At 45.1% G+C, this 57671-nt stretch carries 50 protein-coding genes and 3 pseudogenes (1 of these 53 running past the window's edge); 14 read left to right on the forward strand and 39 right to left on the reverse strand.

Annotation, left to right across the window (positions count from 1 at the left end; all coding sequences use genetic code 11):
- Positions 1-224: 224 nt before the first annotated feature.
- The 13 genes and pseudogenes from ACHZC4_RS02505 to ndhC form a co-directional block, all read right to left on the reverse strand.
- Complete coding sequence (locus ACHZC4_RS02505; protein ID WP_394752202.1) at positions 225-1679, reverse strand: NADH-quinone oxidoreductase subunit N; 1455 nt, start codon at positions 1677-1679, stop codon at positions 225-227.
- Positions 1676-3175: an NADH-quinone oxidoreductase subunit M gene (gene nuoM, locus ACHZC4_RS02510; protein ID WP_394752203.1), complete on the reverse strand. Its 1500-nt coding sequence runs from the start codon at positions 3173-3175 to the stop codon at positions 1676-1678. The genes ACHZC4_RS02505 and nuoM overlap by 4 nt, the downstream gene beginning before the upstream one ends.
- A complete protein-coding gene (nuoL, locus tag ACHZC4_RS02515) occupies positions 3172-5007 on the reverse strand; it encodes an NADH-quinone oxidoreductase subunit L (RefSeq protein ID WP_394752204.1) in 1836 nt (611 codons plus the stop codon). Before nuoL ends, nuoM begins: the two co-directional genes overlap by 4 nt.
- A gap of 9 nt (positions 5008-5016) precedes the next feature.
- Positions 5017-5325, reverse strand: coding sequence for an NADH-quinone oxidoreductase subunit NuoK (gene nuoK / locus ACHZC4_RS02520; RefSeq protein WP_394752205.1), 309 nt, complete (start codon positions 5323-5325; stop codon positions 5017-5019).
- Positions 5322-5840, reverse strand: coding sequence for an NADH-quinone oxidoreductase subunit J (gene nuoJ / locus ACHZC4_RS02525; protein ID WP_394752207.1), 519 nt, complete (start codon positions 5838-5840; stop codon positions 5322-5324). The genes nuoK and nuoJ overlap by 4 nt, the downstream gene beginning before the upstream one ends.
- Before the next feature lie 13 nt (positions 5841-5853).
- Positions 5854-6373, reverse strand: a pseudogene (nuoI, locus tag ACHZC4_RS02530) (NADH-quinone oxidoreductase subunit NuoI).
- A gap of 19 nt (positions 6374-6392) precedes the next feature.
- On the reverse strand, positions 6393-7349 hold the full coding sequence (gene nuoH, locus ACHZC4_RS02535; RefSeq protein WP_394752208.1) for an NADH-quinone oxidoreductase subunit NuoH: 957 nt from the start codon (positions 7347-7349) through the stop codon (positions 6393-6395).
- Positions 7346-10033, reverse strand: a complete 2688-nt coding sequence (gene nuoG / locus ACHZC4_RS02540; RefSeq protein ID WP_394752209.1) for an NADH-quinone oxidoreductase subunit NuoG — start codon at positions 10031-10033, stop codon at positions 7346-7348. Before nuoG ends, nuoH begins: the two co-directional genes overlap by 4 nt.
- A complete protein-coding gene (gene nuoF, locus ACHZC4_RS02545; RefSeq protein ID WP_394752210.1) occupies positions 10033-11334 on the reverse strand; it encodes an NADH-quinone oxidoreductase subunit NuoF in 1302 nt (433 codons plus the stop codon). The genes nuoG and nuoF overlap by 1 nt, the downstream gene beginning before the upstream one ends.
- A gap of 5 nt (positions 11335-11339) precedes the next feature.
- Entirely contained in the window at positions 11340-11831 is a 492-nt protein-coding gene (gene nuoE / locus ACHZC4_RS02550) for an NADH-quinone oxidoreductase subunit NuoE (protein ID WP_394752211.1), read from the reverse strand.
- A 1-nt stretch (position 11832) separates the two neighbouring features.
- Positions 11833-13669: pseudogene (nuoC, locus tag ACHZC4_RS02555) on the reverse strand (NADH-quinone oxidoreductase subunit C/D).
- 51 nt (positions 13670-13720) lie between these two features.
- On the reverse strand, positions 13721-14362 hold the full coding sequence (locus ACHZC4_RS02560) for a NuoB/complex I 20 kDa subunit family protein (RefSeq protein ID WP_394752212.1): 642 nt from the start codon (positions 14360-14362) through the stop codon (positions 13721-13723).
- 7 nt (positions 14363-14369) lie between these two features.
- Entirely contained in the window at positions 14370-14783 is a 414-nt protein-coding gene (gene ndhC, locus ACHZC4_RS02565; protein WP_394752213.1) for an NADH-quinone oxidoreductase subunit A, read from the reverse strand.
- 614 nt (positions 14784-15397) lie between these two features.
- Between ndhC and ACHZC4_RS02570 the strand changes: the two genes are divergently transcribed.
- A complete protein-coding gene (locus ACHZC4_RS02570) occupies positions 15398-15760 on the forward strand; it encodes a DUF4870 family protein (protein ID WP_394752215.1) in 363 nt (120 codons plus the stop codon).
- Between the two features lie 88 nt (positions 15761-15848).
- Here the strand turns inward: ACHZC4_RS02570 and ACHZC4_RS02575 are convergent, their stop codons facing one another.
- From ACHZC4_RS02575 to ACHZC4_RS02620, 10 genes are all read right to left on the reverse strand, one after another.
- Positions 15849-16283 (reverse strand): heme-binding protein, encoded by a 435-nt coding sequence (locus tag ACHZC4_RS02575; RefSeq protein WP_394752216.1) that lies wholly within the window; start codon positions 16281-16283, stop codon positions 15849-15851.
- A gap of 165 nt (positions 16284-16448) precedes the next feature.
- Entirely contained in the window at positions 16449-17495 is a 1047-nt protein-coding gene (locus ACHZC4_RS02580; protein ID WP_394752217.1) for an AI-2E family transporter, read from the reverse strand.
- A gap of 174 nt (positions 17496-17669) precedes the next feature.
- Positions 17670-18887, reverse strand: a complete 1218-nt coding sequence (locus ACHZC4_RS02585; protein WP_394752218.1) for an acetate/propionate family kinase — start codon at positions 18885-18887, stop codon at positions 17670-17672.
- A gap of 103 nt (positions 18888-18990) precedes the next feature.
- Positions 18991-19629, reverse strand: coding sequence for a histidine phosphatase family protein (locus ACHZC4_RS02590; protein WP_394752219.1), 639 nt, complete (start codon positions 19627-19629; stop codon positions 18991-18993).
- Positions 19630-19776: 147 nt separating this feature from the next.
- Positions 19777-28473 carry a GH36-type glycosyl hydrolase domain-containing protein gene (locus ACHZC4_RS02595; protein ID WP_394752220.1) on the reverse strand — a complete coding sequence of 2899 codons (8697 nt, stop codon included), beginning with the start codon at positions 28471-28473 and terminating at the stop codon, positions 19777-19779.
- Positions 28474-28693: 220 nt separating this feature from the next.
- The gene (locus ACHZC4_RS02600) at positions 28694-28852 is read right to left on the reverse strand and encodes a DUF3309 family protein (protein WP_394752221.1); all 159 of its coding nucleotides are present in this window, start codon (positions 28850-28852) and stop codon (positions 28694-28696) included.
- Positions 28853-28891: 39 nt separating this feature from the next.
- Positions 28892-29050 (reverse strand): DUF3096 domain-containing protein, encoded by a 159-nt coding sequence (locus ACHZC4_RS02605; protein WP_394752222.1) that lies wholly within the window; start codon positions 29048-29050, stop codon positions 28892-28894.
- A gap of 363 nt (positions 29051-29413) precedes the next feature.
- On the reverse strand, positions 29414-30544 hold the full coding sequence (locus ACHZC4_RS02610; RefSeq protein ID WP_394752223.1) for a DUF1207 domain-containing protein: 1131 nt from the start codon (positions 30542-30544) through the stop codon (positions 29414-29416).
- Positions 30545-30546: 2 nt separating this feature from the next.
- The gene (locus tag ACHZC4_RS02615; RefSeq protein ID WP_394752224.1) at positions 30547-31167 is read right to left on the reverse strand and encodes a BON domain-containing protein; all 621 of its coding nucleotides are present in this window, start codon (positions 31165-31167) and stop codon (positions 30547-30549) included.
- Between the two features lie 250 nt (positions 31168-31417).
- The gene (locus tag ACHZC4_RS02620; RefSeq protein ID WP_394752225.1) at positions 31418-32551 is read right to left on the reverse strand and encodes an OmpA family protein; all 1134 of its coding nucleotides are present in this window, start codon (positions 32549-32551) and stop codon (positions 31418-31420) included.
- Between the two features lie 452 nt (positions 32552-33003).
- Here ACHZC4_RS02620 and ACHZC4_RS02625 point away from each other — a divergent pair, with 452 nt between their 5' ends.
- From ACHZC4_RS02625 to ACHZC4_RS02650, 6 genes and pseudogenes are all read left to right on the forward strand, one after another.
- Positions 33004-33354 (forward strand): four-helix bundle copper-binding protein, encoded by a 351-nt coding sequence (locus tag ACHZC4_RS02625; RefSeq protein WP_394752226.1) that lies wholly within the window; start codon positions 33004-33006, stop codon positions 33352-33354.
- Positions 33355-33356: 2 nt separating this feature from the next.
- The gene (locus tag ACHZC4_RS02630) at positions 33357-34724 is read left to right on the forward strand and encodes a PQQ-dependent sugar dehydrogenase (protein WP_394752227.1); all 1368 of its coding nucleotides are present in this window, start codon (positions 33357-33359) and stop codon (positions 34722-34724) included.
- Positions 34721-35533 (forward strand): annotated as a pseudogene (locus ACHZC4_RS02635) (alpha/beta fold hydrolase); the annotation flags it as partial. The gene ACHZC4_RS02630 and the pseudogene ACHZC4_RS02635, both read left to right, overlap by 4 nt.
- Before the next feature lie 322 nt (positions 35534-35855).
- A complete protein-coding gene (locus ACHZC4_RS02640; protein WP_394752228.1) occupies positions 35856-36086 on the forward strand; it encodes a hypothetical protein in 231 nt (76 codons plus the stop codon).
- Between the two features lie 108 nt (positions 36087-36194).
- Positions 36195-36650 carry a hypothetical protein gene (locus ACHZC4_RS02645; RefSeq protein ID WP_394752229.1) on the forward strand — a complete coding sequence of 152 codons (456 nt, stop codon included), beginning with the start codon at positions 36195-36197 and terminating at the stop codon, positions 36648-36650.
- 173 nt (positions 36651-36823) lie between these two features.
- Positions 36824-37144 carry a hypothetical protein gene (locus ACHZC4_RS02650; protein WP_394752230.1) on the forward strand — a complete coding sequence of 107 codons (321 nt, stop codon included), beginning with the start codon at positions 36824-36826 and terminating at the stop codon, positions 37142-37144.
- 132 nt (positions 37145-37276) lie between these two features.
- Here the strand turns inward: ACHZC4_RS02650 and ACHZC4_RS02655 are convergent, their stop codons facing one another.
- From ACHZC4_RS02655 to glpK, 4 genes are all read right to left on the reverse strand, one after another.
- Positions 37277-38455, reverse strand: a complete 1179-nt coding sequence (locus tag ACHZC4_RS02655) for an HlyD family type I secretion periplasmic adaptor subunit (protein WP_394752231.1) — start codon at positions 38453-38455, stop codon at positions 37277-37279.
- A 13-nt stretch (positions 38456-38468) separates the two neighbouring features.
- Positions 38469-40589 (reverse strand): ATP-binding cassette domain-containing protein, encoded by a 2121-nt coding sequence (locus tag ACHZC4_RS02660; RefSeq protein WP_394752232.1) that lies wholly within the window; start codon positions 40587-40589, stop codon positions 38469-38471.
- Between the two features lie 3 nt (positions 40590-40592).
- Positions 40593-42008, reverse strand: a complete 1416-nt coding sequence (locus tag ACHZC4_RS02665; RefSeq protein ID WP_394752233.1) for a TolC family protein — start codon at positions 42006-42008, stop codon at positions 40593-40595.
- A gap of 379 nt (positions 42009-42387) precedes the next feature.
- Complete coding sequence (glpK, locus tag ACHZC4_RS02670; RefSeq protein WP_394752234.1) at positions 42388-43887, reverse strand: glycerol kinase GlpK; 1500 nt, start codon at positions 43885-43887, stop codon at positions 42388-42390.
- A gap of 370 nt (positions 43888-44257) precedes the next feature.
- Between glpK and ACHZC4_RS02675 the strand changes: the two genes are divergently transcribed.
- The 5 genes from ACHZC4_RS02675 (at position 44258) to ACHZC4_RS02695 (ending at position 46377) form a co-directional block, all read left to right on the forward strand.
- Positions 44258-44428, forward strand: a complete 171-nt coding sequence (locus ACHZC4_RS02675) for a CsbD family protein (RefSeq protein ID WP_394752235.1) — start codon at positions 44258-44260, stop codon at positions 44426-44428.
- A 92-nt stretch (positions 44429-44520) separates the two neighbouring features.
- On the forward strand, positions 44521-44796 hold the full coding sequence (locus ACHZC4_RS02680; RefSeq protein WP_394752236.1) for a CsbD family protein: 276 nt from the start codon (positions 44521-44523) through the stop codon (positions 44794-44796).
- A 95-nt stretch (positions 44797-44891) separates the two neighbouring features.
- Complete coding sequence (locus ACHZC4_RS02685) at positions 44892-45182, forward strand: CsbD family protein (RefSeq protein WP_394752237.1); 291 nt, start codon at positions 44892-44894, stop codon at positions 45180-45182.
- 87 nt (positions 45183-45269) lie between these two features.
- On the forward strand, positions 45270-45596 hold the full coding sequence (smbP, locus tag ACHZC4_RS02690; protein WP_394752238.1) for a small metal-binding protein SmbP: 327 nt from the start codon (positions 45270-45272) through the stop codon (positions 45594-45596).
- 382 nt (positions 45597-45978) lie between these two features.
- Entirely contained in the window at positions 45979-46377 is a 399-nt protein-coding gene (locus tag ACHZC4_RS02695) for a hypothetical protein (RefSeq protein WP_394752239.1), read from the forward strand.
- Positions 46378-46418: 41 nt separating this feature from the next.
- Here ACHZC4_RS02695 and ACHZC4_RS02700 read toward each other — a convergent pair whose 3' ends face one another.
- The 3 genes from ACHZC4_RS02700 to ACHZC4_RS02710 are packed head-to-tail and all read right to left on the reverse strand — an operon-like array spanning position 46419 to position 48266.
- On the reverse strand, positions 46419-47003 hold the full coding sequence (locus ACHZC4_RS02700) for a CDP-alcohol phosphatidyltransferase family protein (RefSeq protein WP_394752240.1): 585 nt from the start codon (positions 47001-47003) through the stop codon (positions 46419-46421).
- Entirely contained in the window at positions 47000-47752 is a 753-nt protein-coding gene (locus tag ACHZC4_RS02705; RefSeq protein ID WP_394752241.1) for an endonuclease/exonuclease/phosphatase family protein, read from the reverse strand. Before ACHZC4_RS02705 ends, ACHZC4_RS02700 begins: the two co-directional genes overlap by 4 nt.
- A 19-nt stretch (positions 47753-47771) precedes the next feature.
- Positions 47772-48266: a CDP-archaeol synthase gene (locus ACHZC4_RS02710; protein WP_394752242.1), complete on the reverse strand. Its 495-nt coding sequence runs from the start codon at positions 48264-48266 to the stop codon at positions 47772-47774.
- 158 nt (positions 48267-48424) lie between these two features.
- On the opposite strand from ACHZC4_RS02710, the gene ACHZC4_RS02715 reads away from it, so the two are divergent.
- Together ACHZC4_RS02715 and ppk2 are read left to right on the forward strand one after the other, a co-directional pair.
- Complete coding sequence (locus tag ACHZC4_RS02715) at positions 48425-49690, forward strand: MgtC/SapB family protein (RefSeq protein ID WP_394752243.1); 1266 nt, start codon at positions 48425-48427, stop codon at positions 49688-49690.
- 171 nt (positions 49691-49861) lie between these two features.
- Positions 49862-50644: a polyphosphate kinase 2 gene (gene ppk2, locus ACHZC4_RS02720; protein WP_394752244.1), complete on the forward strand. Its 783-nt coding sequence runs from the start codon at positions 49862-49864 to the stop codon at positions 50642-50644.
- A 40-nt stretch (positions 50645-50684) separates the two neighbouring features.
- On the opposite strand, the gene ACHZC4_RS02725 is transcribed toward ppk2, so the two are convergent.
- The 9 genes from ACHZC4_RS02725 to ACHZC4_RS02765 form a co-directional block, all read right to left on the reverse strand.
- Positions 50685-52274, reverse strand: a complete 1590-nt coding sequence (locus ACHZC4_RS02725) for an FAD-dependent oxidoreductase (protein WP_394752245.1) — start codon at positions 52272-52274, stop codon at positions 50685-50687.
- A 9-nt stretch (positions 52275-52283) separates the two neighbouring features.
- Positions 52284-52784: a hypothetical protein gene (locus ACHZC4_RS02730; protein ID WP_394752246.1), complete on the reverse strand. Its 501-nt coding sequence runs from the start codon at positions 52782-52784 to the stop codon at positions 52284-52286.
- Positions 52785-52856: 72 nt separating this feature from the next.
- A complete protein-coding gene (locus tag ACHZC4_RS02735; protein WP_394752247.1) occupies positions 52857-53534 on the reverse strand; it encodes a hypothetical protein in 678 nt (225 codons plus the stop codon).
- 318 nt (positions 53535-53852) lie between these two features.
- Positions 53853-54002, reverse strand: coding sequence for a lmo0937 family membrane protein (locus ACHZC4_RS02740; RefSeq protein ID WP_394752249.1), 150 nt, complete (start codon positions 54000-54002; stop codon positions 53853-53855).
- Between the two features lie 176 nt (positions 54003-54178).
- Positions 54179-54355 (reverse strand): CsbD family protein, encoded by a 177-nt coding sequence (locus ACHZC4_RS02745; protein WP_394752250.1) that lies wholly within the window; start codon positions 54353-54355, stop codon positions 54179-54181.
- 130 nt (positions 54356-54485) lie between these two features.
- Entirely contained in the window at positions 54486-54635 is a 150-nt protein-coding gene (locus ACHZC4_RS02750; protein ID WP_394752251.1) for a hypothetical protein, read from the reverse strand.
- A 125-nt stretch (positions 54636-54760) separates the two neighbouring features.
- Entirely contained in the window at positions 54761-56155 is a 1395-nt protein-coding gene (locus ACHZC4_RS02755) for a YihY/virulence factor BrkB family protein (RefSeq protein ID WP_394752252.1), read from the reverse strand.
- A gap of 80 nt (positions 56156-56235) precedes the next feature.
- On the reverse strand, positions 56236-57105 hold the full coding sequence (locus tag ACHZC4_RS02760) for a phosphate-starvation-inducible PsiE family protein (protein WP_394752253.1): 870 nt from the start codon (positions 57103-57105) through the stop codon (positions 56236-56238).
- 163 nt (positions 57106-57268) lie between these two features.
- Positions 57269-57671 carry the 3' portion of a DUF2721 domain-containing protein gene (locus ACHZC4_RS02765; protein WP_394752254.1) on the reverse strand. Its footprint extends 32 nt past the window's final position, so only the last 403 of its 435 coding nucleotides appear in the window; its start codon lies off the right edge, out of view; its stop codon occupies positions 57269-57271.

The raw sequence follows: 57671 nt of genomic DNA on the forward strand, positions 1-57671 counted from the left end.
TTGCAGCAGGTCGTGGTCGCTTAGTCTCATGGGTGATACTGTACAATTTTTTTAGGCGACTTGGTGATTTTTTAATTTAGAGGGGTCTGAATTTTTACCATTAAATTAACAGTTTAGGTTACCACTTGCTTATTCAATACTCGGATGAGCAAGTGTTTTTTACCTACAAAAAATTTCACCGACTGTACAACAATATCACCACGCGTCTTTGAGCGGCGGCTGACTTATTTAATCTTTGTTTCCGATATTGACTGAATCAAATTGACTAAATAGTCTGGATAAATCCCGAACCAAATTAATAATATACTTAACAGGCCAAGTGTCACCATAGAAATCCATTGACTGGAAGGCTTTTCAGCTTTAAGCACAGCATCCTCAAAATTCATAGACATCACTACGATGATCTTCAAATAGTAATAAAGCCCAATACCACTGCCTGCAATAACCGTAAACAGCAACCCCCATAACCGGCTGTCTGCGCCACTGGTAAAAATATAGAATTTACCGATAAATCCGGCGGTCAGCGGAATACCGGCCAGCGACAATAACATCAGTGTAAAAACACCAGCCAGCCATGGCCGCTGCCAAAATAGCCCACGGTATAACGCCATGTCCCCTGCTTCATAGTCGGGGGTGGAAAGCACTGAAACAACGCCGAAAGCACCGAGTGTGGTTATAAAATAAGCGACCAAATAATACGTAAAGGCCTCCACTGCCAAGGCTGGTAACCTATTTGCACCCGCAATAAAGGCGACCATTAAATAACCCATATGGGCAATAGACGAATACGCCAATAAGCGTTTGACATTGGTTTGCAGCAAGGCCAGCAGATTGCCGCCCAGTATAGAAAACACAGCAATCACACTAAAAACGGTAAATAACGGGGTATATAGGTGGCTGTCAGTACTGATAAAAAAGCGTAGTAAAAGTACAAAAACAGCGCCTTTTGAAACCGTAGCAATAAAGCCTGCGATAGGTGCAGGCGCGCCTTCATAGATATCCGGCGTCCATAAATGAAACGGCACCAAAGAAAGCTTGAAACTTAAGCCCGCTACGAGCAGGATAATGCCACTTAAAATCATGGTGTTCATGGTCGAATGACTGGCAATAAACTGGCCAAGACTACTGAAATAAAGCGTACCAGTTTGAGCATAAATCAACGCCATCCCCATTAACAGCAAAGCCGATGATACCCCGGATAAAATCAGGTATTTAATAGCAGCTTCCAAAGGCCGTGCTTGAGTGAGCGGATAACCGATCAGCACAAAAAGCGAGATGCTGAGTATTTCCAGACCGATAAAAAAGCTGGAAAAATGGCTGCTGGCCACCAATACACAAGCGCCTAAAGTTGCTGTTAATAACAGCAAAAAAAGTTCTTCGTTTTCGCCGTCACGCTGTTTGAAATAATCATAACAAAATCCCATAACACTCAAGGCTGTGAGTAGCAAAACTAACGTATAGAACACGGCGTATTCATCCAGGCGCAGCAACAAAGTCGCCTGCACAGCGGCTTGTTTCCAGGTGATGGCCACTGCCGCCAAGGTGGCTATCAGGCCACAAGCCGCAACACTACTGATGACTACAAAATTCCGTTTGCAGGCAATAATCAGCATGACCGCTACAGCGGAAGCTGCCAGGGTCATAATGGGCGCAAGCGCTGCAATCTCGTTACTGTTCATCGGGGTTTCATCGCCACAGAATTTTGCATTTCCTGCTGTAATGCAGGCGCCGAAATATCCAATATTGTTTTAGGATATAAACCTAGCCATAAGCAGGCAAGTACCAGCAAGCCCAGTGATATCAATTCGTGACGTTTAAAATCTCCCATAGTAGATTGATTTTTCAGGGGGCCATAAAAAGTTTTTTGCATCATGGCTAAAGCATAAACCGGCGCTAAAATAAGTACGATAGCCGCCACGCTACTTAACAAAATATTTACCTTGAAAGCACCCAGCAGCACTAAAAATTCACCGACAAAATTCCCAAGCCCAGGTAGTCCCAATGAGGCCATTGCAAAGAATAATGCCAATGCCGAAAGCCTTGGTAGCAAAGCCCAAAGTCCGCCCATATAGTCAATTTCCCGTGAATGCAAGCGTTCTTGCAGTGCACCGGCTATCATAAATAACGCGGCCGCACTAATACCATGCGCCAGCATAGTCATGACTACGCCTTGCAATGCCAGCAGGTTCCAGGAAAATATACCCAGCAGGATAAAACCCATGTGGCTGATACTGGTATAGGCAATCAGCCGTTTAAGATCGGTTTGGGCATACGCCATCATCGCTGCGTACAACACACTCACTGCGCCCAGCAACATAGCGATGGGGGCAAACTGATGCGCGGCTTCCGGAAACAACACAATGACAAAGCGCAACAACCCGTAAGCCCCAGTTTTGAGCATAACACCCGCCAAAATTACGCTGCCGCCGGTGGGTGCTTGTGTGTGCGCATCCGGTAGCCAAGTATGAAAAGGCACGGCGGGCAGCTTAACGGTAAAGGCCACAAAAAAACCTAGCATCAACCAAAAAGCCATATCAGGATCTAGGGGAATGTTTTGCAATTTGAAGTAATCAAAGCTGTATTCACCGCTGCTAGCATGATTAATTAATACTAAAGCAATCATCGACACCAGCATTAAAAGACTGCTGACCTGGGTGAAAATAACAAATTTTATAGCCGCATAGGTGCGATTTTCATGCCCCCAGATGCTGATTAAAAAATACATTGGAATGATCATTAATTCCCAGAAAAAAAACAACAGGAAAAGATCAACCGCTAAAAATACCCCCACCGTACCGGCCAGACATATTAAAATATTAAAGAAAAAGAAGCCTTGGCGGTGGCTGATTTCTGTCCACGAGCAGCTTACGGCCATAAAACCCAGTAAAATCGTTAAGGCTATCAAGAGCAAACTGAGTCCATCCAGGGCCAAATGGAAACCAATGCCAAAGCGGGGTATCCAGGGCCGATAAAAGGCGGCCAGCCATTTTTGCGGTACGCCCGTTGATACTATCTCAATTTGACCCGCGCCCCTATCTAACGTGACTAAAAGCAGTGCGGCAATAATAAGCGTGATAATGGCTACCCAGCGCGGCGCAAACTGATTTTTGCTTTCTGAAAACCAGGCAGTAAAACCGCCCAGCACCAAAACAGCCATCAGTGCAGGCAGCATCATGACAGCAGGCCTATGGCAATAATAACCACAGTACCCAATACCATGGAGGATGCGTACCAGCGCACCCGTCCGGTTTGTGATGCGCTGGCCACGCGGTGTAAATTCTGGCTGAACTCTGCGATGCAAGCGTATACCCCATCAATCACATCGTTTTTATTAAGCGAGGTAATGGCTTTAAAAGGACGAATGAATAAATAATCATACAGTGCATCTATTGCCCAACCGCTCAGAAAAAACAATCTTATGGGTTTTAACAGGCTGTGATTGGCAAATTGCTGAACAGAAAAACTACCGGTAAGATAAAACAGCACGGCAATTAACAGGCCAATAACAGGTGCCGCAACCGTTATCACTGAAACAGCATTAAACGATTGCTGGATATCGGTATTCAATAATGCAGGGAAGATCGAAGCTAAAGGAATTTGTAACATGCCACCAAACACAGCCAAAATACTTAAGACCCCCAACGGGATGCTCATTTGCCAGCCCAGTTTGGTTTCAATCTTATGAGATTGAGCCCCGAAAAAAACCACAAATACCAACCTGAAACTGTAGATACCGGTAATCAAAGCACCCAAACACCCGGCCATCCAAAGCACAGGCGAGACCTGGAAAGTTGCCAGCAAAATCTCGTGCTTGCTATAAAAGCCAGCGGTAAAAGGCAATGCCGATAAGGCAGCGCTGCCGATCATAAAACTCCAGAAAGCAATCGGCATGGTTTTGCGCAAGCCGCCCATTTTAAAAATATTATGCTCGTGATGAAAACAAAAAATGACCGCACCTGCGGCTAAAAACAATAACGCCTTAAAAAAAGCATGGGTGAGCAAATGGAAAATGGCCGATGACCACGCGCCCACCCCTAAGGCAAGAAACATATAGCCAATTTGGCTAATGGTTGAGTAAGCCAGTATGCGTTTAATATCTGTTTGAGCGAGCGCTGCACAACCTGCCATTAATAAGGTAAGCGTCCCGATTATGGCTACTCCAAATTGAATAGGCGGGGCAAGTATAAATAGGCTATGGGTGCGGGCAATCAGATATACCCCAGCGGTAACCATGGTCGCCGCATGAATCAGGGCGCTCACGGGTGTAGGGCCTGCCATGGCATCGGGTAGCCAGGTTTGTAGAGGTAATTGTGCTGACTTGCCTGCCGCACTACCCAGCAATAGCGCTGCTGCGGTAATCGGCAACCAGCTTCCCACAGGCCATTGTCTGGTCACCCGCAGCATTAATTCCTGAATATCCAGAGTGTGTAAATGGGTAAACAGCAAAAACAAACCAATGGCCATGGCTGTATCACCGATGCGGGTTATAACAAAGGCTTTACGTGCCGCATAGCCATTATTGGCATCTTCATACCAGAAACCAATTAACAGATAACTACCAAGACCCACCCCCTCCCAGCCTAAATATAGCAACAGCAGATTATCAGCCAACACCAGCACCAGCATGGCTGCTACAAACAAATTCATGTAGGCAAAAAAACGTGTTACGCCAGGATCATCGGCCATAAAACCGGCCGAGTAAACATGGATCAGAAACCCCACACCGGTCACTACAAACAGCATGGTCAAAGATAAAGCATCCAGATAAAAACCATAAGGGATGGCTAGGTCATCAATTGCCAGCCAAGACCCTAGCATCGCATGGTAAGGCTGCATTGTTCCGTGCAGGAATTGATAGCCGATGATAGCGACTAATAACCCCGAAACACCTACACTGCCAGCACCTATCCAAGGCGCAAAGGCAGGGCTATTTTTTTGAGGGGTCAATACCAGGATTAAAAACCCCAGAAATGGAATCAGGGGTACCCAAACCAGTAGTTCCAACACCTTAGCCCCCTAGCCTTGCATTTCATTCACTGAATCGGCATCCAGTGTATGAAAACGGTGAAAAACTTGCAGTACTAACCCCAGCCCCACGCCCACTTCTGCGGCGGCCAGTGTAAGTATCAGCAAGAACATGATTTGCCCATCCGCTTGCCCCCAGCGCGATCCGGCGACAATAAAAGCTAGCCCGGTTGCATTAAGCATGACTTCAAGGGACATCAGAATCATAATCAGATTGCGGCGAACCAGCACGCCGACCAAGCCGATGACAAACAGCACGGCAGACAGTAATAAGCCAAATTCCATAGGAATCCCGCTCATAACTCCCCTCCCTTTTTGGTGATCTTGAGCATGGGCTTGCCCAGATGATAAGCCCCGACTAACCCTGCCAGCAACAAGATGGAAGCCAGCTCCACAGCCAACAGATAGGGTCCGTATAAGGCAATACCGACTTGCTTGGCATTGACAATATAGCCAGTTTCAGCGCTACCGCCCAGTACCACTATGACTAGCATTTCAACAAACAAAATCAAGGCCAGCACGGACGGGCCGATCCAAATGCCAGGTTGTAGCCAAATCCGTTCTTGCTCTGTGGTTTTGTGGCCTTGATTGAGCATCATGATGACAAAAACAAACAGCACCATGATGGCGCCGGCGTAAATAATGACTTCCAGCACCGCAGCAAAATGCGCACCCAGCAAGAAAAAAATTACCCCCACTGCCAGCAAAGATAAAATAAGGTACAAAAGCCCATGAACAGCATTGAGCCTGGTCACCATCATGACAGTAGCAAAAATGGCCACCGCCGAGGCGATGCAAAATAAGATTAAAACCATGCTGTTACCCCCCTTAAGGTAATAACGTTTTTACATTCACAGGCGGCAACTCGTTTTCAGCCTCACCTTTGGCTTTGCCGCCCACGGCCATGCCTGCCACGCGGTAAAAATTGTAATCGTGATATTTTCCAGTGCCATCAATCAAAAGATGCTGTTTTTCATACACCATATTCTGTCGGTTGTATTCGGACATTTCAAAATCGGGTGTTAACTGGATGGCATTGGTCGGACGGACAGGCTTCCTCGCAAAATCCGCACATAATGCAGCGAGAAAAATTGATGCGAAAAAATTCCGGATACCAGCGCCCGTTTTCATCTTCGGTTTTTTGCAGGGCAATACAGGCCACGGGGCATACGACCGCGCAAAGGTTACAGGCCACGCAGCGTTCCTCGCCGTCAGGGTCACGCGTCAGCACGATACGGCCTCGGTAACGGGGAAACAGTGCGGGTTGTTGCTCTGGATATTGCACGGTATCGGCTTTAACGAAAGTATGTTTTAACACTTCCCATAATGATCGCAATTGACTCAGCATCGTATCCCCCTGTTATCCATTAACCATTTAAAGACAGTACCACTGCCCCGGTAACCACCAGGTTAACCAGCCCCGCCGGTAATAATACTTTCCAGCCAAACGTCATCAACTGGTCGTAACGCGGCCTTGGCAAAGCGCCTCTTAACAGAATAAAAACCAAAGTACCGAAGAAGGTTTTTAGACAAAACCATACCAGCGGTGGCAACCAGGGGCCTAACCAGCCACCAAAAAAAAGCGTCACAATAATGGCTGAACTCAGCGTAATGCCCACGTATTCACCCACAAAGAACATACCAAATTTCATGCCGGAATATTCGAGATGATAACCCGCCACCAGCTCCTGTTCGGCCTCCGGTAAATCAAGAGGCCCCCTGCGGCTTTCAGCAACCACAGCGACAAAGAAAATAATGAAACCCAAAAATTGCGGAAAAATAAACCAGCCGTCACGTTGCGCTTCGACAATCTCCCTTAAATTAAAAGTACCTGATAGCATCACCACACCCATAATGGAAATGCCCATGAAGACTTCGTAACTCACCATTTGCGCAGCGGCTCGTAGCCCTCCCAGTAATGAATATTTATTATTGGAAGCGTAACCTGCCAGCACCACGCTGTAGACAGATAAGGATGATAGCGCCAGAAAGTAAAGCAACCCGAAATTAAAATCGATAATGCCCACGCCGGGTGCAAAAGGGATGACGGAAAAACCACTGAGCATGGTAATAAAAATAATAGTAGGCGCCAGCACAAACACCACTTTGTCAGAAAACGGCGGTATGCAGTCTTCCTTAAACAACATTTTAACCAAATCGGCAGCCACCTGAAGCAAACCCCATGGCCCGACCCGATTAGGCCCCAATCTATCCTGCCAAACCGCCAACAGCCGTCGTTCCACCCAGACTAAAAACGCAGCCACTGCAATCACTGAAACCAAAATACCGATAATGTCAGTGGCATCGCCTAAACCGTTGTTCATGGCTGCACCTGTTGGGTTAGTTTTTTTAAAGTGACTTGCATAGCATTTTGTAAACATTCAAATTCCGGCCGTCCTGTGGTTATGACAAGTAGGCCTTGAGGCACCGTTTTTTCAATCAATACTGAAACCTTCAGCACTGAAATTCCTGCAAAGTTAATAACTTTCACTAGGTCGCCAGAGGTTACTTGCACTATTTCGGCATCGAGCGGATTTAACAATACGCAAGCTGTGGGCAAGCGTTCGCGCACTGGCAGGGATTGCAGACTTAACTCCTCACTACCAAAAATATGCGGCAAAGCTATTACTCGCCATAATCCAGGCTCCGGCTTGAATACTGAGGGAATAACGTTAAACCATGGCAAGCTACCAGAAGCGTCAAACAACCTTACGCCGCTATCTCCGCCGCGTAGATGCCCACCTATTTCTTCCTGAAATTTATTAATCGCCTGATTGGAGCTCCAGCCGGGTGCCCAAATAACTGGCAATAATGCCGGTTTAACTTTTGCGGTAGCGCCTTCCATGGAAAAAGCAAACGGTGTTTCCACATCATTAGCTGGCGCGTGCTCACTGACATCAAGATCAGCGTGCATGGCCGTACGGCCACTATAGCGATGCGGCTGTCTTGGAATCTTACTGTTATTAACGGTGTAATCTGATCCTGGCGCTGCCTGAATTATGGCGGCAAGCGCAGTAAATGTTTTTGCACACGCAGCGGTCAAAGCATCATGATGCTGCCAGGGGGAATTATCCATCACACTGATCAGCCATTGCCAACTGCTGCGTATTTTCTCTGCTGCGGGGTAGACCGGAAAGTAGTGTTGTGCTCGGCCTTCATTATTAACCAAGGTGCCTTCAGCTTCTGCAAAAGTTGCAGACGACAGTAACAATTCGGCCTTATCAGTAGTTTTATTTTGCAGACTGTCGATGACGACGATCTGCGCAGCGGTGTCTAAAAATAAATCTATTGTTTGACTGGATGCCCTGCGGTAGAGATCATTCTCCAGAATAACCACGCTGTCTGCCGAGCCGTTACTGATGCGTTCAAAAGCCTGTTGCAAGGGCTTTGCGGCCATGATTGCAAGACTCAGACTGTTACATTCGGGCAGTGTAAACATCAGTTGTTTGTCTTTTGAAGGCAGCGCTTTGGCCACATTGTAAGTAGCCTGAACGACGGCCAAACTTGAGCAACTGCACCCTGATACGATGAGCGGACGCTGGGCTTTTTTTAACGTATCGGAGATGGCTGTTGCCAGCAATTGCTCGGCAGGGCTTAAATCAATCGGCAAAGGCGCTGAACCATCAAGGCAATTAGCAATGGCAAAGCCCAGTCTGGCAATATTTTCCGGACTGCCATGATAGGTGTCGGTAGCGACATCATCCAGGCGGGTAGCGTAAACACTGGCAATAAATAGCGGACTACGTACCTTTTGCGGTAATTGCCGAATGGCGCCATCTTGCCAGCGCGGAATGTGCATGCTGTCAGCTAGCTCAAAGGCCGCATTGCGCACGGACTGGCGCAGCGAAAGAGCTAGCCGTGGTGCGCTATGGGTGACATCTTCGCCCAGAATTAGTACCGCATCGGCTTGTTCCACTTCCTTAAGAGACGGCGTATGGACACCGCCATCACGCATTATGGTAACTATAGTATTAAACAGACTATGTTCGCTATCGTTCAAACCTGCGAAAAAATTATCTTCCCCCACCAGCGTACGCAAAGCAAAATTGGCCTCCAAAGAGGCGCGTGGCGATCCAATACCAATAACAGCTTTAGCCGTTTCTAACAGCTCTCGAAAATCAGCGATAGCAGCATCAACAGTGACAGGAGCTTGTTGATAAAGCGGTGTTCGAATACGTTTTGGGCTATTGACGAAACCATAACCAAAACGGCCCCGGTCACATAAAAAATAGCCGTTAACATCGCCATGATAGCGGTTGACAACACGCCTGAGTGTGCCATAACGCTCGCCGGGCGCGATGTTGCAGCCCAAGCTACAATGCACACAAATCGATGGCGCGGTTTGTAAATCCCATTTACGCGCATAATGGGCACTGAAGGTTTTATCGGTAAACACGCCGGTAGGACAGACTTCCACCAGATTACCGCTGAATTCGTTTTCTAAGGTGCCATCTTCAAAACGGCCAAAATAAACATTGTTATGAACCCCCAACACTTGAAGATCTTTACCGCCAGCGTATTCGTCGTAAAAGCGTACACAGCGGTAGCAGGCAATGCAGCGATTCATTTCGTGATTAATAAAAGGTCCGAGATTCTGGTTGTTATGGGTACGTTTTTTGCCCCGGTAACGCCGAAAAGTGTGGCCGGTCATCACGGTCATATCTTGCAAATGGCATTCCCCGCCCTCTTCGCATACCGGACAATCATGCGGGTGATTAGTCATCAACAGTTCGATATTATCACTTCTAAACTGATGCGCCTGTTCAGCAGCCAGGGAAATACGCATGTTATCGATAACAGGCGTCATACACGCCATCACCAAACGGCCTTTGGTATCAACAGCATCTTTGTATTGCATAACCGCGCATTGCCGGCACGCGCCAGCCGACCCCATTGCCGTATGCCAGCAAAAATAAGGCAAATCCAGACCTAGCGATAAACACGCCGCTAACACATTGTCCCCTGCCTGAACCGGATACAGCTTTCCGTCGATATCAATTTGAGCCATTATGTCTGCTCCACCACGGCCTTACTGCCGACAATATACCGTTCGAAATCTTCACGAAAATATTTAAGCGCACTTTGCAAGGGTTCCATGGCGCCCGGTGCTAAGGCGCAAAAAGTGTTGCCAGGCCCCAGCATACGGGTTAATCCTGTCAAGGTATCAAGATCCTCCATTCGACCCTGCCCGTTAATAATGTCTTTTAACAAGGTGACGGTCCACGGTAGGCCATCGCGGCACGGCGTACACCAGCCACACGATTCCTGGGCAAAAAATTCTTCCAGATTAAGCACCATTTGCACGGGACAGGTCTTGTCATCCAGCACAATAATGGTGCCGGTACCCATGCGGCTACCCACTTTGGCAACGGCATCAAAATCCATCAGCACATCCAGATGCTCAGGCAGTAAAAAGTCGGTAGATGCGCCGCCCGGCAAAAAACCCCGCAGCTGATAACCGTCCTGCATCCTTCCGGCGTGGTCTTCAATAATTTCCCGAATAGGGGTGCCCATCGGCAGTTCCCACAAGCCAGGATGCTTGACGCGGCCACTGGCACCAAACAGCTTGGTGCCCTTATCTGCACCGCGTCCAAGACTTTGATACCACTCAACACCGTAGTGCAAAATATGCGGCACGTTGCATAAGGTTTCTACATTGTTAACCACGGTAGGCCTGCCCCAAAGCCCACTCACCACAGCAAACGGCGGTTTGGCACGCGGCGTGGCACGTTTGCCTTCCAAGGCATTTAGCAGTGCAGTCTCTTCCCCACAAATATAACGCCCTGCGCTAGTATGTAAATGAATATCCAGTTTAAAATCGCTGTTTAAAATAGGCTCACCTAGATAGCCTTTGGCGCGTGCTTCCAGCAAAGCCTGGGTTAATCTTGCGGCAGCTACGTGATATTCTCCCCGCAAAAAAATGTAAGCGGTGCGAGCCTGAATAGCGTATGCAGCAATAATAATGCCTTCAATAAGCTGGTGCGGATCATGTTCCAGCAAAAACCTGTCTTTAAACGAACCCGGTTCCATTTCATCGGCATTGATAACGATATAGCGTGTTTGGGTTTTATCATAAGGGGGGGCATTTTCCAGTGGCACCAGACTCCATTTAATGCCGGTATTAAACCCTGCCCCACCCCGACCTCGAAGCCCGGCATCTTTAACCCATTGCTGCACTTCTTTGGGTTGTAATTGCGTGATAGCCTTGTGCAGGCCTTGATATCCGCCGGTGCTTTCGTAATCGGCAAGCGTTGCAAAAGCACGATCCGGCATCATGTTTTTAGTCAGCGGCTTATCCATTTTTTCCATAGCGCTTACCTTCCAAGAATCTCGTTGACCACGTTATCGGTAACGTCAAGTTTAAGCTGATCGCCGACCATCAACACTGGCGCGTGATCACAAGCCCCCAAACAAGCAATCGGTAAAATCGTATACTCACCATCGGCAGACATTTCGCCTAACTTAACCTTCAAATGCTGACACAAGCGTTCGCGTATTTTTTCTGCACCCAGCATCCAGCAGCTTACGCTATTACAATAAAGTATGACGGTTTTACCCACAGGCTGGCGATAAATCAGGTTGTAGAAAGTCGCCACTCCCTCCAGTTGTGCCGGTGACATGTCCAATAATCTCGCTACCGCAACCAGGCTGGCATCGGATACCCAACCCCGGTGTTTTTGGACAATTTTTAGAGATTCAATAGAAACAGCCGTCTTATTTTCATAATGCCCCATCTCCGCATTAATCTCTTCAATTTCAAGGTGGGTTAAGCCTTCAAAGGCTGGCGCTTTGTGTTGATTTTTCATTTCAGCGATCCACATCAGACATAACAAAATCGATACTGGCCAGTATCGCCACCAAGTCAGGCACCATCATGCCCCGACACATCATCGGTATCATTTGCAAGTGCGCAAACGAGGGGGTACGAATACGGGTGCGATACGACATAGTGCCGCCATCGCTCGTCAAGTAATAAGCATTTAAGCCTTTAGTGGCCTCAATGGTGACACAAGACTCTCCTGCTGGAATCACCGGCCCCCAACTCACGCTGAGGAAATGCTGGATCAGGGTTTCTATATCATGTAACGTTTTAGCTTTAGGCGGCGGCGTGGTCAAGGGATGATAGGCCTTATAAGAACCCATTTTGGCGATAAGGCGCTCCATGACCTCGCGGCGGCGTGGTCAAGGGATGATAGGCCTTATAAGAGCCTTCGGGCATATTGTCCACGCATTGTTTTATAATGCGCAGACTTTGGCGCATTTCCTCAACACGCACCGTGCAACGGTCATAACAGTCCCCGTAAGCGCCGGTGGGTATTTCAAAGTCATAATTATCGTAACCGGAATAAGGCCGCGCCTTACGGTAATCCCATGCCAAGCCGGTAGCGCGAAGGCCCGCGCCGGTTACGCTCCAATCAATGGCTTCTGCGGTAGTGTATGCGCCGATGCCTTGGGTGCGGCGTTTAAGGGTAGTGTTTTGCAGCACCATTTTGTCATACTGATTAAGCCGTGCCGGCAGATAATCAATGAGTTCTTGTATGCGCTGAGCCCAGCCATGCGGTAAATCCAGGGCAACGCCGCCAATGCGAAAAAAACTGGAATGCATACGGGCGCCGGTAATTGATTCTAAAATATCGAATACTTTTTCACGGTCAATGAACATATAAAATATAGGCGACATCTGCCCCACATCTTGGGCGAAGGTACCGTAAAATAATAAGTGGTTAGCAAGCCGGTACAGTTCACTGATCATCACCCGAATCACCTCCGCTTTTGGCGGGACTTTAATGCCAGCTAACTGCTCCACGGCAAGCACATAAGGCAGGTTATTCATCGAGCCCCCCAAATAATCGACCCGGTCGGTATAAGGGATATAAGTGTGCCAGGACTGGCGCTCACCCATTTTTTCGGCACCACGATGGTGATAACCAATATCCGGCAAGGCATCGATAATTTCTTCGCCATCCAGTTGCAAGGCCACCCGAAAAACACCATGGACACTGGGATGGTTGGGGCCCATATTCAAAAACATAAACTCACTGTCTTCGCTGTTGCGGCGCATACCCCAATCTTCTGGCACAAAACGCAAGGCATTTTGTTCAATCTCTTCACGCTCATCGGGCAGACTAAAAGCTTCCATCTCTGTGGCACGGGCATAATGTTCCTTGCGTAACGGATGTCCTTGCCAAGTCGGTGGCATGATGATGCGCCTAAGGTGTGGATGGCCTTCAAAGACAATGCCAAACATATCCCACACTTCGCGCTCGTACCAGTTAGCGGAAGACCAGATATCATGAATGCTGGGGAGATTTAAGTCGGTATCCTTCAAGGCTATCTTGAGACGGATATCGGCGTTGCGGTCAAAAGATAATAAATGGTATATGACAGTAAAATCACTATCAGGCAAGTTTGGCCTATGGATTCGCTGGCGCTCGTCAATAGCGGTTAAATCAAATAGCAGGGTGTAGGGTGATGCGGTTTGGGTTTTTAAATAAACCAGAATGGTGCGTAAGTTTTGCCGGGAAATCCACAGGGTGCTGATACCATCCTGGGTAGCCTGAAGCGTAAAGCCGTTTATGCGCAGGCGTTCGGTAAGTTCCTGTGTTATTGAGGAAGTGTCGGCAGAAATGTTGATGTTGTCCATGTGACTGTCCAATGAATTCCCCTTAACTTATTCCATTTACCTACGACGTGGTTAGATGATGTCAGGATCTCGCAATTGTTTGGTGCGCATTCTTTGTTCATTCAGCAAATCGCGGTAATTAGGCTGGATGGCCGGTTTAATAACCGTTTGTTCGCCTGCCACCCAGCTTAATGGTCGCCTTTCTTTACCTATGGACGCTTGCAGCAGCATTAAACCTTGTAATAGCGCTTCCGGACGAGGCGGACAGCCTGGCACATATACATCGACCGGCAAAAACTTATCAACACCCTGCACAACGCTGTAAATATCATACATGCCGCCTGAGTTGGCACATGATCCCATCGATATCACCCAGCGCGGCTCGAGAAGCTGGTCATATAATCGCTTGACTACCGGAGCCATTTTGCGAAACACCGTACCGGAAATGACAATCAAATCGGCTTGGCGCGGCGAACCGCGTATAACCTCCGAGCCAAAACGGGCAATGTCATGGCGACTGGTAAAAGCAGTGGCCATCTCCACGTAACAGCATGAAAGCCCAAAATTAAAGGGCCATACGGAATTGGATTGCCCCCAGGCGACCATGTCTTCCAGCTTTGCAAACAGAAAGTTCCTGCGTAGGGCTTCCTCATACGATTGTTGTCCCGGTTGAGGGGCAGGATCATTTTCAGCTTTCGTAAGAGTCCAGTTCATAACTTGCCTACCGTAATTTGTGGGGCGTAACAACGCGTTGGCGACTTGTACGCCAATCCAGTGCGCCTATTGCGGCAAGGTAAATCAGCGTAGCAATTAACACCGTAATAAAAATCAGCGCTTCAATAAACCCAAGCCAGCCCGATTCTTTTAAGGCTACCGACCAGGCAAACAGGAATACGCTTTCCATATCAAAAATAACGAAAAAAATGGCGAGCAAATAAAATCGAACAGAAAAGCGAATATGAACGTCACCGGTAGCGACAATACCTGATTCGAAAGGCTCATCAGCGGCTTTGGCATGATGTTTTTGACCCAAAAAATAAGCACCACCTAACATAAAGGCAGTAGTAAACACTATTGCCACAAAATAAATAATTAGAGGCAGTAAAGGGGTTGCAGCCACGACTTCAGTATTCATTAAGTATTGCCCTCTCATTAACCCAATTATAAAGATAGGTTTAAGTAAATTTATAAAGTTTAATAAAATGTACTCATTCAGTCCCCCTCTTTGAAAAAGAGGGGTTAGGGGAGATTTATTAGATAAAATCTCCCTTTTTCAAAGGGGGAGGTGAATGAGTACTAAAATTTGAGCATACAGAGTTTTCATAGTATGGTTAATAATGTTAATTTTTACGGCGGAGTACAAACCCAGGTTTGCACTCCATCGAATATAACCAACTGTTACTGAAAACGCTGTAATTATTAAACTTAGCAACCGGTACAAAGTGCTTGGAATAATCACTGCATAAATTATGCGCCAATAATAATTAAATGCCAGAAGTTTTTTAATTTTATACTTAAAAAATACAATTAAAATTATAGGAAGCCGTATGGTCTTATTTCTATTATCAACGACAAAATGTATATTTTAACGTATGTACGCTAACACACAGACAGACGTTATTTTTTGATTAAAATCTTAGCGCAATCGTCAACACTTGCTATCTATATAAAGTCTTCAGCTACTTGGTTGTATAACCAATTTATCGACCTATACCTGCCCATTTAATACTTTTCATCGAGGTCAATCTTATGAATAATCTAGCGATTAATGACAAACACACTGACAGTTTGGAAAAACTAAAGAGATTGACGACCGTCATATATTTTTGCCAGGCATTAACCTTTGCATTAGCGGGATTGCCTTTACTCGTGGGAGCCGTGCTTAATTTTCTCAATCGAGAGGCCGTTGAAGGAACGTGGCTTCAGTCTCACTTTGACTGGCAAATTAAAACAGTTTGGTTAACTTTAGGCGGGTTTGCCTTATCTGGATTAACCTTTACTATGGGCATTGGTTTGTTTATTTTAATTCCAACACTGGTAATCCTTATATATAGAATTTTTGTTGGCTGGACTGCGTTAACAGTTGATAAACCCATTAGTGATAGAGATTGATATTTATAGAAATATCGTAAGCATTCACTTCCCCTTGAAAAAGGGGAGGTAAACGCATACAGAGGATAAATACAAAATCATCTAAAACTTACGTGCGCCATGGATGTTCAGGCAGATCGGTAACCCCGACAACTTTGACACCCACTTGTGCTACTTTATAATCATTGTCTACTGTGCCGCCACTCACCCCTATAGCACCTATTAACACGCCTTGTTTATCTACAATAGGTAAGCCGCCCGGAAACGTAATCAAACCTTCATTAGAGTGCTCAATACTGTAAAGCTGGCCTCCTGGTTGTGATAACTTGCCCAAATCTCCTGAAGGCATCCCAAATAAACAGGCAGTTTTAGCTTTTTTAATAGCGACATCTATGCTACCTACCCACGCATCATCCATACGGCGAAAGGCTTTCAGGTTGGCACCTGAATCTACTACCGCGACGCAGCTTGGCACTCCCGTTTCTCTTGCTTTATTAATTGCAGCATCAATTATTTGTTCAGCTTGTTGGTAGGTGACATGCATTTTATTTATCCTTTATTAAATTATGGGTTCGTTTAAATTGCTAAATCTTGGGATCTCATTGAGTCTCCTGTTTAAAAAAGAGGGATTAATACTTACCCTTACCTTATACCACATGAGTATTAATTAAATATTAAAAGCAACAAAATAAAAACTACTCAACCTTATTTATATTTTATTTGCTTGGTTATCTTTACCGACTATTTCCCAGCAAGTAATAAATAAAGCGGCAATAATGGGCCCTAATACAAAGCCTGTTAAGGAAAACCAGGCCAGCCCACCTAAAGTGGATATTAATACTAAATAATCTGACATTTTAATATCTTTACCAATTAATCTGGGCCTTAAAAAATTATCTATCATCCCAATGACTAAAATACCCACTGCCAACAAAATAGTGGCTTTTAAAGTTTGACCTTGTAAAAATAAAATGCACGCAGCAGGGCCCCAAATTAAAGCACTGCCTATGGGTAACAAAGATAAAATTATCATTAATGCGCCCCATAAAAAAGCCGCTGGAATATCTAACAACCAAAATGAAAGTCCACCAATACCCCCCTGGACAATAGCCACTAATAAACCGCCTTTAACAGTGGCTCTGGCTACGCTGGTAAACCGGTCAAATAACTCAATTTCAATCCTATCGCCTATAGGAATTAAAGCTATAAACTTTCTTAGCAATTGATTGCCATCGCGTAGCAAAAAAAACAGGATATAAAAAGCCAAAACAACCTGGACAATAAGATCGAGCAAGTTTTGAGTTATCGCAGGAACCTGTTGTGCAATATACTTTACCGCTTGTGCAAAGGCATTTCCCACTGACGTGCTTATTTGTTCAACACTTATTCCCCGTATATGGGGTAAATCATTAAATTGGGGTAAAAGCGCAAGGGTATCTTGAAAAAAACGCTGGGGATTTATTTCACCGCTTTGAATTTTATTATAATAAACTGTGCTTTCTTCAGTTATCATAAAAATTACGGTAAGAAAAGGGATAACAAAGACCATTATAATCATCGTCATTGTTAAAAATAATGGCATTTTTTCCGAATTTTTAAAATATTTTTTAATTTTTTGGTAAGTAGGGTCAAAAATAACCGCTAAAGTTATTGCCCAGAAACAAGCCAACAAAAAATCTTTAATTAAAAAGAAAAAAGACACCGTCACTAACAAAACGAATGTCATAAAAAGAATATACGGCGTATTTTTTTGCATGCTTAAAAGTTAAATAAGTTAAATAGAGGACGGTATTTTGGGCTACACACTTAAGACGGGACAAAAGCCCTCTCCGGAGGGAGAGGGTTGGGTGAGGGGAAGGTTAAATCGCCCTCATCCCAGCCTTCTCCCTCAGGGAGAATGAGCAACCTGTCCCGCGTTAAGTTGGCAGCCCTATTTTGCATTACTGTCAGAAATTGTTTCATGGGTAGTTATTTGTTCTATCGTATGCCGAGCAATCATCAGGTTTTCATCGGTAGGCACCACCCACGTGGAAATTTTAGAATCAACTGTTGAAATGCAGGTGGCGTGAGCTTGATTAGCCGATTCGTCCAATTTAACGCCCATCCATGCGACTTGATAACCTATTTTGGCACGAATTACCGCAGAATTCTCCCCAATCCCTCCGGTAAATACTAACGCGTCCATGCCGCCAAGTGCCGCAATAAGCGAGCCTATTTCGCGTCCGATACGGTATACGAACAATTCAATAGCCTCGTGTGCATGTGAGTCTTCGCTGGCAAGCAAGGTGCGCATGTCGCTGGAAATGCCGGAAACGCCCAGCAGTCCGGATTCATGATAAAGCAGTTGCTGTAACGCGTCTGCATCCATGCCATGCTGATTCATAAGATAAAGTAATACGCCTGGATCAATATTTCCGCACCGCGTACCCATCACTAGCCCGTCAAGCGGAGAAAATCCCATTGTCGTTGCGATACTACGTCCGTTTTGTAGTGCACACAAACTGGCACCATTGCCCAAATGAGCAACAATGATGCGGGCTTGCTGGAGTTTTGGTCCAAGCGTGGGTAATACCGAGGCAATATATTCATAAGATAAACCGTGAAATCCATAACGGCGCACACCTTGATCGCTAAAACGCCGGGGTAAGGCAAAACGTTGCGCAACAACAGGCTGGCTGTTATGAAAAGCGGTATCAAAGCAGGCTACTTGCGGCAGGGTCGGCCTGGTGTCAAGCAGTGCGCGAATAGTGACAAGATTATGCGGTTGATGCAACGGTGCTAATGGAATGAGACTTTCCAACACGTTTAAAACGCTAGCATCAATTAACACCGGCTCTGAGTAGTATTGTCCGCCATGAACGACCCGATGCCCCACAGCCAGCAACGCGCCATCTTTTATAGAGGTTATTAACCATGTGTTTATTAACGTGATGGCAGAGGTATGATCATCAGCCTCTGGTGCAACCAGGTCACGTTCAATCAAAACTAATCCCGCTGCATTCTTTACCGTAAACCTTGGCTGGTTTCCAATGCCGTCAATTTGTCCACTCGCCTCTACAACCAAAGGTTCTAATGCATCATGCTTTTGGTAAACAGCGAACTTGATGCTCGATGAGCCCGCATTAATCACCATTAGGTAGTTATTCATGGGATTGCTTGTATTGTTAAAGTTATTTGGAAATGATCAACTTTACTTGACTCAGCAAACGCCAAGATAGATTGCTTGTATTGTTAAAGTTATTTGGAAATGATCAGGTTCCCGCACGTTCGCGTAAATGTTGAGGCATGTAATGACGATCCCCCAGCACTTCCAGCATGGGGCCATGAACATCAAATTTAATAATACTGACCGAACCTGCCGGGGTATCGATGCGATCTCTATAACGCCCCAAATCAATGCCCATTAAACTGCACAGAATAATGCGTATGGTGGCCTTATGCGAGACTACCAGCACATTGCCACGGGTGTATTTAGATTCAATTTCGGTGATAACAGGCAATGCACGGCTGGCGACCTGAACAGCGGTTTCACCCTCAGTCGGTGGATTCCAGGCAGGTTCCGCCAACCAGCGCAGATAATCTTGTTCGTGGTGGAGCCGAACATCATCCTGTTCCCTTCCCTCCCATGCCCCATAACGAATTTCCCGAAGGCCGTCCCGAAGCTGCATACGCACACCCAGCGCATTACACAAAGGCCGCGCTGTCGCAACTGTTCTTTGCAGAGGACTGACATAAATATCCGTCCACGGCACAGAGCCATAAGCATCGGCAAACGCCTGTGCCATAAGGCTTCCTTCGGGTGTCAATTCTGGATCAAGTGCGCCACAATATACGCCGCGTTGGCTGTAAGTGGTCTCACCGTGGCGCAACAGATAAATCTTCAAGCTCATTTTAAAATCTCCTTTGTTTGCGCCAAGCTCATGAGAGCCTTGCCGAACCATGAACCATAAGTCCTTCGACAAGCTCAGGACGAACGGAATATTTTTTAATGCTCAACAAAATAAAATGGACTCAGTACCAGTAAATAGCTCATCTTATTATCCAAGCACTACCCGTACCTGATGAGTCTGTCCGTCATCCGACAAAGCAATGCTATTGCCGTTTAACTGCTCTACACCATCCAAATCTATCGAAATAACACCGCGGCAGACAGCATTCGGGTTTTCAATATTAATGTCATAACGACTATTGCCATGTTGGTAAACCAGGCTGTAATTACGCCATGTTTTGGGGATACAAGGATCAATCACTAACTGGTTAGCGCGAACCTTTAACCCTAAAATCCATTCCATTCCAGTACGATAATACCAGCCTGCCGCACCTGTATACCAAGTCCAGCCACCACGCCTTGTGTGCGGGGACTCGGCATAAATATCTGCTGCCAGCACGTATGGCTCAACTTTGTAAGCATAGCTGCCGGTGCGGCTGGAGGTCCTATGCACGGGGTTTATCATACGCAGCAATTCTAAGGCTTGGTCACCCTCGCCTAGCATAGCGTAAGCAATAATCGTCCAAATAGCGGCATGGGTATACTGGCCGCCATTTTCCCGCACACCGGGTGGATAACTTTTAATGTAACCTGGATCACGTTCAATTTTATCAAAAGGCGGCGTAAACAATAAAATAAGATCGTCGCCGTAGCGCACCAGATATTCCCGCACCGAGTTCATTGCCCGTTGCGCCCGCTCCTTATCCGCTGCACCGGAAATAATCCCCCAGCTTTGTGCAATTGAATCGATACGACACTCAGCATTACTCGCAGAACCTAGCGGGGTGCCGTCATCGAAATAAGCCCGTTTATACCAGGCACCATCCCAAGCTTCTTTTTCCACAGCAGTCTTTAGTTGTGTAGAATGCTCGCGCCACCGCATGGCATGTTCGTTATTACCCCGCGTTTGTGCTACCGCTGCAAATTTGGATAAGGTAGACATTAAAAACCATGCCAGCCAAACACTTTCGCCTTTACCCTGGTTACCCACGCGATTCATGCCATCATTCCAATCCCCTGTTCCCATGAGCGGTAGTCCATGCACTCCGGTTTTAAGGCTGTGATCCAGCGCACGGGCGCAATGTTCAAAAAGGCTCACCTGTTGTACTGATTGGGTGGGTTCAAAATAAGCATCTTCCTGTTCAGCGGTCAATTGAATGCCTTCCAGAAACGGAATGTTTTCTTCGAGTATGCCAGTATCTCCGCTGACCTTAATATAATGTGCGACCACATAAGGTAGCCAAATAAGGTCATCGGAAAAGTGGGTACGCACGCCGCGACCGGACGGCGGATGCCACCAATGTTGTACATCCCCTTCGGCGAACTGCCTTGCCGCTGCACGCAAAATATGAGCACGGGTCAAATCAGGTCTGGCAACCGCCAAAGCCATGCTATCTTGTAATTGATCTCTAAATCCGAACGCGCCGCCTACCTGATAAAACCCAGCTCTGGCCCACATACGGCAACTTAAGGTTTGATACAACAACCAGCCATTTAATAATAAGTCAAGTTCACGGTCTGGGGTTTTTACCTGAACTTTACCCAGCACGTGTTCCCAGGATTGCTTTACTTTACTAAAGGTGGTTGCGGTCTGGGTTGTTCTATACTGCTGAATCAATTTTCTGGCATGAACACGGTCGTCGCCTTGCCCCAGTAAAAAAACCAGTTCAATGCTGTCATTGGCATCAAGTTCCACCCAGGTTTCCAATGCCGCACATGGATCTAGCCCCGCACCGACTCTATTTTTTAAGGCTTTAAAACCCAGTAAACTAGCAGGGGCTGCCAGATTACCGTTACGGCCAATAAATTCAGCGCGATTTCCCGTCCAGCCATTTTGCCGACCCGAAAAATCAGCAAAGGCGGTGCGATGGCCGAATTCAGAACTCCAATGGTTGTGGGCAAACAAAGCACCTGTTTCAGGATCAAGTTCAGTGACAATATGGATTGCCGTTACCGATCGCGATGCGCCAAGCACCCATTCCATATAGGCTGCAACCGTAATACGCCGGGTTCGTCCCGAGGTATTTGTTAAGGTTAAAGACGATATTTTAATAGGGTCATCGGGACTGACAAATTGCACAAGTTCGCTATGAATGCCATGTGACTCATGCTCAAAACGGCTATAACCGTGGCCATGGCGGATCAGATAGCTGGCATTGTTAACTCTAATGGGTAAAGCGGTGGGTGTCCATAGTTCACTGGTTTCATCGTCACGCAAATAAAACACCTCTCCAGGGGAATCTTTAACGGGATCATTTGACCACGGCGTGAGCTGATTTTCTCGGCTATTACCAGACCACGTACAGCCGCTACCTGATTCTGACACTATAAAACCAAACTCCGCATTGGCAATTACATTCACCCAAGGTGTGGGTGTCCATTGGTTGTTGTCCAGCACAATGACATACTCACGGCCATCATCACTAAAGCCACCCAGACCATTAAAAAACTCAAGCGGAGGGACTGATAATTTAGGCGCATGGCTATTGGGATTGGGTAAAACCTTGGCTGGCACAAAAGCAGCTAACGGGCGTGGATGGCGTAACAATTGTTCCGCTAATGTGCCTCGTTTGCCAACCAGTACCGTACGCGCTGTTGTTTTCAACATGAGTTTTGCTTCTATGGATAGCTGTTCGCCCCGTAGCACAAAAATACTGCCCCGTGCCTCATGCTCTTTAGGGGCAAAAAGTGCCAACTTGTCGCGCACCATCCCTTCCAGTAAGGTTTGCAAATCACCGGCGTAAGATAATTCTTTTTCGTTTAATATCACCAAATCGACAGCCAGGCCTTTCATGCGCCAATACTCGTGGGCACGTAATAATTGTTCAACAATAAGCCGGTCTTCTGGCTCTGTTATGCGCAATAAAACAATAGGGCGGTCGCCGGAAATGCCTTGCCGCCACAATTCTGTCACGTTCATGGTATTCATCTGCATGAGCTTGCTGGAAGGTCTTAGCCAGGGATCGGCGTACAGCAAACGACTGGATAAATCCTGAAATAACTGCGCCTCATCGGGTTTCGTGCGTAAATGACGCATTTGCACATGCGCATGTGTCCATGCCAGAGAAGACACACGCTCGAATGTCAGCAGGTTATGATATTTGTAGGCAGCATCTTCCACGGCCTGGCGACTGCTAGCCACTAGGGTAGTAAACGTCACATGCTCTGTTGTGCCTGCGGCAATCTGGATGCGGGTACGCAAACTGAATATAGGATCAAGAACATTGCCGACCGTATTCGTTAATGGACGGCCATCCATGATTGCAAGGGGTTCTCGCAAGGTTTGGCCACGGCCAATAAAGCGTGCCCTATCGGTTTCGTATTGCAGGCTTTCCTGGGGTTGCGAACAGATCAGTAAATGCACAGCCCATGTTTTAGGATCCGTTGCCATACGGGGTCGCCGCTGTGCAATCAAACCTTGAACCTGGGGTAAATACTCGGTCTGGATAAACAGATTTGAAAAGGCCGGATGGGCAATATCAGCAGCAAAAGACGCCAGCACTATTTCTGCATACGAGGTAATGTCGATTTCCCGGCTATATTCTGAATTATTAGTCAAGCTAAGCCGACGTATTTCGGCATCATCTTCAGGGGATATAACAATTTCCAGGGTACTGGTTATTTTATGATCTGTGCGGGTGATGCGGACACGATCTTCAGCAAAATACACTTCGTAATGTTCGGGTTCAATCGTGGTGGGGTGATAGCCTGCCGACCATACCTGACCACTGCCTACATCGCGCAAATACAGGTAACTGCCCCAGGCATCCCGCGTTACGTCTTCGCGCCAGCGTGTTACCGCCAAATCACGCCACGCGCTATAACCTGATCCTGCGGCAGTAATCATGACGGCATAACGCCCGTTAGACAGTAAGTGCGCAGAAGGCACAGCGGAGGTAGGGGACGGCACACGGCGAATCGGCGGCTGCACCGCTTCCTTGACTTCAGAAATAACTTCCAGGATGGGCACATTATCCATATCAACATTTGCGGGAATACGTTCCTGTAACAACAAATCCGCCGCTTCGATCAGTGGGGTATTATGAAAACGATGCCGCATAATCCCATCATGAACCACATTAGAAATGGCCACCAGGGACATGCCTTGGTGGTGAGCCATATAGCAACGCACTATGGCAACCCGTTGATTTTCTGCCAGCCGCACGGGTGTAAAATCCAGGGCTTCATAAAAGCCAAAGGGACCTAACGCACCTTCATGCTCTAAGCGTTCAAAATTTTTCACGGCCGCATGCGGCAGGTACATCGCGGCCAAGGCGGTGGCGTAGGGGGAAATCACCAGCTCATCGCCAAGACCTCGTTTTATACCTAAACCCGGCACACCAAAGGCAGAATATTGATAAGTGAAATACAGGTCACGGCCATTAAATGCAGCCTCTGAAACACCCCAGGGGACACCGCGTTCCACACCATATTCTATTTGCCTGTTAACCGCCAGGCGACATGTCTGGTCTAGCAAGCTATAACGGGGGGTAAACATCACCAGGGAAGGCATCAGGTATTCAAACATGGAACCTGACCATGACAACAGCACCATGCCATCTCCAACACGGGTGACCCGCCGCCCTAAATGGAACCAGTGCTTGCCGGGCACGTCACGTTTGGCGATGGCAATAAAACTGGAAAGCCGCGCTTCGGATGCCAGTAAATCGTAGTAACTAGGATCAAGTGCGGCTTCTGCGACGCGATATCCAATTGAAAACATGTGGCATTCAGGGTCATAAAGAAAACGGAAATCCATGCCATAAAACAAGGTATCTAGCCGTAAAATCATATTTTCCAAACGCTGGCTCAGCACGTCTGCCTGTGCTGCGGCATGCTCTATGGCTATTGTTAAGGCGTTCAGGTCAACCGATTCCAGGGGGGATGCCGCCAGATTGAGTAAACACTGCACATAACAGCTGGACAGGTCAGCCAAATGAGTATTAAGCACCAGCTGCGTTGATGCCGCTATAGGATGCGGAAATTTGGTATCTGATTCAGCACTTGCGGAAAAATGAATCCAGGGAATTAAGCTATTGACATCACGCAGGTGAGAATGGATATCGTCATGTAACAATTTGGCCCATGTCAATGCCTCGTTATCGTCAACATCATCCAATTCGGTAGCGTAGGTCTTGGCCAGATCATAAAGTATCTCAACTGCGTCAGCCAGCTGTTGCCATAAATCACTCCATTCTTTTAAATCCGCAGGATAGCTACTTAAAAGTTCCCTGATGCTGCTACCTTGTTGTTGTAGTTTTTTTAAAATGACAGCATGCACGCTGTGGTTATCAATAAGCTTAACCAGTGCGCTGGTAAACAACTGATGGGTATCTTTAAGCCCTGTCAGCCTATTAGAAAACGTCAACGGCTGGCTCAGCATTTCGCGGCATGATTGCGCTATAGTCAGCAAATGCCCGGCTAGGTTGCCACTGTCGACGGTAGAAATATAGCGCGGTTCCAAGGTATGTAGATTACCGGTATCGTACCAATTATAGAAATGGCCATTTAAGCGCGGTAATTCCGTGAGCGTTGTCAGGGTGGCATCAAGGCGATCAACAGTGTCCATCAATCCTAGCCAGCCAAAATCCCTGGCCGTGACTACAGATAACAAATACAGGCCAAAATTAGTAGGTGAACTCCGATGGGCAATGACCGGTTCCGGGTCTTCCTGAAAATTGTCCGGCGGTAGATAATGCTCTTGCTCGGTCACAAAAGTGGTAAAAAAACACCAGATGCGCCTGCCGATCAAACGCAGCTTTTCACTGTCCTCAATCAACAAAGATTCTACCCTATCAATCCGGGGTGGAAGACTTAAGCCATGAGCAATAATGGGTGCCAGCCACCATGCCAATAAAAACGCTGCGGCCAAATTAAGCCCAGCCGGATTAAAGAAGATTATTACCCCCGCTGCCCCAATAACCATGGCGCTGGACTTGTATAAAGGCCTGATTAAATTTTTCAGTGCATGGTCGGATGCAGATTTTGCTTGTTCAGCGGTCACCCATTGCAACAGTTTTTTCCTGGTAATCAGCAGCCGCACCAGCGTGAAGCCAATAGCGTCCATCATCAGCCACGCACGTTGTGCCAGTAAAGTGACTGTCAATCCGCTGCTACCTAATGCCCAGAGCATATTTTCTGCTATTTGACGCCAACACAGCATCGACGCAATGCCACTTTTAGGCAATTTTAAACTGCTGATAAACGTTAAAATGGCCGGAAAGGCTAAAGCTGTCAATACACAGCCGGTTAACAGTAACTGCGGCGCATTCGGAATAGACCAGATGGTCACTAACGCAAAAAAAGCGCTGGGCGCAGAAAGCGATCTGCGCAAATTATCTATCATTTTCCAGCGGCCAATCATAGGCATGCCCTGGCCTTGAAGCCCCAAAATCCAGGGTAATAATTGCCAGTCTCCGCGTGCCCAGCGGTGGTCGCGCGAGGCGGCAACCTCGGTATGGGAGGGGAATTCATCAAAAAACTCAATGTCGCTTACCAGGGCACAACACGCAAATACACTTTCAAACAAGTCATGGCTGAGCATGGCATTATCAGGTACACGTCCGTCCAAAGCGGCCTGAAAAGTATCAACATGATAGAGACCTTTGCCACTGTAAGTACCCAGCGCAAACAAATCTTGGTAGAGCTCAGAGACCGAAACGGAGTAAGAATCTGTACCGGAAACCCCGGCAAAAAACTGGTGGAACATGGAGTGTTCCTGCCGTAGCGGCAGGGTGGGGGTTACCCTCGGCTGAAGAATGCCGTAACCCTCCACAACCCGCTGGAGTTTGGGGTCGAACACCGGCCGATTTAAAGGATGCGCCGCCACCCCCACCAGTTGCGCGACCACGCCCATGGGTAACCGTGTATCCGCATCCAGGGTGATCACATAACAAATGCCCGCAGGCGCTGAGGCTGGTTTACCATAAATCGGTAAAAAAGAAGTATCGGTCGCACCGCGTAACAGCCGGTTAAACTCTTCCAGCTTGCCGCGTTTTCGCTCCCAGCCCATCCATTTATTTTCACAAGAATTCCATAAGCGTTTACGATGAAACACAAAAAACCGCTGTCCACCGTACTTGGTATTAAGCGCGGCCACGCCGGCAATCGCAGCACTTAATAGCTGGTTATCATTGAGCATGGTTTCGTGTTCTGCATCACACCAATCCGATAACAACGCAAAGTAAACATGCTCGCCTAAATTTGACAGATAGCGAATCTCCATTTGTTCAATCTGGTTTTTTACCCCGGCTTCACTGGTAAATAACGTCGGTACCACAACAAAAGTGCTTAAAGCTTCCGGTACGCCGTCTTTTAAAGCCAGCCTTGGCAGATGATTGGGCGGAAGGCGGGTAATAATAAGCTTATTGACTACATTAACAGCAATGTCAGAGGCCAGAAAAACCCCAAATAGTGACAGCAGTATTAACTGAAATTGGCTAAGGCCAGCCGCTAAACTCGCGCTCAAGGGGAAGGCAAACAACAATAATGTCAATACGCCAATACTGCCGATATATGCAAAACTCGCGTTAGCCACATAGGCACGCAGTAACTTTTTTTTCAGGCCAGGTTTAAAGTGAACCTCTTTTTCAAATTCGTATCGGCCGTCATCAATTAAATAGTAGCCCGGCTCCTGTTTTATATCGGTACTGCCCTGCTGGCTAGCACGCTTAGCTTTATCTATGACTTTACGGGCGATTTCTAACTCTGAATGCGCTGAATGTTTGGCGAGATCTTCAATGGCATGGCGATAGCGGTCACGCGTTAAAAAATCCATGGTAGAGTAACCATCATAATTGCTTAGGCACTGATCTACTAAGCTTACTTCCTCAACAAACTGCGACCAATCAAACACCGAAATGGCACGCATGCTGGTAATAATATTGCGGACCGTTAAAGTCCCCGCAATCTGGGTGGCGTGTTCTTTATTGACAATTTCATCAATGCTAACGCCCTGCGCAGTTAACCAGTCATTCAGAAAATCCAGGGAAATGGTGGCGCCGGGGTGGGGGTCATGCAAACGTTGTAAAACCTGCACAGCATAGGCCTGACGCAAGTTATCAGCCGGCAATACGCCGGTAAATGAAGGCGTATCTGCTTTTTCGGTTTGGGCGGCGATTTGTTCAATGTTGTCAACAAACTCGTCTGCTAGCTGGCGGCCGGATTGAGAACGCATGATGCGAACCGCCAAACGGCGAAGATTTTCAATCAGTAAAATTCTAAGGGTGACCGGTATTGCCCAAAGCTCGCCAATGGTGAGCGGGTCAACGCTTTGATAAGCAGTCACGAAATGCTTGAGTAATTCAGCATCAAAACGGCTATCAGTATGCGCCACCAATGCCCAGGCAATACCGTAAACACGGGGATAACCTGCCAGCACACCGTCAGCTAATTTAGGCAAGTCCAGATAAAAGCTTTCAGGCAAGTCAACCAGTATGCTGCTAACTTGTTCGTCAATCACATGGAAATTATCCAGTAGCCATTCCGCTGCGGGGGTAATGGCCTGTTGTTGATGCGCTGTTTGGGCAACTGCTTGGTAGGCGGCTAACAATACATGGGAGTTCTCGCGAACCCGGGGGATGAGTTTTTGACCTTCTTTAACCGCCGTAATTTTTTGAGCTTTTGCCAAGCTTACTGCATGTTGCGCTAGCCGCTCAATGCTGAATAATTCGAACCGAATGGGTGTTTCCTCTCCCCCCGGATGGTCGACTCTATTATGCTGTCTTTGTTCTCGACGCTTCGCCATGGTTTAATTCTCCTAACCCACACAAAATACTTGAGTCACTACCGGCGATAGATATTAAAAATTCCTAGTCTCCAAAAGTGACCCGTTAATACGATAATCATAAAAAGCCTTGGCCATTGCTAAGTGGGTAAAATTCGCAACGGCAATCTGTGCAATAATCAATAAGGTGATTTGCATCGGCTTTACCTGTAATGCTACAAGGTAGCGGCATTATTTTTGGCTAAATTCTGCCCATTAACACCAGCACCAGTAAGATGATAAGAATCAGCCCAAGACCACTGCTAGGCCCGTAGCCCCAGTTCCGGCTATGGGGCCATCTTGGAATGACGCCAACCAGCATCAGTAGAATAACGACAAGTAATAAGCTGCCAATTGACATGGTTAACGCCCTTGTTTAAAAATTTTAAATTAATATAATCTAAAAACGCCCCAAATTGATGGGATGATGAGTGAGCCCTAGAACACCGACAACAATTAAATAAATGGCTACAAAATAGTTTAAAAACCGTGGAATCATCAAAATCAATACCCCTACTACAAGTGCCAGTACGGGTTCAATGGCGAGATTTAAATTCATGGCGATGCTCCTTTAGGAATGCTTAAAGTTTAATCAAAATCTTAAGTTCGCTCTGTACGCTAACGCACATAATATGACTGTCCATGCTAAATAGACGGCTAATTTTAGGTGGTTAATTTACAAAACCAGCTATCCGCTTACAGTAACGTGGAGATACAATAAAAATACCGAGAAAACCTTAAGATTTATGACCTTTCTATTTTTTTTGTTTTTATGTGTCTGCCTATACAGCGTTTTCAGTATCGATTAGTTATATTGGAGGGAATGCAAACCTAGGTTTGTGCTCCACTACTAATAATTAATGTTATTCACCTGATATGAAAACGCTATAAAAGACAAGCAGTTCGTTTATAGTATTTTCGGTTAAAAATGATAATGCGCACCTAAGCCAATATATTCAATTTTAGATTTGTAAAATTGTCCGCTCGGTGAGTAGCCGTTATAGTATTCAACAAGCAATTGAAACCTGCGGCCTAACAAAGTTGAGTTGTCAAACTGAACACCTGCTCTGGCCGAAACATCAGTATTCCAATTATTTTGGTCACGATTTTTAATGTCAACGGCAACAATAGGCCGCATGGCCGCAAAATCTAACACCCAAGGACTTCTAAATTCAATACCGGCCTGTGTTGACCATACTCTTAATGTTGAAGGATCTCTATCAAAAATACCGCCGCCGCCCCCATAAATACGCACACCATACGGAAACTCATAAGAAAGCCTTAAATCTACGCCTTCGTAACTCAGGTTAACACGCTGGAATTGAGTATTGAGCTGGCTCAGCAGAAACTCATCACCAAGATGTGAACTTTGATGATAAAGCCGGCCAAAGGCAGAAAAGTGGCCAGCACGCACACTGGTATAGAGAGCACCAATAAAATCGGTATTGATAAGGTCAACCGATGGCGCATCCAGGTTAAAGTCACTAAAAACCCCGCCCTGAAGCCCAACCTCCCATTGGGCATTAAATTTGCCTAAATTATTTCGGTAAAACGGTATGGTTTCGCCAAAACTAACCGAGGCTATATTGTTGCCATTAAAGGTATTATTTTGGTAATTATGGTAAGCCACTGAAAAATGCGTCCAACGCGGATCAGCCAATAAGGGTTTAAATAAGTGCTCTGAAGGAAACCACCCTACCTGTAAAACGGTAGGGTCTATAGATGAAACAGCCTTATCACCCGCGACCTGGACAGGCTGGGTAAGCGCGTCGGTTGATTGCTGAGAGCTAATTTCTGCGACATTGGCCCCCTTTACCCCAGGCACTTGTGATAATAACTCAACCGCTTTGCTTTGATCGGCAGCCGCCAAACTGCCGACCGGCACAGTAATAACGCCGTCTTTTACAATTAATGACGGCATATCAAGATTTAAGTTTTGCTTTAGCATACCCGCAGCATAACCTGCAATATAAGAATCATCTGCGGTTGTGGCGTACACAGATTCGCTTACCAACATAACGCTTAAAGCAGCCATAAATCGTAAATAACGCATTATTATTTGCCTTTCACGTCAACAGTAAGGTCATTTTGTACTGCGGTTACGCCTTTTTGGCTATTGGCTGCGGCGACTGCACGCGCGATACCTTTTTCAGAATCAACAGTACCACTCAGTTTTACGACACTGTTAACGGTATCTACGTTTATATGGGACTTGCTAAGCATAGCATCGGCCATTATGGCGTCTTTAACTTTAACAGTAATCATGGAGTCATCCATTTGTTCACCTGTCACTGCCGGAAGCACTGTGGTAGGTGAATCTTTCATGGCATCCAGTTTTTTTTCTGCATTGTCTTTTATTTGTTCCACTTTTTTCTCGGCGCGATCTGCGTTTTTATCCACCTTCTCTTGCGTGTTTTCCAACGCTTCTTTAGAGGCTTCTGTCGACTGGTCAATGTTTTCCTTGGCTTGATCTGCTCTTTCATCCAATGAATCTTTCATGCCTTCTATGCGTTCATCAGCTGTTTTATTAGATTGCTCAATATTTTCCTTGGCCATATCCGTGGCAGTGTCAATTTTTTTCTCTGCCCGATCTTTGGCATCTTCTTTTTGACAACCTGCTAATGCAATAACAGCAGACAAACAGGACATGATAATAACTTTATTTTTTGTTTTCATTGGCTTATACCTTATATTGGGTAATTAATAAATTGGCACAACAACGTTAATAAAAACAACATTGTTATTTGGATCAAGTGCAGCGGGCTGCAAACTCAATTCCATTCTAATGATAAGAGTGGGGGATGTCTGTACGGTATCGTACATAAGGTATTTTGGATTAAATACAACAGATGCTATTAATCAATGCCCTACAACCTCTATTAAGAGTAAAAGCAGGTTGTAGGGTTAAAAAGTTGAAAGCGCCGCTTTATTTTGTCTCTTCACTCCAAACCAATTCAACACGACGATTTTTTTCTCTGCCTTCTTCGGTGCTGTTATCAGCAATAGGCTGGTCTTCGCCGTAGCCGCGTGCCGTTAACTTGTTAGTCACACCTTTTTGGCTCAGGTAATCAGCAACAGATTGCGAGCGGCGTTGTGACAAACGTAAGTTATATTTGTTAGTGCCTTCGCTGCTGGTATGGCCTTGCACCTCGATGTCATTTTTTTGTGGATAATTGATCAGGCTTTCCGCAACGCCATCCAGAATACTCATGGCATTTTGTGTCAATTCTGCTGAATCAAATTTGAAATTTACGCCCTTAATTTCCAGCCTGATAGGACAGCCTTTATCGTCAACCTGGCTACCGCTGATGGTGCCTGGGCATTGGTCCAAACAATCATTCACACCATCGGAATCCGAATCCAGTGTAGAACAATCGGGGGGTGGCGGAGCGGGCTGAACTTCGGCAACAGCGACAGGTTTTGGACCTAAAGGCACCACAAAACCCACGTTAACAACAAGATCATGGAACTCATCCGTCCCCGGGTTTAAATGGGCATTTAAGTTATTGTTATAGCGGTAGCGTGCATCACTGCGGATCAGGAAGTTATCATTCACTTCATAGGTAAAACCTAAACCGGCTTCACCGATAACCCCCACGCCGCTGTTGCCGTTAACGTAGCTGTTCATGCCACCTGCGGCTATGACAGCATAAGGCGAAAAGGTGTCACGGAAGAAATAGTATTGCAAATCGGCGGTGCCGCCAGCAAGATCCCACCGACCTTTGCTGCCATCCGGACGTGGGTTTTGGTCATCAAAGCTGTTATAAAAGCCTCTTAACTCCACGTTAAAATGCTCATTGATCATTTTACCGATACCCAAACCGGCACCGTAGCCATCAATATCAGAATGTCTATCGCCGCCGGGTTTTACATACGTGCCAAAAGGCGCTATATACCAGCGATCATCGACCAGCGGAGTGACAACTGGACGACTACTATCGCCCTCAGCTTGTACGGCAGGCTGATACATGCCATCTTCGGGTTGGTCAGCAGCGTGCGTAAGAGGTAAAAAACCGACACCAGCCAGCACAGCAAGAGTGAGTAAATTTCTTTTTAACATGATATTTTCCTTATAGTTGATTAATTAAGGCAACACGCTGTTGTTAAACAGCCTCAGAAGTAGCTTAATCGCAACATTACTATTTTGTCTGTGCGCCAGCGCACATATAAACCTGAGAAAACAACTTATCTTTAAAGTTAGCCCTATAGTTTTTAGGCCATTGTTATTAAATTAATACCTTGTTTCCTTCAAAACACACCGCAAGCTGCGGGCAGCCGCCATTTACTTCAGCTTCTCGCAGAACGTCCAATGCAAGTGGAAAATACTTATTGCCGCCTTAACTATTGGGGCAGAAAATTTCATTATGTGCGCCACCGAACCGACTGCGTTGGGTTTTACGGTTACTGTAGCATCAAGGTTGCAAGCAAACCCCAGTCACTCTACACAATGACGCTTACTGACATGGCTTATCGTGTTTTGTCGCACCCATAACGTTAACTTAGGAAAATACTATGAATCACTCAGCCCCCACTCAAAACGGTTTGCAAAGTTGCATAGAAGCGTGTAGCCATTGCCATCAAGTCTGTCTGCAAACAGCTATGAACCACTGCCTGGAAGCCGGTGGAAAACATGTAGAAGCAGAGCACTTTCGTTTGATGATGAATTGCGCCGAGATTTGCCAGACCTCAGCAAATTTCCAACTCAGCAATTCCAAATTTCATCAGCGTGTATGCGAAGTGTGCGCTGAAATTTGCGAGGCCTGCGCGGCTAATTGTGAAAAAATCGGGGGAATGGATGAATGTGTTAAAGCCTGTAGAGCCTGTGCTGAAAGCTGCCGCCAAATGGCAAGCATGAAGAGTTAACTATGAAAGGGTTTTGTGCAAATTCTGTGACTATCCATCCCAAGTTATTACTTTGGAGTCTCATAGCAATAAGTTTATCGGCATGTGGTGAGGTAGCACAGTTGCCGATATCGGCAGGTATAGGGACTGATCCCCAAATACCGCCGCCTAACCCGACTTTAATACCCACCCTCAACATTGCACCGGCTAAAGGCTGGTCGGAAAATGAAAAACCAGTGCCCAATCTGGGTATGGCGGTAAACGCATTTGCTACCGGTCTCGATCATCCGCGCTGGCTTTATGTGCTGCCCAACGGGGATGTTTTAGTGGCCGAGACCAATTCACCGCCTAAACCTGATGACGCAAAAGGCATTAAAGGCTGGATTATGAAACTGGTGATGGGCAAGGCGGGTGCCGGCGTACCTAGCGCCAATCGCATTAGCTTACTGCGCGATGCCGACAAAGATGGGGTTGCCGAGACTAAGACAGTATTTATTGAAGGCCTTAATTCACCTTTTGGCATGGCATTGGTGGGTAAAGATTTTTACCTGGCTAATTCTGATGCCGTCATGAAGTTTAATTATAGTGCAGATGAAACCCACATCACTCAAGCAGGCGTTAAGGTAGTCGACCTGCCCGCCGGTTTAATTAATCATCACTGGACCAAAAACCTGATCGCTAACCGTGAGGGTTCCTTGCTTTACGTGACGGTGGGATCAAATAGCAATGTCGCTGAAAACGGTATGGATCAAGAAGTGGGCCGCGCGGCTATCTGGGAAGTGAATCCAAAACTGGGAAGCCATCGGATTTACGCATCGGGTTTGCGTAATCCCAATGGCTTAGCCTTTGAACCTGATACCGGTGCACTTTTTACAGTAGTCAACGAGCGCGATGAAATTGGCAGCGATCTGGTGCCCGATTACCTCACATCAGTCGCTGATGGCAATTTTTTTGGTTGGCCTTACAGCTATTTTGGCCAACATGTAGACGAACGTGTCCAGCCACAAAAACCGGAATTAGTTGCAACAGCACGCGTGCCTGATTATGGACTGGGTACGCATACCGCGTCGCTAGGCCTGGTTTTTTCTAAAAGTACGGCATGGCCAGCACCCTTTAATAACGGTGTGTTTATAGGTCAGCACGGTTCCTGGAACCGTGATCCTCGTAGCGGTTATAAAGTTATTTTTGTTCCCTTCAAAGAGGGTAAACCTTACGGAGAACCGCTGGATGTACTGACTGGATTTTTGGATACCGATGGCGATGCACTTGGCAGGCCGGTGGGTGTGGCTGTTGATAAACAACAAAACTTGCTGGTCGCTGATGATGTCGGCAATACTGTTTGGCGCGTAACGCCTCCCGTCATCCAATCTAGTAAAGGAACAGTGCCATGAGCATAATGACGACTAAAGATGGCACAGAAATTTATTATAAAGACTGGGGCGCGGGATTGCCGGTTATTTTCAGCCACGGCTGGCCACTGAATGCCGATGCGTGGGAGAGCCAGATGACCTATCTGGCCTCTAACGGCTACCGCTGCATTGCGCATGACCGCCGCGGCCACGGCCGTTCAAGCCAGCCCTCCACGGGTAATGACATGGACACTTATGCCGACGACTTGGCCGAGCTCATCGAAACCCTAGACTTAAATGACATCACTTTAATCGGCCATTCAACGGGGGCTGGAGAAGTAGCTCGTTATGTCGGACGTTACGGCACAAACCGTGTTATTAAAACAGTCTTGATAGGGTCGGTGGCACCATTCATGCTTAAAACAGAAACGAATCCTGACGGTCTAGCCATGGAGAAATTCGACAGCCTCCGTGCCGGTGTAATGGCCGACCGTTCACAATTTTTTAAGGAATTCAGTACTTCGTTTTATAGTACAAATAGATTCGGTGTAAAGATTAGCCAGGGCTTACAGGATGCCTTCTGGTTGCAAGGAATGCAAGGCGGCCTGAAGAATCAGCTGGATTGCATAAAAGCCTTTTCCGAAACCGACTTTACTGGAGACCTGAAGAAAATTGACGTACCCACCTTAATTATTCACGGCAGTGATGACCAAATTGTGCCGCTTGCCACTTCCGCTTACGCGTCATTTAAACTCATTAATAATGCTATCTTAAAAATTTACCCTGCTGCCTCGCATGGCTTGCCCAATACCCACAAAGACGAACTCAATTTGGATTTGCTGGGTTTCTTGTACGCCTTTACCGGCCTGCCTTTAAAGTTGGCCGAAAACGCAGGAAAATCAAATAAATTGACCGATAAAACACCTCTATCCAGTGTTAATAGCCAACATTGGCACGATTTAACAAAGCCGGTGGCGGACGTTGAAAAAAAATCTTTTTATCAACCAGATCAACACAGCTATGACAAATAAAATCTTTTAAACCCATCCAGCGTGGGAGCCGCTGGCTTAAAGAATATGCTTTCCTAAGATTAACCTAAAAACTATTAATTACTATTGAGCGCCTGATAGGTAACTGTGAACTACCTATTGACAACCAATACGGAGCACCGCAATGATTAAAATACTACCTGATACCTACATGCCTACCGTTTTGGGATTGCCCATCCGTGCACCCCAAAAAGACCAAAATAAGCTTGCACCTAATTATGAAAGCACTGAAAAACCAGAGTTAAACACTTTGCTGCCGCTAGTCAATAAAGTAGATTTATTAAAACAACAACCGTCAGAAGACGGTTGTATTCAACCTTTGGCAACAGCTTATATGAAAAAGTGGGATTGTTAACAGCATTTTTGTGAGAACCAAGCGATTAATTTATCAATAAAATTGAATGGATTCCTATAAATCACTGATACCTGTAACCACTTATCGTGAACAACAAGGAGATTTATCATGCAAAGTTTTTTACAAGTTAAACACGTCATCGACTACAGCAAAATGACCCATATTCATTTACGGGATTTTTACGCATCACTCAACAAAAAACCGCAGCCGGAACGGGTAAAAATGTTGCTCAATTACCTGATTGAAGACCAGCGCCGTATCGAAAAAATTTTATCCACTTTTGAAGCGGTAAGTGAGCCGTATATTTTGGACAGCTGGATGCAATATGTTTCCAATGTTGATATACATGGATTAATCAATAATCAAAAAATTAAAGCAGATATATCACTGGATGAAATTACCGAACTGGCCGTTAAATTTGGCGAAGTGCTGGTAAATTTTTACCGGGAAGCTGCGACTAAAACTGATTTGGAAAAAGTCAGCAATATTTTTAAAAATCTCGCTGAAATGGAGGTTAAAGATAATCTAAAGCAAGCCAGAGCGGCTTTATTTGAAGAAATGTAGGCTATCAATTATCACTTTTTCGCCTGTTAAATTTTATAAACTAATTTTTAGCAAAACACTTATTGTTTCTAAAACAAAGTAATAATTTACTTATGAAAAAAGATTTTCCACTGCTTTTTAAAACAAGATTTTGTTGCTTTGTTTTGATGGCTTGCTTATTATCCGGCTGCCCCTTGACTGTAAACTTGAATCTGGTAACCGATAAGCCTATTGCGCTTAATTTGGCTATTGATAAGCCGATTGAGTTAAAACTGGATGCCGGCATTGCCGTAACTGAGCTACCCCCTATAAAAGTGGATGCAGGGGTTGCGGTTAATAAGCTACCGTCAATAAAAGTGGACGCAGGGGTGGCCGTTACCAAGTTACCATCAATAAAAGTAAAACTTGATGCCGGTGTTAGCAAACTGCCCCCCGTAAATGTTGCTGTTAACAGGTTGCCGGAAGTAGAAACTGATGTCAAACTGGGACTTTCCAAAAAAGAACCCAAAAAATAGCTTAGCTGTGTTGACTCACCGTTCGCTTAATTTTACCCCCTGCCTTGCAAGATTCTGGCAAGCTATCGTTATTGCCAAAGTGACACCGATTAACATGCCAGAACCGAACGAGTAGATGGCATCCCACTGCTGTTAACGTTCACCTAATGAGCTAGAAATAGTTTTAAATACCGGCTTGGTCAAATAAGTCAGCACCGTGCGATCCTTGGCCTTGATATCAACACTGGCCGTCATGCCGGGCAGCACTTTTATCGCATTGTCCTTAGTGGCATCCAGTTTTTTTCTATCGATACGGATTTGTACGCGGTAATAGATAAATGCACCTTTTTTAGTCTCTTCTTCCAAGGTATCTGGGCTAATGTAAATAACATTGCCTGGCATAGTGCCAAAAATAGCGTAGTCATAGGCATCAAGTTTTACGCTGGTAGTTTGGCCAATACTAATATTGGCGATATCAGTCGGCGAAACCTTGGCTTCTACAATTAAATCCCCGCTGGTCGGTAAAATATCCAGAATAATATCGCCAGGCTTAACCACGCCGCCTAAAGTATTTATTTTAATTTCTTTAACAATGCCATCAACAGGCGATGTCAGCACGGTTTGGCTAAGGATTTGCGACCGGTCGCGCAACATTTCGGTTTGCGTATTCAGGTCTTCCTGAGCTTTGGTCATTTCAGCCTGGGCATCCTGAAAGTATTTGTTGTTCTTATTGGTTATCTGAGCTTTTATCTCGGCAACCTGGCGTTTTAAACGCAACACATCCGAGACACTGACATCACCGGTCGCTTCCAGCTTTTGATTCATCGATAATTCCTGATGCGCCAGTACCAGCATATCATTCAGCGCGGCCACATCTTGTTCAATGGCCATTTTTCGTTTCAGGTACAGATTTTTCTGATTGGAGACAAACTCGGTATAAGATTTAACATCTGACGGGATAACAAACGGCTTGCCATAAACTTCAGCTTGTAATCTTGCCACGGTAATCTGTAACGCAGCCACCTTGCCATTAGAATCTTCAACCGCTGCCTTGGCACGTTCTTTTTGCAAAGTAACCAAAACATCACCTTTTTTGACCTGCCCACCTTCTTTAATATGTACGCGGGTAATAATGCCGCCATCGGCTGATTGCACACTTTGGGTACGCTCGCTGGCGATCACTTGGGCTTGCGCATGGGTCACCTGGCTGATTTCAGAAATAGAAGCCCAATAAATCAGTGCGCCCAAACCTAAAACAGTGAGCCGGATCGTCCACCTTGCACGGTTGTAATGCGGTACCTCAGTATCATAAACGCTGATATCGTAATCCATAGTGATCTCTTCCTTAAGTGGTAACTAACTGGGTGTTTTGGCCAGGGTGTTTAGGCTGGATGGGTGGCGGCGAATTTTGTGCCAAACGTGCTATCACCTCATCCCGTGGGCCATCCAGCACAATCTGGTTGCCGGAAATAATAATCAACCGATTAACCAGCGGCAGCAAAGAGGTTTTATGGGTGACGACGATCAAGGTTTTATTGCCTGCCAAATCGCTGGCTAAAATGTTCAGGCAGCGGCGTTCTTGTTCATCATCCATTGAAGCGGTGGGTTCATCCAGCAAAATGATGTCAGAATTACATAACAAAATACGCGTGAAAGCCACCAGTTGCTTTTGCCCGCCAGACAGGCCTTTGCCGCCTTCCTGGATTTGCAGCTCCAGACCGTTGGGGTGCGAGCTGACTAAATTAATGAGTCCGGTACGTTTTAAGGCTTCATAAATAATTTGATCACCAGGGTCGGGGGTACCAATCAATAAATTATCCCGAAGGCTGCCCTGAAATAAACGGTGGTCCTGTTGCAAATAACCGATATGCTGGTTAAGCACGTTGCGGTCAATATGGGATAAGTCCAGTCCATCCAGTAAAATACGGCCATTACTGGGTTTGTACAGGCCTGATAATAATCGTAATAAGGTAGATTTACCCGAACCTACCGGCCCTAAAATACCAATACGCTCACCGGGCTTGATGCTCAGTTGGTTGATATTGATAGCGACAGGATTTTTTCCGTAGGCAAAATCAACGTCTTTTAATAAAAAATGCCCCTCGACATGGCTGGGTGTTAAGGGACGACTGATGCCACTGTAATCGGCATCCAGACTAAACAATCGGTTCAGCCCATCGGTGGCCGCTTTAGCATGGCCTTGTTGTACCAACAGTCCTGGTATGCTCAAAATAGGCGCGAGCACGCGACCACTTAAGATGGAACTTGCAATCAAAGCCCCTGTGGTCATGTCGCCATCCATTACCGCCACCGAGCCGATGACGATAATCAGGCTGTAGGTCAATTGCTGCATGGCGCTGCTAAAATAACCCAGGGTTTCGCTGCTGTGGCGCATTTGTAAATCGTTATGGATGGTCTTGCTGTTCACCTGCAACCATTTTGACAAAAACTTCCAGCCACCGGATCCGGCTTTAATGGTCTCAACGCCCTCCACAGCTTCCACCAGCAAGCCGGTTTTTTTATTGGATTCTTCCGCACCGGCCATTGCCAGACGGTTAATCTTAGCGCGCATCATCAGGCCTAATAGCACACCGACAATAACCGCAACCAGTGGCACAGCGGCTACTAACGGGGTGGCTATCGCGGCGATAACCACAATAAACAGCAGTGCCATCGGCACGTCTACCCACGCAAATAAACTGCTGGCGGTATAAAAAGACCGCACCTGTTCGTAACCGCGAATCTGGCTGGCCAATGACCCTACCGAGCCTGGCATCTGGTCAATACGGACATTGAGCAAGCGCTGGAAAATCTCCCGTGACAGCTTGGCATCCAGGGTCAACGATACGGTGTCCATGATTTTTGAGCGGGCAAATTTCATCGCCAGCTCTATCAAAATTACCAGGAACACCCCTACTCCCAACACGTAAAGCGTTGAGCTGCTTTGGGTTGGGATAACCCTGTCGTAGACCTGCATGGAGAATAAGGATGCCGCCAGATTAAGAAAATTAATAAAGGCGGTGGCCAACACTGCTTCAACTAAGATTGATCGATGGGTTAAAAAAATTTTACGCGCCAATTGCCCAAATTGCGAAGCGCCTTGCGTAGTTTTAACTTTGGATTTTTTAAACTGAATAATCAGTAAATCAGGTAAATAATCGGGTATTTTTTCAATGCCTTGGCAATGTTCAAAGATCAGTTCATCCAGACTCGATTTCTGCTGTATAACCCCCCAACCATACAGAGGGCTAAACACCAAAAATGGCATCTGGCTTAAATCGATTTTATGGGCTTGTTTGGGTTGCGAAAGCCCCACCAGGGCACAGAGTTTGGCGATTTTTTTAAAGCTATCAGGGTTATCCTGTTGATGCGCCAAACCCATGTTAAGCCGAAGTGAATCCAGTGCAACGCCGTGAATGGCCGATATTCTGTTGAAAGCCCACATCAATTGTTCTTGATACGTCATGCGCTATAATCCGTTATTGTACTGTTTAAATTCACCGCTTTTGACCATCAGTTTGTAGGTACTACTGATCAATGATGTTTTGGTATGCACGACAGCCAGCTTGTTTTGTGTCAGTTCACGCAAGGCATTTAACACGTCAAACCAACTTCTTTTACCGGCAATAAACTGTCTTTTATACGATTCCAATACCATGCTGGAAGCCTCTACAGACGTGCTTAACAGGTCTTCGCGTTGCTGGTTGCTTAAAGCATCTTGAATGTCCGCATTCATGGATTCCAGTATATCCAGCTTAGCGGCATCAATGGCATTTTGGGCACCTTCTGCGCGTATTTGCGCCGCTTTCGCAGATTCGTAGGAAGACAGCCCCGCACCCGGTTGATAAGAAATCCCTAAGGTAAAGCGGCCATCATTACTGTTATTAAAATTACTGTTCCCTCCATTAACAATATATTGATAGCCCACACTAATGGTAGGGTAATAAGCCGCTTTTTTTATCTTGTATCGGGCCTTTAATACTTCGACATCTTTTTGTGCCTGCAATACGGCAGGGTATTCTGCGGCCGTATCCGCTAAAAAATTGCTGGGATCATTGGTCAGTTTGGTTTCTAACCATTTTTTGGCGAGGATGACCTGGGATTCAAGTGTGGGTGTACTGTCCAGTTCAGGATCAGAATAGCCATAATTGGTGAGCTGTTTGATTTGGATTTTGGCCACCTGATGGGTGGCTTTTGCTGATTGGATGTCGGCCAGCACCTGCTCTATGCGGGTCAATATCAGCTGTAATTCTATTTGCGGAGACACCCCGGCCGCCACACGCCTATCCATGAATTCACGGTAATTATTTAAATCACCGAGTATTTCTTCATTAATTTGAATGCTATTTTGACTATCAATTAAATTTTGCCATGCCGTTACCGCTTTCAGGGCAATAATATAAGTTGTGGTTTCCTTCTTTGCTTCTGCGCTCTCAACTAAATGCTCTGCTTCTTCTATTTGGCCGGTAATTTTACCCCCCGTCCACAACGGTTGCTGAATTTGAAGAATTGGACTGATTATTGCCGTACCAGACGTACTGGACGATACGGATAAGGTGGGATACCGCTGCATGTCAGCAGCACGTTTTTCGCCATGGCTGGCATTAACATCGGCTTCTGCAGAAAGTATAGCGGGGTAAGCGATGGTATCTGAAATGACATCGTTTAAGTTAATGACCTTATTCGATTTTACCGCCGCCGGTTCTGTTGCTGATGTTTTTGTAATAAACAGCGTGTTGCTTTCATTGTCTTCACCTAGCGTAGCCTGTGCGTCAATAGGCGTATTTTGCACGGGATCATTTACAACCACGACATCTTGTTCGAGTGCGTAGCCGGTAACAGCGTAGACCAATGAGAGACTGAGTATTATTTTTGGTGTTTTCATACAAGATTTAGTTCAATTCCGTAGGCACATCATTACTTGTGATGTTTTAAGTCAGGATCACTGTCGTGATTACCAATTATTTAGGTGCAGTTTTCCCATGGACGGCAAGGGTGTTTTGATATGAATACAATTAATGTAAACCTAATGGACAAGTCTAGTAGAATTTTTATAAATGTGTTGCGTAAAGCTAAAAAATTCACATTGAGCGGCTGCACCGCGATTGAATATATCAATAGAGGCTAAAGGGATCTTTTAGAGGGGTGTTGCGCTGTTTTACCAGAATTTAAAAATTGCCGAACTAATCGACAGATAGTTAGGGACTGCCGGGAGTTTTCTAAAAATTTACCTGACAAATCATTATTGAACTGAGCGCTAGCGTTTAACCGGTTTTATTTTCCGTTAGCCAGTTTTTTGATCTTCCGACGGCCTTAAGCCATTGCTGCTTTAATAAAATACTGTCTTGCGCTGGCAGAATGCCCTGAAATGACCGGTCAATACGCCAATTATTTTTAAGCTCGTCGACAGTCCATAATCCTACCGCCATACCGGCAAGATAAGCGGCCCCTAATGCGGTCGTCTCAAGGTGGGTGGAGCGGATAATTTCAACTGCTGATAGGTCGGCCTGAAATTGCACCATTAAATTATTGGCGGCAGCACCGCCGTCAATACGCAATTGTAAAATGGGAGTGCCGCTGTCGGCACTTAACACTTGCAACAATTCATCGACCTGAAAACAAATACTCTCCAGCGCCGCCCTAGTGATATGCGCTGCGGTTGTACCGCGTGTTATACCGAAAATTGCCCCGCGGGCGTTAGCATCCCAGTGTGGCGCACCTAAACCTGTTAATGCAGGCACAAAATAAATACCGCCATTATCGGCCACGCTGCCGGCCAGAGCTTCTGAATCTGATGCCTGTGCAAACAACGACAAGCCATCGCGTAACCATTGAATCAAGGCGCCACCAATAAATACACTGCCTTCCAGTGCATAGTTAACGGTGTCGCCTATTTGCCAGGCGATAGTGGTTAACAGACCGTTTGTCGAAACCACCCGTGTGCTTCCTGTGTTCATCATTAAGAATGAACCGGTACCGTAAGTGCATTTAGTCATGCCTGCTTCAATACACAGCTGACCGAATAATGCCGCTTGCTGATCTCCTGCGATAGCAGCGATGGCTATACCGGAACCGATCGCCTCGTTATGGGTATGCCCGTAAATTTCACAAGAAGATTTTACGGTGGGTAATAGCGAGGCGGGGATATTAAATAATGCCAATAAATCGGCATCCCACATCAGCGTATCGATATTGTAAAGCAGCGTACGTGAGGCATTGGAAACATCGGTGATATGTAGTTCGCCTAGACTCAGATTCCACACTAGCCAACTATCAATAGTACCGAACGCCAGCTCACCACGCTCGGCTTGCTCACGTGCACCCTCCACATGGTTAAGCAGCCACTGTATTTTGGTCGCTGAAAAATAGGCATCGATTAACAGGCCGGTTTTGGCTGTGATCATCGGTTCCAAACCCGCGTCTTTAAGCTGTGTGCAGCTATCTGCCGTGCGCCTGTCCTGCCATACGATGGCATTATAAATGGGCTTACCGGTTTTGCGGTGCCAGATAACCGTGGTTTCGCGTTGATTCGTAATGCCGATACCGGCAATATCTTTAGCGGTGAGTTGCGCTTGCGCCAGTGCCTGTCTGCATACGGTTACTTGAGCTTGCCATATTTCTTCGGCATCGTGTTCCACCCAACCGGGATGCGGATAATATTGTGTAAACACCATCTGAGCCATAGCAATAGGATTAGCGTTTTTGTCATAAATAATCGATCTCGAACTGCTGGTGCCTTGATCTATTGCCAAAATAAAAGCCATCGCTATTGCCTCAATATCATAAAAACCGGCTACCAACTAAGACGGGACAGTTTAAAAAATCCGTTCGTGGTGAGCTTGTCGAACCATGAACGGATGTCCCGTATAAAGTGGGTAGTCTAAAAACTAATGTATTGAACATTATATCTGGCGGGCAGATGTTTCATTGCGGAATTTTAAAATCGACATTCGTATTGGGCTACAGATTAACGTTGCTGAAGCGATCTAAAATTTAAAAAACCTTTGCGATATGTTCGGTAGCGCACCGACTAATTTTAACTTTGTGCGTATTATTTTACTCAAGCGCTGGGAAACACTACTACCGCGCTCCGATTATGGTCAACAGGTCATAATTAATTATTAGGAGATATTCATGAACAAAGATCAAGTCAAAGGCAAAGTCGAAGAAGTTAAAGGCAAAGTCAAGGAAGCCGCTGGCGTATTGCTAGATGACAAAGATATGGAAACAGAAGGAGAGGTACAAAAAAACCTGGGCAAAATTCAGGGCGGTTTTGGTGATCTCAAAGAAGAAATTAAAAAATAAACCAAACCCATTTGTTAAGCCATGTAGCAAAACTATAGTAGCGTTGCTAGATGGCGACCCAATAATCCCAAACTATTTTTTAGGAAAAGACCATGAAAATTATCGGACTCTGTGCAGCAATTTTATTGACTTCTATTTCATTTGGCAGTTATGCCGAAGAAGTGAATAGTGACACCACTATTAATCAAGACCAGTTAAACGGTAAAGTTGAACAAACCAAAGGTAAGGTGAAGGAAGCCACGGGTGTATTAACGGATGACAAAGACTTGAAAACGGAAGGTAATGTTCAAAAAAATGTGGGTAAAGCGCAAGAAGGCATCGGCGATGTTAAAGAAAAAATGAATAAAGATATTAAGGAAGGCAATTAAAACAGCTATTGAAGTGCTAGAGCCAAGCTGCAATCAGCTACTGCACTGCTGGGTGGCATCAAAATATTCTGAAGTAATTTCCCAAAGGGACAACCATGAAACACAGCCACTTTAAACTCACCGGCCAATGGGCTATTGTCTTTTTAATGCTGGCTTCGTTTGGCGCTTATGCTGAACAAAGCCAAAATGACAGCACTATCAATAAAGATCAAGTCAATGGCCGGATCGAAGAAAGCAAAGGCACGGTAAAGGAAATGACAGGGAAGATAATGGATGACAAAGGCATGGAAATAGAAGGCAATGTCCAAAAAAATCTCGGTAAAGCCCAGGCAGGCTTTGGCGATTTAAAAAAAGATATTAAAGATGACGTTAACAAAGACAATTAAAAATAAACGCTCGGTGTAGTCCACTGTTAAAGACACTGCACAAGGCAACAACAATACGCTAAACGCATTTTCAAGGAAAAAATAAACATGAAACTTACTAACATTACACTTACTGGCTTATCGGCTGCGCTGGTTTTATCTGTCGCTTCATGGGGTGCTTATGCCGGAGAAAGCCACATGGCCGAAGCACTTAAACACGCGGAAGCTGCGGCAAAAGCTGCCGATGGCAAAGCGGTTAATGGCGTTGTTGAGCATGCAGAGGCTGCGAAAACCCATGCCGATACTGCTAAGGAACATCTGGATGCCGGCATTACCAGCCTAAACGATGCGATTGATCACGGCAAAATGAAGCATGCTGACTTAGCGAAAAAATCTGCCGACGAAGCGGTAACTCATTTAAAAGCAGCGCAATAAGCCGATTGCTTACCCCTGAAAAAACGGCGGGTGAAAACTCGCCATTGCTGTTAGACAAAATGGCTACCCATTTAAAACGGGACATCCGTTCGTCCTGAGCTTGTCGAAGGACTTGTGGTTCATGGTTCGACAAGGCTCTCATGAGCTTGTCGAATGGCTCACTACGAACGGATTTTAAGTTGGTAGGCGACAAAATAAACTGACTATCCTGAATGCTGCGCTGTTTTGATGGCTTAATTAGCACAGGGTTTAGAGGTGTATAAAGATTTTAGGCTTCTAAAATTTGATTATTTAAAAAATCCAATCATAAACTCGGTTATTATCATACCTCCTCTAAAATTGGGGAATGGCTCATTATCTTTTTTATTTTAAGGTGATTCTAATGAAAAACAGTTATCAATCCATTGCAGCACTGGCTTTATTTGCGCTATTGTCTACAACAAGTAGTGCAGAAACTGCAAAAAAAACCGAAGCCATGCCCCCAAAACATGAAGGGATGGGCATGCAGCACGGCTCAGGTGGTATGGGAGGCATGGGCGGTATGGGCATGCGCCACGGTATGGGTATGATGGACGGTATGACTGAAGAGCAAAGAGATCAGCATATGCGTGCCATGCAAGACCATATGTTACAAATGCACGATTTGTCCAATCAGATACTCGCTGAAAAAGACCCCAGCAAAAAAGAAGCCCTTAAAACTCAACAGCTGCAACTGATGAAATCACATCATGCACAAATGATGGAAAGCCACTCCCCGATGAAGGAAATGCCTAAAAAATAACCGGGCATTTTAGCTTTGTGTTGCACGTGGTGGCGCATGCTTCATTTTTTACTTGCATTACCACGCTGCAACACGTTCCACAGAGAACGCACGTTACTGTGCAATTGTGTTGATACGATAGTAATGGCTATTTCTTCCATAGCGGCTAACACACAAAGTACCGTAGCAAACTTAAATGGCCACACAGGCCCGCCCAAAAAGGCAGGGTATAGCGATAAACCAACCGCCGCCAACGCACATTTTACTAGCCAAGTATGGTAACTGGTGGCTGCACGGAATTTAACATAGCCGACAATGCCCGGTAACAGAAAGCAAGTGATTACCACCGCCACATAAACCGCTTCTTGACGAACGACTTGGGGCCATAACCACCAGCAACTCAGCGAAATCGTCAAAAATAAAGTCACATCGGCATAAGTATCGAGCTTTGCCCCCAAGTCACTTACTTGGCCGCTTAAGCGTGCGGCTAAGCCATCTAAAGCATCAGACAAAAATGCGGCCGCCAATAGCAGCAAAAATGCTATGCCATAGCCATGCCAAGCCATAAAGAGCAAAACCGGCGAACACACTAAACGGAACAGCGTTAACATATTCGCAATTGTCATTAATTCGGGTGAAATTTTCATAACTGAAAAGTGGCTATCATGGGCACATGATCGGACAAATTCCGCCATGGCGCGTGCATTAAACGTTCACAGGATAACGGCTGCAAACCCCGATAATAGATACGATCTACGGACAAAAAAGGCAGCCACGCCGGAAAGGTTCTAGGCCTGCAACTGTGTAAACTGTAAAACGCTTCTTGCAAGTTTAAATGCTTGGAAAAATAATCTTCCGCCACACATGTCCAATCGTTAAAGTCTCCGGCGACAATTAATGGTGCATCATGGGGTACATGGCTGTCGATACGGTCACATAATATGGCAATCTGCCTTTGGCGCTCTATTGCAAACAAACCAAAATGAATGCAAATAATGTGTATGGGTTTATGGGTTTTAGGTGTGTCGATAACACCGTGCAAAAGGCTGCGGCTGGCTTGGCGAAACGATGAAACATTGATATTTTCCCAGCTTAGCAATGGAAATTTACTTAATATGGCATTACCATGATGGCCGTTACTGTAAGTCGCATTTTTGCTATAGGCATAGTGAGGCCACGCCTCTTTCGCTAAAAACTCAACCTGTGCACAATCCGGCCAGTCATTGATACGCTGTTCGTGGCCTTGATGTTCGCCTTGCATTTCTTGCAAAAATAGCACATCGGCATCGACACTCAGCAATGCCGTACGGATTTGATGTAAGACAAAACGCCGATTACCCGGACTAAAGCCTTTATGAATATTATAGGTGACCACGGTTAAACGTTTTTCAGGCATAGTTGTGGAGTTCAATACATTAATAAGGCCGGTTACGGATGTGCAAACGAAACAATAGCGGTGAGACTGAGGCTTCGATGACAAAAAAAATCAATCCCGTTAATACTATATCCCATTTACCAAGCCCAAGCGCAGAATGTAACACCCAGGTTGGCAACACCGCTTCCGGAAAGACATCTAGCAACCGTGCGCGGCTACTGGAAGCAAAACCAAGACGGCGTTTGGTAAAACTCGCCAGTAAATCACCGCCAATAGATAAGGCCCCAAACCCTGCACCCAGTACAACCGATAGTCCTAGCCAGGGTGCGATCAGTGCAGGAAAAATAACCGCAGCCACTAGCCCCAGCCAGGTTTTTGAAGGCCCAAACAAAGGCCGTTGATCTGTCAACACCAAGCCACCATCCACTGATTGCGCAAAGCGTTTTCCAAACAGGTTACGCATGATAATAGGCGCACCATTTGCAGCACTGATTAAGATTAACGCTTGGGCAATACCGTTTGGCTCAAGATTCATAGTAATACCTGCTTTTGTTGAACGAAATGATTAGATTTTACAACAAAGCTTATCAAGTTTAGCAAGGCTTTATGGCAAGCACTTAATACTCAACATACCGATAGCTTTACTAGCGCAATCTAGGTATCGTTGGCTTTAGTTTATAAGGAGCATGGACAATGATTGAATTGCAAAGTTTTAAGCTGTTAGGCATTACTTTGGCAATAGGTCTGCTTATTGGCCTTGAGCGGGGCTGGCACGCCCGCGATAAAGCCGAAGGCCTGCGTATTGCGGGCTTACGTACCTATGGACTGCTTGCATTGCTGGGCGGGTTGTGTGGCATTCTTGCTGAGCAGACCGGTATTGTATTACTGGGTTTTGCATTTTTGTCACTGACCTGTGTTTTGCTGGTTGCCTACAGCAAAAGCATTAACAAATTTGAAGATTACAGCATTACCAGCTTGATTGCCTCGTTAATCACTTTTATTTTGGGCGCGCTCACCGTATTTGGCCATAGCATCCTGGCATCGGCAACGGCGGTGGTGATTACGCTGTTACTGGGCTTTAAACCCTTGTTGCATAGCTGGCTAAACAAACTAGAACAGCAAGAATTAGATGCCACCCTAAAACTGCTGCTGATTTCCGTAGTTATATTGCCTATTCTTCCTGATCGGAGCTTTGACCCGTGGAAGATCTTTAATCCCTACCATATCTGGTGGATGGTGGTGCTGATTGCCGGTGTGTCATATCTGGGCTATTTTGCCACCCGAATTGTCGGCAACCGTCATGGCCCGGTATTAACCGGTATTTTAGGTGGCTTGGTATCTTCAACTGTTGTCACCTTAAACTTATCTCGGCTATTAAAAACGTCTCCTGGTATGCACAATGCACTGGCAGCCGGTATATTGACCGCCTGCGCCACGCTCTTTATCCGCACTTTACTATTGGCTTCCATTGTCAATGCTGAGCTGTTTAGAATATTGGGAGCTTCAATGTTGGTCATGGCTACTGTCACTTATGTGCTGGCTTTTTTATTATGGCAAAGCAGCCTAAAACTAGAAGTAAAACAGGATGTTAAATTTGAAAATCCTTTTCAGTTGGGTCTGGCGATAAAATTTGGCGCACTCTTGGTTGTTATCCTGTTTTTGTCCAAACTGGGGAATATGTATTTCGGAGATAAGGGGACGTATTTTATGGCTGCCGCATCCGGTATGGCAGATGTAGACCCACTCACGCTATCCATGTCACAAATGACTAACAATGGATTGGCGCTTAATGTAGCAGCGCATGCAATTTTTGTTGCAGTATCGGTCAATTCTGGCGTAAAAAGCATTATCGCTTTTGTTATTGGTGATAAAGCCTTGGGTATTAGAGTTGGAGCCACATTAGCCATTGCGGTTATAGCCGGTTTAATGACGGTTTACAGCGTTTTCAGTATCGATTAGTTATATTCGAGGGAATACAAACCTAGGTTTGTACTCCACTACTAATAATTAATGTTATTCAACTGATATAAAAACGCTGTAAATCAGGGTGATAGCCTAAGAAAAATACCGCTGCCTTTTAAAGACCGGAAGCGGTCGAATCATTACTGTCTTTACTATAAGAAGGTAAATATGTCTAAAAAACAAAGCAACATAAGCGAAAAACAGCGTTATAAAGAAACGCTTAAAGCCTTACAGATAGAACTGGTTAAACTGCAAAACCACATCATCAAGCATGATGATAAAGTGCTTATAATTTTTGAAGGCCGCGATGCTGGCGGTAAAGACGGCACCATAAAGCGCATCACGCAATATTTAAGCCCTAGAGAAACCCGCATTGTCGCGCTGGGCAAGCCTTCCGACCGTGATCTTGGTACTTGGTATTTTCAGCGCTTTACGCAATATCTTCCATGCACACAGGAAATTGTCTTGTTCAACCGCAGTTGGTATAACCGTGCCGGTGTTGAAAAGGTCATGGAATTTTGCAGCAATGAGCAATATCATGAATTTTTGGAAGCAGTGCCCGAATTTGAGCAAATGCTGGTACGCTCGGGCATAAAGTTGTTTAAATACTATCTGGACATCAGTAAAAAAGAACAGAAAAAACGTTTGAAAGACCGCTTACAAAATCCACTCAAACAATGGAAAATAAGCCCTATCGACAAAGCGGCGCAAAAACATTGGCATGAATACAGCGAAGCACGCAATGTTATGTTTGCCAGAACCCATAATATGGTTGCGCCGTGGACGGTGGTGCGTGCCGATAATAAACAGTCGGCGCGTATTAATGTGATTAAAGACATCTTGTTCCGTCTTGATTATTCGGGCAAAAAAGAAAATTTAATACTCCCTGACGCAGATATTGTTTTCAATTATGCAGAAAGCTATCTGGAAAATGGCATGATTGCGCCTTAAATGTCCTTGCAGATTGTCAAGCGAAGTCAGAACGAATCGATTATTCCAAGGGAGGAAGCCGCCATTTTTGGCAACAGAGGTCGGCTTCCTGTTTGCAGATGCCCTGATCCCAATTAAGCTGTGCGGCTACAATTTCCGCCAGATGCATGATTTTGGCATGGGTCAGCTTGGCTAAAATAAGCAGGGGCATCCGGCGTCTCAACAGATCTTCCAGATGCACCACCATTTCATAACGGGCACAAAACACCAAATCGGCATAAATAAAGGGCAAATCGGGGACAATCCGCCTGGCCCAATCCGGATTAGTCTCGATCAATTGAAAAATAACCACAACACGTTTGGCGTGCCGTCTTATCAGCCAATGGATACTGTCATCGTCAATAGCTAATTTTTTGGCTTGGGCGCTAACCGATTGAGACCAGGTTTGAAAATCTGCATCCGGTAACCACGGAAATGACAGGCCAAAGGTTTTACAGGGCGCTTGCAGTTTTAAATTTTTACACAGCGCATCCACAATGTGGGCAGCATCTTCGCGGGCGGAGGTTATTTTTCCGCCAATCGAATTCAACAAACTATTAGGGGCTATTTTTAATTCCCAATCACGGCTTGCAGCTGACGGCGTTAATGCCGAACTCTGTTTTAGTACACGCAGTCCTGCATATTGGCCGATGATATCGGCTTCTGTCCAATGCACCGATTTGAGTAGGCGATTCGCCTCGTCCAACAGATAATCAATGTCATCTTTGTCGACTTTAACCTGCTCAATATCGCCGCTGTAATGCGTATCGGTTGTACCCAGCAAGGTTACGCCGTACCAGGGAATCATAAAAAATACACGGCCATCTTGTTGAGCTGTTAATAACAAGGCTTCATTAGCTAGGACATTAGGCAAAATGAGATGTACGCCTTTAGTTAACCTGCACCAAGCTTGGCCTTGCAAAGTGGCAGCCAGCCATTGGCCTGTGGTGTTAACAATTTGACGGGCATAAATATCCCCTGCCCTAGCGCCTATTTTGTCAAATACATGAGCCCCACAAAGTTGACCTTCTTTTTCGATAAAGCCAGTCACTTCGCAGTAATTAAGCGCCACCGCACCCAGTGCTAACGCGCCATCAATCAATTCCAGCACAAAACGCGCATCATCAGTCTGCGCATCAAGATAAGTAAAGCCGCTTTTTAATGCAACGTCATTCAGATAAGGGAAATGCCGCGTAAACTCTGGGCGGTTAAAATACCGGTGCGCTTCAGAACTACCGGTAACGCTGGCCAATAAATCATAAAGAACTAAGCCTGCTTTCAAACGTAGTGCGCCCAGCCTGCTATTGGCATAAACCGGTACGCCAAATCGCAGCGGCCAGACACGGTGCGGGGCAGATTTCATGAGCATTTGGCGTTCCCGCAAGGCCTTTTTAACCAGTTTGAAATCTAATGTTTCTAAATAACGCAGCCCTCCATGGATCAGCTTGCTGGATGCAGATGAAGTGGCACAGGCCCAGTCGCCTCGGTCAACAATAGCCACTTTTAAACCGCGTAATGCAGCATCATAAGCTGTCCAGGCTCCGTAAATACCGCCGCCACAAATCAGCACATCAAAAGATTGATTATTCAATTTAGAAAAATCTCGGTTCATGGCAGCGTGTTATTTTGAAGACAATAAATCAGTATGACGATCTAATTGCTTACCACCATAACGAAGCGATAAGGCATGCCAGTTTACCCCAAAAAATAAAAACACAACAATGCCTAAACTGAATATAAACGCTTGCGCTAATTGTAACTCATAGGGTATGGGGGTAATGCTCAACAGCAATGCCAATACAACCAGTGATGGCACCAGGCCAAAGACAATAATCAAGGCAATGATAAATACGGGTTGTTCTGCACCAGTGGGTTTGCTATGCGCAAAGCCGGTAACCACTTTAATAATAGTTTGGCCAAATAATACCGCCGAACCAAATGATAATTCAGGGGATTCAATGATGGCGAACAATGATCTACCTACGCTTACATCTACGATTGAAATCACCACCAAGGGCAACACGATAAACAATAAATCCGCTAGCAAAGCATATAACGCAGCTTTTTGATGCGTTTGGTAAGTTTCTTCAGCGTTGCCCACAATGAATGTTTCTTTGTCCATTTCACAAGATTCCTTTTTAAATGTCTTCAGCATTACCAAAATCTTAAGATGCTAAATTTCTAGCTCCCATGCTTATGTATTATTAGTAAGTACCAGAGCCACTTCTTCACAGCTAATGACATCGTTATTACAGCTAAGAATATGATTTGCAAGCCGCATAATGGCCTTCCAGTTGGAGTTATCATTAATAAAGTTAAACGCTTTAGCAAAAAGTTGGTCTAATAATTCGTATTGTGGTTCCTGATCAGTAGAGTAACTTTGTAAATAATCTTTAACTAAGGCCAGATCATCATCGCCACCATAGTTTTTAAGCGATCGCAACGTAATCAGTTTTTCATTAAAAAGCTCGTTATCCGTTTGATAGCTAAATTTAGCCTCTGCTAAAGGGCCTATAAGAAGATTAACGATATCGGCCTCAAAGGCCAAACGATATTCGTCGATAACCTGCAATTTTGTTTCATCGGCACACTTAAATTTTGAATCTAATGCCTTAAATGTTGGCATTAACGATTGAACAAGGCGTCCGCCTTTGATTTTTGCAATGCTACCGTCTTGGCTCATTAGCCCATTGCTATCCCATAGTTGATTTACATTTTTGAATATAATTTTAAAAAAAACCGGGGGTAGATTATAGTCACGGTTATTTAAATAAATACCGGTTGCATGTCCCGCTTCATGGTGTGCAACTCGTTGTTGATAGCCTGCTAAATTTTTATAACGTGGCGCATCCACGGTTTTACTACGGTTCATAACCACCCCCTCAATATGTATTAATTTTTGACCGGTTGCTTGGTTTTTAAACGCGGAAAAGATCGCCTTGATGATCTTAATTCCTGTTAGCCAATCCGGAATTTATAATTTTTGTTTTAAAATGGGTTTTTTAGCGCTGTAATCGCCTGCCTAAATACTAGGGTGGCTATGTGACAGCGGAATATTTTTTACATAGCTAACTAAGCTTAAAGGCAGGCATGGAAACCCTCATTATTAGTTATGATGTAGGTTTCCAGGCTGCCCGATATTATTAAATTCCCTGCTAACATCGTTTTTGCATAAGCACATAAGGTGCTGCTACAAAACTCGCCGGCCTTGAATGACACGCAAGATAATCACAACGACGGCAACAACCAGCAGAATGTGAATGAATCCACCCATAGTGTATGAGGAAACCAAACCTAATGCCCACAGGACAATTAGTATGACGGCTATACTTTCAAGCATGTGCTTCTCCTTAATAGGCCGTCTATCTGACGGCAATTTAAATCACCGATAAATTAACAACGCAGACCCGCCCTACTGACGGGTTATCCACTACTCGAATTTATCTTTTTTAACCAAGGCTTTTAAGCTGTACAGCTAGGTCTCCACGCTGGCTGCACAGCCTACTAAGGCTATTTTTAGTGGCCTTTTTTAATATCTTCTTTGACGTTACCTACGTTTTTTTGAACTTTGCCCACATTTTTTTGGACATTTCCTTCTACTTCCATACCTTTATCGTCCAGCATGACACCGGCAGCTTCCTTGACTTTGCCTTTAACTTCTTCGACTTTTCCTTTCACTTGATCTTTGTTCATGAGTATTCTCCTAATAATGAGTAATGACCTAAAGCGGGACGCATTTCCCACTGATCGGTTATAAGAGTACGCCTAAAATTAAAGGTAGTCGGTGCGGTAACGAACAGATACGAATTAAGTTTTATAAGTATTAAAACAACAAAACCAGCATGGCGTTAGTGACCGATACCCAGCGTTCGCTTAATTTTTGCCCTGCTTTGTAAGCGGGTGGCAAGCTGTCGTTATTGGCCAAAGTAACACCAGTAACATAACCAGCATCGGACAAGTAGACGCTATCCACTGCTGATTGCGCAAATGGAAAAATGCAAATCGCAAAGCTATGTTGCAGAGATACTCTGAATTGCTGCTACCCTTTGAGGCAGCAACTAATGTGGGTGCTTCGTAATGCACTAATTTTGTCAGCAATTAAATGATATGAAAATTCTGAATAGGAGGGTGCGGAATGTCGGATTTGGCGAAGGTATCGTCGTAAGAGTGAATACTTAAGTTATCTTTTAATAAAAAATTATGTTCAGAATTTTCCATTAATTTTCTAAACTCACTCACTGCCGACATAAATAACTGCTCTTGACTAACGTCAGGCAAATGATTTTGGCCACATTGTTCAAGTGCATTAATAACATAAGCAATAGTCATATTATTGGTATCAACGGCCGGTTGATAAATCTCATCTTCATCAGAGTCTTGCTTTTTAAATTCGAAAATCAGCTTGCTGGCTATCAATTTTAATAAAATAGGTTGAATAATAGCTCTTGGTATAACCAGCCGTTTAGCTATTTCGGAGGCCGTTAATGGGTTATTGAGTTGATTGAAATTTTTTATAATTAACTGGGTGATTTGTAGAGCGATGACTTTTTGCAAGGAAAAACTTAAATTAGCGAAGCGGTTATTATTCCGGTAAATCTCATAATTTTGGATAAAAAAGGCCACTTCACAGCCGAGCAGAATAATCATCCAACCTATTTGCAACCAGACAACAAATAACGGTAATGCTGCAAAACTGCCATAAATAGCGTTATAACTTGAAACGCCAATCTGTAAACTAAGATAAGCCCACTGCAAAAAATAATACATAATACCTGTCACAATACCAGCGATAACACCAGCTTTGATATTGATTTTATGATTAGGCATAAAAATAAACATAAAAGCAAACAAGCCAATTATTAGTAATAAAGGCAATAATCCCAGCGCTTTAATGACCAACCAAGTACCAAATTCCGGCAACTGAATAAGGGTTATTAGCCAGGTTATTTCTGTATTTAAAAGTACGGTAATACTGCTGGAGGCTATTAATATAATGGGAGCTAATAACATAAGCGATAAATAATCGCTAAATTTACGGCTTAGTGAACGGCTCTTATTTATTTTCCAGATGTAATTAAACGATTCCTCAATATTACCAATAACGCTAATAATGGTCCAAAACAGCACAACAATACCAATACCGGCAACAATTTCCCCTTTAGTGCTGTCCAATAAATTTCGGGCAAAACTGATTAATTGTAAAACCAGCGTATCTTGTTTTGGCGCTTGCTCAAGGAGGCGCTGTTCCAATATTTTTTCAAAGCCAAAGCCTTTGGCAATGCCAAATAACATGGCGATGACTGGGACTATCGACAATAAGCTATAAAGTGTTAAAGCCGCCGCCCTTAGTAGACACAAATCGCGCGAGAATCCCTGGACGGATAAAAATATTATTTTTAAAGATTTAATAACAGCCGCTTGCAAGGGCACAAATCGTTGCTCCTGTAATAACCATAAGCCTTCTTTAAAAAAACAAATAATATTAAATTTCATAGCTTAGTCTTATTGTATGCGTTCACCTCCCCCTTTGAAAAAGAGGGGGACTGAATGGTTACCTCTTATTTAATAGCGCACTACTCATTTTTTTGAATCAACATATAGGTAACCCCTAAGGCAATGACTACCAGGGATGATGCGCTGATATAGTCTGAATCTAAATGTTTATAATCAAAAACAATAACCTTTCGCGAAATAGCCATTAAAGCCGTGGCAACCACTAATTTAACGGGAATAACATCGCTCCGGATATAAAGTGTTATATTTATAAAAATTTCAATGGCTATTAACACAGCCAGAAACGAGCCAAAGGTTTCCAGCAAATCATTGGTAGTCAGTAGAAGATAAGGCGGTTCGCTGATTTTGTTCCATATCGTATAAAGCACATCAAAAATACTTAGTATAATAACGAATACCATAAGAAAAGCTAAAAATTTTACACCTATGCGTATGGTACCGTGTAAAAGCCGTATAAAGGGATCTTCATGCTCCATAGGCAGCTCTTCATGTTTGCCTATGGTGACGTGTTTTATCAGTTTGTTGCGTAAGTGAGTTATTAACGGACCAATAATATGTTTATGAGAAGCAAAACCGGCAGGGGTAAAATCGTTTTCAAAAAAATTATGCAGCCCTTCCATCTTATTTAATTCTTTAATATCTATTTTTTCAAAGCCCATACTCCAGTAAGGAAACGCACGCTCAACAATGGGTTGTTTTTCAATGATAGTGCAATCATGGTTGCGGGGGTCTTTTTGTATTTTTTTATAGATGCTTTCAACCGTTTCCTCTTCCCCTTCTAAAACTTGAAAAAAGGTCCCGTTGGCATACAGAAGAATTCCGGTTACATTTTTAGCCCCATTATTAGTCCGGCATTGTTTTAATAGTTTTAATAAATCCTCCGGATGCCATTCCTCATTTGCGCTGCTGGCATAAGTTAGCCTGATCATTGTCTTTCTCCTTAAATAATGTAATAACCCACTGTCTATTTATTTTGGGTGTGAATACAACAGTAGCGGATTTACCCCTTTAAATACACGGTATTTAAAGGGGTCTTCAGTTGGATGAAACCACAGACAATGAGTTCATGGCAGGATGCTATGTTTTTTTGGGCTATGGCCCACCACGGACATGCACAGTTGCCAGATAAATCTCACAAATAAAATTAAGCAGTGCAGTGATTAGGCAAAGCATGGCGACAACAAATAAAGGCGCTATTACCACGGCTATATTAACTGCGATAAAGGATCCTAAAAACAATACAGCGACCACCGAGCAGATCAGTAACAAACAGGTTGTGCATAAACCAATGGCGCAATGAATAAGGCGCGCGCGTTGCCTTAAAGATTTTAATTCTGTTTGAATAGCAAGATTATTGTCATTAGCAGATAAGCTCTTGCCGTACAAAAACCGTGATCTGTCAATAATGCGGGCTAAGCGGTTAGTCAGTACGGATAAAATGCTGGCAACACCCGTCAACAAAAACACAGGAGCTACCGCAAGTTGAATGGCATGG

Origin of the sequence: Crenothrix sp. (assembly GCF_043729335.1) — a bacterium.
In the GTDB taxonomy this organism is placed as follows: Bacteria; Pseudomonadota; Gammaproteobacteria; order Methylococcales; family Methylomonadaceae; genus Crenothrix.

Excerpts from the sequence above, each read along its gene's own strand:
- ACHZC4_RS02505 (WP_394752202.1), bottom strand. The coding sequence starts at position 1,679 with ATGAACAGTAACGAGATTGCAGCGCTTGCGCCCATTATGACCCTGGCA.
- nuoM (WP_394752203.1), bottom strand. The coding sequence starts at position 3,175 with ATGATGCTGCCTGCACTGATGGCTGTTTTGGTGCTGGGCGGTTTTACT.
- nuoK (WP_394752205.1), bottom strand. The coding sequence starts at position 5,325 with ATGAGCGGGATTCCTATGGAATTTGGCTTATTACTGTCTGCCGTGCTG.
- nuoJ (WP_394752207.1), bottom strand. The coding sequence starts at position 5,840 with ATGGTTTTAATCTTATTTTGCATCGCCTCGGCGGTGGCCATTTTTGCT.
- nuoH (WP_394752208.1), bottom strand. The coding sequence starts at position 7,349 with ATGAACAACGGTTTAGGCGATGCCACTGACATTATCGGTATTTTGGTT.
- nuoG (WP_394752209.1), bottom strand. The coding sequence starts at position 10,033 with ATGGCTCAAATTGATATCGACGGAAAGCTGTATCCGGTTCAGGCAGGG.
- nuoF (WP_394752210.1), bottom strand. The coding sequence starts at position 11,334 with ATGGAAAAAATGGATAAGCCGCTGACTAAAAACATGATGCCGGATCGT.
- nuoE (WP_394752211.1), bottom strand. The coding sequence starts at position 11,831 with ATGAAAAATCAACACAAAGCGCCAGCCTTTGAAGGCTTAACCCACCTT.
- ACHZC4_RS02560 (WP_394752212.1), bottom strand. The coding sequence starts at position 14,362 with ATGAACTGGACTCTTACGAAAGCTGAAAATGATCCTGCCCCTCAACCG.
- ndhC (WP_394752213.1), bottom strand. The coding sequence starts at position 14,783 with ATGAATACTGAAGTCGTGGCTGCAACCCCTTTACTGCCTCTAATTATT.
- ACHZC4_RS02570 (WP_394752215.1), top strand. The coding sequence starts at position 15,398 with ATGAATAATCTAGCGATTAATGACAAACACACTGACAGTTTGGAAAAA.
- ACHZC4_RS02575 (WP_394752216.1), bottom strand. The coding sequence starts at position 16,283 with ATGCATGTCACCTACCAACAAGCTGAACAAATAATTGATGCTGCAATT.
- ACHZC4_RS02580 (WP_394752217.1), bottom strand. The coding sequence starts at position 17,495 with ATGCAAAAAAATACGCCGTATATTCTTTTTATGACATTCGTTTTGTTA.
- ACHZC4_RS02585 (WP_394752218.1), bottom strand. The coding sequence starts at position 18,887 with ATGAATAACTACCTAATGGTGATTAATGCGGGCTCATCGAGCATCAAG.
- ACHZC4_RS02590 (WP_394752219.1), bottom strand. The coding sequence starts at position 19,629 with ATGAGCTTGAAGATTTATCTGTTGCGCCACGGTGAGACCACTTACAGC.
- ACHZC4_RS02595 (WP_394752220.1), bottom strand. The coding sequence starts at position 28,473 with ATGGCGAAGCGTCGAGAACAAAGACAGCATAATAGAGTCGACCATCCG.
- ACHZC4_RS02600 (WP_394752221.1), bottom strand. The coding sequence starts at position 28,852 with ATGTCAATTGGCAGCTTATTACTTGTCGTTATTCTACTGATGCTGGTT.
- ACHZC4_RS02605 (WP_394752222.1), bottom strand. The coding sequence starts at position 29,050 with ATGAATTTAAATCTCGCCATTGAACCCGTACTGGCACTTGTAGTAGGG.
- ACHZC4_RS02610 (WP_394752223.1), bottom strand. The coding sequence starts at position 30,544 with ATGCGTTATTTACGATTTATGGCTGCTTTAAGCGTTATGTTGGTAAGC.
- ACHZC4_RS02615 (WP_394752224.1), bottom strand. The coding sequence starts at position 31,167 with ATGAAAACAAAAAATAAAGTTATTATCATGTCCTGTTTGTCTGCTGTT.
- ACHZC4_RS02620 (WP_394752225.1), bottom strand. The coding sequence starts at position 32,551 with ATGTTAAAAAGAAATTTACTCACTCTTGCTGTGCTGGCTGGTGTCGGT.
- ACHZC4_RS02625 (WP_394752226.1), top strand. The coding sequence starts at position 33,004 with ATGAATCACTCAGCCCCCACTCAAAACGGTTTGCAAAGTTGCATAGAA.
- ACHZC4_RS02630 (WP_394752227.1), top strand. The coding sequence starts at position 33,357 with ATGAAAGGGTTTTGTGCAAATTCTGTGACTATCCATCCCAAGTTATTA.
- ACHZC4_RS02640 (WP_394752228.1), top strand. The coding sequence starts at position 35,856 with ATGATTAAAATACTACCTGATACCTACATGCCTACCGTTTTGGGATTG.
- ACHZC4_RS02645 (WP_394752229.1), top strand. The coding sequence starts at position 36,195 with ATGCAAAGTTTTTTACAAGTTAAACACGTCATCGACTACAGCAAAATG.
- ACHZC4_RS02655 (WP_394752231.1), bottom strand. The coding sequence starts at position 38,455 with ATGGATTACGATATCAGCGTTTATGATACTGAGGTACCGCATTACAAC.
- ACHZC4_RS02660 (WP_394752232.1), bottom strand. The coding sequence starts at position 40,589 with ATGACGTATCAAGAACAATTGATGTGGGCTTTCAACAGAATATCGGCC.
- ACHZC4_RS02665 (WP_394752233.1), bottom strand. The coding sequence starts at position 42,008 with ATGAAAACACCAAAAATAATACTCAGTCTCTCATTGGTCTACGCTGTT.
- glpK (WP_394752234.1), bottom strand. The coding sequence starts at position 43,887 with ATGGCTTTTATTTTGGCAATAGATCAAGGCACCAGCAGTTCGAGATCG.
- ACHZC4_RS02675 (WP_394752235.1), top strand. The coding sequence starts at position 44,258 with ATGAACAAAGATCAAGTCAAAGGCAAAGTCGAAGAAGTTAAAGGCAAA.
- ACHZC4_RS02680 (WP_394752236.1), top strand. The coding sequence starts at position 44,521 with ATGAAAATTATCGGACTCTGTGCAGCAATTTTATTGACTTCTATTTCA.
- ACHZC4_RS02685 (WP_394752237.1), top strand. The coding sequence starts at position 44,892 with ATGAAACACAGCCACTTTAAACTCACCGGCCAATGGGCTATTGTCTTT.
- smbP (WP_394752238.1), top strand. The coding sequence starts at position 45,270 with ATGAAACTTACTAACATTACACTTACTGGCTTATCGGCTGCGCTGGTT.
- ACHZC4_RS02695 (WP_394752239.1), top strand. The coding sequence starts at position 45,979 with ATGAAAAACAGTTATCAATCCATTGCAGCACTGGCTTTATTTGCGCTA.
- ACHZC4_RS02700 (WP_394752240.1), bottom strand. The coding sequence starts at position 47,003 with ATGAAAATTTCACCCGAATTAATGACAATTGCGAATATGTTAACGCTG.
- ACHZC4_RS02705 (WP_394752241.1), bottom strand. The coding sequence starts at position 47,752 with ATGCCTGAAAAACGTTTAACCGTGGTCACCTATAATATTCATAAAGGC.
- ACHZC4_RS02710 (WP_394752242.1), bottom strand. The coding sequence starts at position 48,266 with ATGAATCTTGAGCCAAACGGTATTGCCCAAGCGTTAATCTTAATCAGT.
- ACHZC4_RS02715 (WP_394752243.1), top strand. The coding sequence starts at position 48,425 with ATGATTGAATTGCAAAGTTTTAAGCTGTTAGGCATTACTTTGGCAATA.
- ppk2 (WP_394752244.1), top strand. The coding sequence starts at position 49,862 with ATGTCTAAAAAACAAAGCAACATAAGCGAAAAACAGCGTTATAAAGAA.
- ACHZC4_RS02725 (WP_394752245.1), bottom strand. The coding sequence starts at position 52,274 with ATGAACCGAGATTTTTCTAAATTGAATAATCAATCTTTTGATGTGCTG.
- ACHZC4_RS02730 (WP_394752246.1), bottom strand. The coding sequence starts at position 52,784 with ATGGACAAAGAAACATTCATTGTGGGCAACGCTGAAGAAACTTACCAA.
- ACHZC4_RS02735 (WP_394752247.1), bottom strand. The coding sequence starts at position 53,534 with ATGAACCGTAGTAAAACCGTGGATGCGCCACGTTATAAAAATTTAGCA.
- ACHZC4_RS02740 (WP_394752249.1), bottom strand. The coding sequence starts at position 54,002 with ATGCTTGAAAGTATAGCCGTCATACTAATTGTCCTGTGGGCATTAGGT.
- ACHZC4_RS02745 (WP_394752250.1), bottom strand. The coding sequence starts at position 54,355 with ATGAACAAAGATCAAGTGAAAGGAAAAGTCGAAGAAGTTAAAGGCAAA.
- ACHZC4_RS02755 (WP_394752252.1), bottom strand. The coding sequence starts at position 56,155 with ATGAAATTTAATATTATTTGTTTTTTTAAAGAAGGCTTATGGTTATTA.
- ACHZC4_RS02760 (WP_394752253.1), bottom strand. The coding sequence starts at position 57,105 with ATGATCAGGCTAACTTATGCCAGCAGCGCAAATGAGGAATGGCATCCG.